Origin of the sequence: Halobacillus yeomjeoni (assembly GCF_020171525.1) — a bacterium.
Lineage (GTDB): Bacteria > Bacillota > Bacilli > Bacillales > Halobacillaceae > Halobacillus > Halobacillus yeomjeoni.
Genome location: NZ_JAIVAI010000002.1, coordinates 286,619 through 344,289, shown reverse-complemented (window position 1 = coordinate 344,289; position 57,671 = coordinate 286,619). Strand labels below are relative to the sequence as shown.

Genomic DNA, 57,671 nt, shown 5'->3' with positions numbered 1-57,671 from the left:
TCGTCATCAAAGTCGATCGTCTTGATCAACAGCGAACGCTGGGTTTCACGGCGAAAAGTCCGCGCTGGGCCACAGCGTACAAGTTTCCTGCCGAAGAAGCGGTCACACAGCTGCGTGACATCGAGCTGAGCGTCGGAAGGACCGGAGCGGTCACCCCGACTGCCATTCTCGATCCGGTGAAAGTCGCCGGAACGACTGTGCAGCGCGCGTCGCTTCACAATGAAGACTTGATCCGCGAGAAAGACATCCGCATCGGCGATACCGTCGTCATCAAAAAAGCCGGCGATATCATTCCAGAAGTCGTCCGTGTCCTGACCGAACACCGGACAGGTGATGAAGAACCGTATTATATGCCGGAGAAATGTCCGGAATGCGAAAGTCAGCTCATCCGCCTTGAAGAAGAAGTGGCACTGCGGTGTATCAATCCGAACTGTCCGGCGCAATTACGCGAAGGCTTGATCCACTTCGTATCAAGAAACGCGATGGACATCGAAGGGCTCGGGGAAAAAGTGATCGCCCAATTGTTCAGTGAAAACTTGATTCACAATATCGCAGACTTGTACAAGCTCGACCGTGAAGAACTGCTGAAGCTTGAGCGTATGGGTGAAAAATCCGTCGAGAACCTGCTGAACGCCATCGAAGCGTCCAAAGAGAAGTCTCTGGAGAAGCTGTTGTTCGGACTCGGCATCCGTTTTGTAGGCGCGAAAGCCGCACAGACGCTCGCCATTGAATTCGAAACGATGGAACGTCTTCAGAAAGCGGACACCGAAACACTGGAACAAGTGCCTGAGATCGGGGAGAAAATGGCCGACTCCATCGCCCGTTACTTCGCGAAACCCCAGGTCATCGAACTGCTGGATGAACTGCGGAAGCTCGGCCTCAACATGGAGTACAAAGGCAAGAAGAAAGACGACCAGCCGGTTGATTCTCCATTCGCCGATAAGACGATCGTTTTGACAGGGAAAATGGAACAATACAGCCGTTCAGAGGCGAAGAAAATCGTACAGGAACTCGGCGGCAACGTGACCGGAAGCGTCAGTAAAAAGACGGACCTTTTGATTGCCGGCGAAGACGCAGGTTCCAAGTACAAGAAAGCCGAAGAACTGGGCATTGAAATATGGGATGAAGAACAATTCATGAACGCTTTATCCAACTAGGGAGTGGAAGGAACCATGAGGAAGCTGCACGCACTGTTGCTAAGCTCTTTACTCATATTAGGAGCGTGTACGCCGGTTTTTGACAACAGAGAAGAAGTCATCCAGGAAACGAAAGACAAGAACAGCAACCAGACCGCCATCGTCCCGAACTACAGCATGTCTGAGGAAAACTACCGGATGATCCTCACCGAGGACAGCCCGAAAGTCTCCAAAGCCCGGTCCGTCACGACGAACCAGATGGGCAACCGGATGGATATCGCTGAATTTGAGAGCGGCCTGCGCAGGCATTCGAAAGAATACTTCGATCCGGAAAAATACTTCTTCCAGCCGGGACAATTTTTAACGGACGACACGCTGTTGAGCTGGTTGTCCCGTTATGATGAAGACCGCAACGAAGAAGGGTTGAACCCAGAATTGAATGAAGATGAAGCGAAAGAAGAGGACTTCCGGAAGCATCCGAAGTACATCTCCAACATCATCGAACAGAACTATCTTGTGAAAAAAGATGAAAACGTCGTCGAAGTCGAAGGGGTTACAATCGGAATCTCGCTTCGTACGGTCTATAACTTCCGTGCAGAAGGCCGTGACTATGAAGAGAACCATTCCACTGCAGAGCTTATGAAAAAAGGGCAGCAGTACGCAGGGGAGATTCTCAAACGCCTTCGTGAACGGAAGGAACTGAATGACGTACCGATCGTCTTTGCGATTTTCGAAGAGGAAGAGGCAAGCTCCAAAGTGCCGGGGAACTTCCTCGCCAAGGCTTACGTCAAAGGCTCGGATCTGAAAATCAAAGATTGGAAGAAGATCGATGAAAAGTACGTCTTGTTCCCATCGAAGGAAGGGAAAGAAAATTATTTCGATGACTACCAAATCTTCTCCGATTTCCGGAAAGAAGTAACGGAATATTTCCCGAACTTCGTAGGCATGATTGCGAATGGATTCTATATCAATGACGACCTGCAGAAAGTTTCGATCGACATTCCGATCGAATTCCGGTCGCAGTCGGAAGTGATTGGATTCACGCAGTACGTTTACAGCCTGGTGGTGGAAATGTTCCCTGAACACTACACCGTCGAAGTGAAAATCAACAGTATGGACAGACAGGAGAGTCTGATCGTCAAGAAAGCGGGCAAGAAAGAACCGTTCGTTCATATTTATGAATAAGATAGAAGGCCATGTGGGAAATTCCCGCATGGCTTTTTTATGCTTTTATGTGAAGGTGAAGACGGTGGAAATGGTCCGCTTTCCGCGGGCGGCGCTGAGCCTCCTCGTTTCACTGCGGGGTCTCACCCTTACCGCTGTACCCGCAGGAGTCTCCCCATTTCCACCGTTTCCTCTTCAAAATGTCAGCTGGCTGCAACCCTCTTATTAAATATGTACTCTAAAGGTTACAATCTTTCCCTCACCTACTTTGTTTACTATGATAAGATGGAAGAATGTTTCCAGTTTCAAAAGGAGGATTTTATATTCGAAGGAACATCTATTGGGGTATCGGCACTGTCATGATGGTGCTCAGCATTTTTACATATCTCTATTTTCAAGATGCCCGGGAAGAAGAACGTCAGTGGAAGTTATTTATCAATCGCTTTTACTATTCAGTGGATCAATCCATAATCAGACTGGATTCCTTGATTGATCATAAGCCGGAAGGTGAAGTGCTGAAGGAGCATATTCATAGACTGAATGAAGAATTTACAACAGCTCATGTCACTCTTGAGAACGGCAACCACTATGTAAGTGATCGCATCCCACACACTCGTTTTTTTAGAAAAGCTCCAGGTTATTTATATGGCATTTCAAGTGGTTCGGAAGGTGGAGGCGTGCCTCCATTAGCAGAAGATCAACGCTTGGACGAACAAGAAATAAACAGATTGAAAACATTGAGAAGTTATTTGTCAGAAGCGAAAAGCGACATGTATTCGGAAGAGACTGGTCAGGAAAATCCGGAAATGACGAAAGAAGCGTTCCAGAAAATGATAAACGATCACTTGGATCAGTATCCGAATGAAATCTACTTGGATGGTTATCAATAGGTGTTACGTAAATGAAGGAGTGTTTCATAGTTCAAAGTAGGAGGGGTTTTTTATCCGACAAAAGTTATTCAAGGGTTATTTTTTTGTTTCGGTGGTTATTATTATCACGCTCAGTATATTTACATACCATTTCTATCAAGATGTTCAAGCAGAAGAAAATGAGTGGAAAACATTCGTGAATCATTTTTACTTTTCACTTGAGAGATCAATCAGAAAAATAGATTATCTAATTGAAAAAAATCCAGAAGGCGCAGAGTTGGAGCAGGATATCCGCTTACTTAACGAAGAACTGTTAAAAGCGGATGGTATCATAGATAATGGAAGGTATTATGTGAGTTGGTCGTTAGGACCTACCGATTTCTTTGAATATGCGTCGATGTTTTTGCACGGTCTCAAACTAACCGGGGAGACTAAAGGGGAAGTCCCCCCGTTGGCTGAGGATGACCAATTAGATGAACAAGATGTAAAATTGCTCGTTACGATAAAAGAGTATTTAGCGAAAGCAAAAAATGATATGTCTTCAAAGGAAACAGGACAAGAGGACCCAGAGATAACTCCAGAAGAACTCAATGGAATCATAGTAGATCATTTAAGCCGTTTTCCAGAAGAGATCTATCAGGATGCTTATCAAGGAAAATAAATATACGGATCCAGGGTGATGGAATGTTTAAATGGATCGATTATATAGCGGAAATTATAGTTGATATCGTGAAATTCTTTCTGGAAAAAGTCAGTTATCTCCTTGCCGGCATGCTGACTCCCGATGTATTTGCTGGCGAAAGTGTTGGAGTGGATTTTTTAATTTTGTCGGTATCTCTTTTCAAAAGTCATAACTATTTGAACTGGAAAAAGAGTCTTCATTTATATGAAGACTCTTTATTATTGGGATAATCTGCTTGAAGTCATCTACGTTCATAAATGTTAGACTCCTCCATAACAGAAGAGATCCAAGTGAGGGGGAGGAAGAGTGGGAAATATCATACATAAACTTCGGGAAAGTGATAAACTGCTGATGATTGTGATTGGGAGTGTAGTTCTTTTCATGATTGCAGGAGCCATATCCACGGGAACTTCCATGTTATTAGGCAGATCAGTCATCATCGTATCCATCATGGCCCTGACCTATCTATTCATTTTCCTCGGAGTCGATCCAGTTTATAAGGGAATCGCGCTGCTGTTCATTCCTTTAGTTTTAACGTACGTTTTCATACAAGCATTAGAATGGGTACCTGAAACGTTTTACGAAAAGTGGCTGTCCGCAGACACCGTACGTGGGCAGGGTCCTGAGAGTATTTTCTTTTTACTCATGGTCCAAATCACAGTGAAAATGTTCAATGTAAAACCATATATCAGAGAACTGCTGAATCGATCTGATTAGTACTTTACTTGATGAAATAGGTAATTTCGAAAATCTGATATGGCTAGGTTCGACGGGGAAGGGTGAGACTCCCGCGGGAGAAGGAAGTAGGTAAGATCCCGAAGGCGCAGCCGAGGAAGCTTGCCGGTTCCCCCGCAGGAAAGCGAACCCTGCCCAGGCGAGCCTAATACTAACAAGCATATCGAAATCAATTTACTAAATACACCGAGCAAATTGGATTAAATCACGGATATGAAAACATTTTTTCAACAAAATTCCTGTTTTTACGCGATTTTGGTCGAAAATACGAATTTTTAGAAAAAAAGTAATTGAACTAGATTCATAGGTACGGTAAACTAATCATGGAAACGCTTTTAGTGGTAATTTTCAAAAAACAATCACACACAGCGTCTAACCCCATTTAATTTCAAGGAGGCGGTTTAGCATGGTAGTCCCATACAAACATGAGCCATTTACCGATTTTAGCGTTGAGGAGAATCGTAAAGCTCTCGAAGCTGCGATTAAGCAGGTTGAATCCGATTTAGGAAAAGATTATCCACTGATCATCGGTGGTGAACGGATCATGACAGACGACAAAATCGAAGTCGTGAACCCAGCGAATAAGAAAGAAGTAATTGGTTATGTTTCAAAAGCGAATCAGGACCTGGCTGAAAAAGCCCACAAGATCGCTGATGAAACATTTGAATCGTGGCGTAAGACAGATGCTAAGTTCCGTGCGGACATCCTTTTCCGCGCTGCAGCAATTGTACGTCGCCGCAAACATGAGTTTACAGCCCACCTTGTCAAAGAAGGCGGAAAGCCATGGAAAGAGGCGGATGCAGATACTGCGGAAGCGATCGATTTCATGGAGTACTATGGCCGCCAAATGCTTGAGATCGACAAAGGAGTGGAAATCAACTCCCGTCCGATCGAAAACAACCGTTTCCACTACATTCCACTCGGTGTAGGGGTCGTGATTTCTCCATGGAACTTCCTATTTGCCATCATGGCAGGTACGACAGTTGCAGCCATGGTTTCTGGAAACACCGTGTTACTGAAGCCGGCAAGTGCTACGCCGGTCGTCGCTTATAAGATGATGGAAGTCCTTGAAGAAGCGGGCATGCCAAAAGGCGTCGTGAACTATGTTCCGGGAAGCGGAAAAGAAGTCGGCGACTATCTTGTCGACCACCCGCGCACGCGTTTCATCAGCTTCACAGGATCCCGCGAAGTCGGTACGCGTATCTTTGAACGTGCAGCGAAAGTGCATGAAGGTCAGAAGTGGCTGAAGCGTACGATCATCGAAATGGGCGGAAAAGATACCATCGTTGTCGATGAAGACTCCGATCTTGAATTGGCAGCGGACGCGATCACGTATTCTGCTTTCGGTTTCTCAGGTCAAAAATGTTCCGCTTGTTCACGTGTCGTTGCGCACGAAAACGTGTATGACGAGCTGCTTGACCGCGTGGTGCAGAAAACGAAAGAACAAGTCAATGTCGGAGATCCTACAGACAACTCCAACTACATGGGGCCTGTCATCGATCAGGGTGCTTATGATAAGATCATGGATTACATCAGCATCGGTAAAGAAGAAGGTCGTTTGATGACTGGTGGTAAAGGTGACGACAGCAAAGGCTGGTTCGTAGAGCCTACCGTGTTTGCTGATCTTGATCCGAATGCACGCATCATGCAGGAAGAAATCTTCGGACCAGTGGTCGGATTCACGAAAGCGAAGTCCTTCGACGAAGCGATCGAAATCGCCAACAATACCGATTACGGTCTGACGGGCGCAGTCATTACGAACAACCGCTCTCACCAGGAGCAGGCGCGTCGTGACTTCCACGTCGGTAACCTGTACTTCAACCGCGGCTGTACAGCTGCCATCGTCGGTTATCACCCGTTCGGCGGTTTCAACATGTCCGGTACAGATTCCAAAGCAGGCGGACCGGATTATTTGATCCACCACATGCAAGGAAAAACGACATCAGAAATGCTATAATATAGAAGAAAACAAAATCCTCTTTCTGAAATTTACAGAAAGAGGATTTTTTTGAGCAGAAAGACCATACTAACTCCAAGAACACAGGAGAATATTTTTAAAAATTTAGAAAATGTCAAGAACAATTTCAAAAAAAATTTGTGAATGTTTATAGTATATTTGGTCTATATGTGTATATTAATACGTTATTCAAGTATTTTTATACAACAAAGTCGAAATACCACAATTTTTGAAATGTTCGCAAAAATATATTATGATATAGTTGTACCTGTGTTTGGTATTTTAAGCTTCTATGACTTAAGAACCAGAAGTCGGCAACAATGCATAGAAGTGCATAACAAAAAGTTGAATAGAGGAGGTGGAAGAGTGTTCGATCTTGCAACAGCGTCATCATTCACTATTACAGGGGCAACTTGGTTCTGGTTATTTGTTCCAATGCCAATTCTAATCATTCTAACAATAATTTCACTATTCACTGAGAGGAGCGAATAATAAGAAATGGGTACTGCAACGTTAATTACGTTTATAGTTTATTTAATTGGTATGCTGTTGATCGGTTTTGCTGCATACCGTATGACAAGTGATTTATCTGACTACGTTTTAGGTGGTCGTCGTTTGACGCCAGGAGTAGCCGCATTGAGTGCCGGAGCATCGGACATGAGTGGTTGGTTACTACTAGGTCTTCCAGGTGCAATTTATGCTGGTGGTTTGTCAGCTGCATGGATCGGTGTAGGTCTAGCTGTCGGTGCATACTTAAACTGGCAATTCGTAGCACGTCGTTTGCGTGTATTGACTGAGGTTGCAAATGACTCGATTACAATTCCAGACTACTTGGAAAACCGTTTCCGAGACAACTCTCATATCTTACGTGTTATCTCTGCATTTGTAATCCTTTTATTCTTCACATTCTACACATCTTCCGGAATGGTAGCCGGAGCGAAGCTGTTCGAAGCTTCATTTGAATTGAGCTACACACAAGCACTTTGGATTGGTGCAATCGTAACGATTTCTTATACTTTCCTAGGTGGTTTCCTAGCGGTAAGTTGGACAGACTTCGTTCAAGGTATTCTGATGTTCCTAGCATTGATCGCTGTACCGATCGTTGCTGTTACTGAGCTTGGCGGCTGGAACGCTGCTGTAGACGCTGTCGGTCAAATCGACCCGACTCACCTGAACATGGTTCAAGGTGTAGGCGCACTAGCAATCATTTCATCTCTAGCATGGGGTCTTGGTTACTTCGGTCAACCACACATCCTTGTGCGTTTCATGGCATTGCGTTCACCTAAAGACGTACCGAAAGCGAAATTCATCGGTATCGGCTGGATGGTTCTAGGACTTTACGGAGCGATCTTCACAGGTCTATTCGGTCTTGCGTTCATCAATACACAAGACATCAGCGGCCTTGACAGCTTCGGTGTAGAAATCGTATCTGAAGGCGGCGTACAAATGCTTGCCGATGCTGAGAAGATCTTCATCACCTTCTCACAAATCCTATTCCACCCGGTCATCGCGGGTATCCTGCTTGCAGCGATCTTGTCTGCAATCATGAGTACAATTGACTCTCAGCTGCTTGTATCTTCTTCTGCACTTGCAGAGGACTTCTACAAAGCCCTATTCCGTAAGAACGCTTCTGAGCGTGAACTTGTATGGGTAGGTCGTGTAGCTGTTGCGGGTATCGCATTGATCGCCGTACTGCTGGCTGGTAACCCAGACAGCACAGTACTTGGCCTTGTATCTTACGCTTGGGCAGGATTCGGTGCCGCATTCGGTCCGATCATCATCTTGTCCCTATTCTGGAAAGGCATTACTCGTAACGGTGCTGTTGCCGGTATCATCGTCGGTGCTGCGACAGTCGTTATCTGGGGTGACTTCCTGAGCGGCGGTATCTTCGATCTTTACGAGATCGTTCCTGGTTTCATCCTGAACTTGATCGTTACTACGGTTGTAAGTTCCATGGGTAACCCACCAGAAGATATCGTTGAAGAATTTGAAAAAGCGAGAACTCGCTAATCAATAAAATGATGAAGGATCTCCGGTTCTGCCGGGGGTCCTTTTTTATTGTCTATTTGTTGTAAAAGTAAGGAGGTTATGGAAATGGGCGTCCACCGGGGTCATCCTACTTTTACGACCTCCTTTTTTACATAATGAGATTGATATATGGTATTTCGAGTGATACCGTTTGTTTAGATTTTTAAAGGATGGGGAGGATATTTTGAAGGTAAAAGCAGTGATGATCGTGTTCGTTCTTCTTTTACTTGCCGGGTGTCAGGAGAAAACGGTAAAAGAGATTGTAGAAGATGAGGAGCCTCTATCGTATGAAGTGATTGAAATTATAGATGCAACAGAATGGGAAGAAAAGAAATTAGTAGCTTATCTTGCTGAAGAGGACTTCAAAATGATTAAATTCGGTTTTTATCAGATAGAAGGTCGGAAGTGGAATTTAACGCATTCTGATTTTCGCACCCCCACCGACCAGCCTTTAAATGCCGGACATAGTAGATATTTTACTTTTGATGGAGACGAGGTTCCTTTTCTCTATGGTACGGTTGGTGATGAAGATATTCATTCAGTAAAAGTGAAGAAAGAAAACGGGTTCGAAGAAATCCCCATCCACGAATCAAAATGGGGAAGGGTGTTTTATAGTCCATATAGCTGGGGTCCTGTAAAAGCACTTGATAGCGAAGGTAACGTTATTCATGAGGAAGATTTTCGATGATGATACAAATCATGCAATGATCCGGACGTCAGCCTCAAAAAGACACGCCCCCTATGGATATGTTAAGATAGGAGGGGTGAAAAACAACCGCACGTTGATTACGGATATAGAAATTTGGTATGATCATATATTATGTGAGATCGAAATGGAGGTCGCATTATGTCCAGAATTAGTAAAGATGAAGTGAAGCACGTCGCCCACTTGGCGCGCCTCGCTATCAATGAAGAAGAAGCAGAAACATTCACGAAACAATTGGATGATATCATCACGTACGCAGAGCAGTTGAACGAGTTGGATACCGAAGGCGTCGAGCCGACGACACACGTTCTTGATCTGAAAAACGTGATGCGTAAAGACGAGCCTAAGAAATGGGTCGAAAAAGAAGATGTAATGAAAAACGCACCGGATCAAAAAGATGGTCAATTCAAAGTACCATCTATATTGGAATAAGGAGGTACGACGATGTCTTTATTTGACTATACATTACGTGAGCTTCAAGAGAAGCTACATAAAAAGGAGATTTCCGTCACAGACTTGGTCGAAGAATCGTACAAGCGAATCGATGAAGTCGACGGTGAAGTGAAAGCATTTTTGACATTGAACAAAGAACAGGCTATGGAGCAGGCATCCCAGTATGACGAAGAGCGCGGCAGTGAAGACGCTACGCTGTTCGGTCTGCCAATCGGAGTGAAAGACAACATCGTGACAAAAGGGCTGCGCACGACTGCCGGAAGCCAGATCCTTGATAACTTCAACGATCCGCTTTACAACGCGACCGTGGTCAACAAGTTGAACGACGCGAAGTCCATCACGATCGGAAAACTGAATATGGACGAATTCGCGATGGGTTCTTCCAACGAAAACTCAAGCTATGAAGGCTCCCGCAACCCGTGGAACACCGACTATGTTCCAGGTGGATCCAGTGGTGGTTCCGCTGCTGCTGTAGCTGCAGGCGAAGTTCCTTATTCCCTGGGTTCTGATACAGGTGGTTCGATCCGTCAGCCGGCTGCTTATTGTGGTGTTGTTGGTTTGAAACCGACATACGGCCGTGTAAGCCGTTTCGGTCTGATTGCATTCGCATCTTCTCTGGATCAAATCGGTCCGATTACGCGCAACGTTGAAGACAATGCGTTTCTACTAGAAACAATCGCAGGCCATGATCACATGGATTCTACTTCTGCGAACCTTGAAGTACCGAGGTACACAGAGTCTCTGACAGGTGATGTCAAAGGCATGAAGATCGGTGTACCGAAAGAATACTTGGGCGAAGGGGTTGCACCTGAAGTCAAAGAAGCGGTACAAGCAGCGTTGAAGAAGTATGAGGAGCTCGGCGCAACGTGGGAAGAAGTTTCTCTTCCACACTCCAAGTACGCACTTTCTACGTACTACCTGATTTCTTCTTCTGAAGCTTCTGCGAACCTAGCACGTTTTGACGGTGTCCGTTACGGTAAGCGCGCAGAAGATGCAGAGACGATGCTCGACATGTTCAAGCGTTCCCGTGCAGAAGGCTTCGGTGACGAAGTGAAGCGCCGTATCATGCTTGGAACATTCGCATTGAGCTCCGGTTACTACGATGCTTACTATAAAAAAGCACAACAAGTCCGTACGTTGATTAAGAACGATTTTGAAAAAGTATTCGCTGACTACGATGTCATCATCGGACCTACAACGCCGACACCTGCCTTCAAAGTAGGAGACAAAGTCGACGACCCGATGACGATGTATGCGAACGATATCCTGACGATTCCAGTCAACCTGGCTGGTGTACCGGGAATCTCCGTACCATGCGGATTCTCTGAAGCAGGTCTTCCGATCGGTCTTCAAATCATCGGAAAGCACTTCGATGAAGCAACCGTCTACCGTGCGGCTCACGCCTTCGAACAGGCGACTGAATTCCACAAACAACGCCCGTCTCTTGGAGGTGCGCAATAAATGAACTTTGAAACGATTATCGGACTTGAAGTCCACGTCGAACTGAAAACGAACTCGAAAATCTTCAGCCCGTCTCCGAACATGTTCGGGGATGAGCCGAATACGAACGTCAACCCGATCGACCTCGGGTATCCGGGCGTTCTTCCGGTATTGAACGAAGAAGCGGTCAACTTCGCAATGAAAGCAGCGATGGCACTGAACTGTGATATCGCGACCGATACGAAGTTCGACCGTAAAAACTATTTCTACCCGGATAACCCGAAAGCTTACCAAATCTCCCAGTTTGATAAGCCGATCGGTGAAAACGGCTATATCGATATCGAAGTCGATGGCGTGAAAAAACGTATCGGCATCACGCGTCTCCACATGGAAGAAGACGCAGGGAAACTGACGCACAGTGATGACGGCTATTCCCTAGTCGACTACAACCGCCAGGGAACACCGCTTGTCGAAATTGTTTCCGAGCCGGATATCCGCACACCGAAAGAGGCATACGCGTATTTGGAAGCACTGAAAAACATCATCCAATACACAGGCGTATCCGATTGTAAGATGGAAGAAGGTTCCCTTCGTTGTGACGCAAACCTTTCCATCCGCCCGATCGGCCAGGAAGAATTCGGTACGAAAACGGAATTGAAGAACTTGAACTCGTTCTCCTTCGTTCAAAAAGGGCTTGAGTTCGAAGAAAAACGCCAACAGCAGGAATTGCTGAAAGGTGGAGAGATTCTTCAAGAGACACGCCGTTACGATGAGAAGGCGAAAGAAACGATCCTGATGCGTGTCAAAGAAGGTTCCGATGATTACCGCTACTTCCCAGAGCCGGATCTTGTGCCTCTTCACATCGATGAAGAGTGGAAGCAGCGCATCTACAACGAAATTCCAGAACTTCCGGACGCACGTAAGAAGCGTTACATCGAAGAGCTGGAACTACCTGAATACGATGCGATGGTCCTTACAAACAACAAAGAACTATCCGACTTCTTTGAAGCAGCAATCAATGAAGGAGCAGACATTAAGCAGGCGTCCAACTGGATGATGGGTGAAGTGTCAGCTTATATGAACAAAAACTACAAAGAGCTTCACGAACTTGAACTGACTCCAGCCGGACTTGCGAAAATGATCCAGTTGATCGAAGACGGTACGATCAGCTCCAAGATCGCGAAGAAAGTCTTCACAGAGCTTGTAGAGAACGGTGGCGACCCTGAGGAAATCGTCAAAGAGAAAGGCCTTGTCCAAATCTCTGACGAAGGTCAGCTGACGGAAATCATCGTGAAAATCATGGATGACAACCCGCAGTCCATCGAAGACTATAAGAATGGTAAAGACCGCGCCGTGAAATATCTTGTCGGCCAGGTCATGAAAGAAACGAAAGGCCAGGCGAACCCGCCGATGGTCAACAAAATTATTCTGGCAGAGCTGGATAAGCGCTGATCCTACGCATGCCAACCTTTGTACGAAGCACGCACATTTACCGAAGTGCGTGTTTTCGTATGGTTAGAGACAACCTATCATATACTTGTAAAAACTGTTGCAATTTCAGAAAAACAAGCTATGATATTATTTGAAGAATGCTTGGATGAGGGGGTTCAAACGATGCAAACGGCCCGTATTATTTATAATCCGACCTCCGGAAGAGAATTGATCCGTAAAGTTCTGCCCGATGTGTTACAACGGTTCGAGCAGGCGGGGTATGAAACGTCTACTCATGCGACGACCGGTGCCGGTGATGCCATCGAGGCCGCCCGCTATGCTGTAGAACGGAAGTTTGATGTCGTTGTCGCTGCCGGAGGGGACGGTACGATCAACGAAGTCATCAACGGAATCGCTGAACAAGACCATAGACCGAAGTTCGGCATCATTCCAGTCGGAACGACCAACGATTTCGCGCGCGCCTTGAGCGTCCCGCGCAATATTCATAAAGCTGTCGATGTCATTTTGGAAGGCTACACACATCCACTTGATATCGGCCGTGTGAACGATCATTACTTCATGAACATTGCCGGTGGTGGTAAAATTACAGAAATTTCCTATGAAGTGCCAAGCAAGCTGAAGACGATGCTCGGACAGCTCGCTTACTACTTGAAAGGAATGGAGATGCTGCCATCAATCCGCCCTACCCATGTCGAGATTGAATACGATGGGAAATGGTACGAAGGGGAAATCATGCTGTTCCTCGTATCCAACACCAACTCGGTCGGCGGCCTTGAGAAACTTGCCCCGTCCGCCCGTATGGACGACGGACTATTCGACTTGATGCTCATTGAAAAAATGAACATTGCCGAGTTCGTCCGCCTTGCGACACTGGCGATTCAGGGAAATCACCTCGATCATCCGAAATTCATCCACACGACCGCAAGCCGCGTGAAAGTGAAGACGGATGAGAAGATGCAGTTGAATATTGACGGGGAATTTGGCGGATTATTGCCCGGGGAATTTGTCAATTTGTATCGACATATCGATTTCTTTGTACCGAAGGATAAATTCCAGCCCGAAAACTGACAGAAGCGCTGCCGGCCTAGAGCTGGCGGCGTTTTTTGTTTGGATTGGGGTGGTGGATTGCGTATTTTGGAAGACTGATTGCGTATATTCAGGGCAGTATTGCGTATTTTCAGAGCAATATTGCTGTATTTCCCACCCATATTGCGTATATTCACCGCATGATTGCGTAATTTCTCCCCAAGCACCAATTGTGGTAAAATCGAACACAGAGTATAAAGCAAAGGACGGATGAATGATGGCGAAACCAAAACCGCCCGTACAGAAAAACGAAACGATCCAACTGACATTCGAAGACTTGACCCACGAAGGCAATGGGGTAGGGAAAGTCGATGGCTATCCACTTTTCGTACCGTATGGCCTTCCCGGTGAAACCGCTCAAGTCAAAGTCGTCAAAGTGAAAAAGAACTTCGGCTTCGGAAAGCTGCTGGAAGTGCACGAAGAGAGTGACGACCGTGTTGAACCGCCATGTGATGTCTACTATAAATGTGGAGGCTGTCAGCTTCAGCACATGAGCTATCAAATGCAGCTCGATATGAAGCAGAAACAAGTGAAAGACGTCATGAAGAAAATCGGCCACCTTGAGCACGTATCGGTACACGATACGATTGGTATGGACGACCCATGGCGCTACCGTAACAAGGTCCAGATCCCTGTTGGAGAAAAAGAAAACGGTGAACTGAAGACAGGTTTCTACCAGAAGCGCAGTCACAATATCATTGATATGGATACCTGCCTGATCCAGGATGAAATGAATGACCGTATGGTCGAAACCGTCCGTCGTATCGCCTCGAACCTTGGCATATCAGCGTATGACGAGCAGACGCATCGGGGGGCGCTACGCCATATCATGGTTCGTACCGGACAAAATACGAAAGACATCATGGTCGTACTTGTCACGAAAACGAAAAAGCTTCCACATCAGGACAAGTTGATCGACGAAATCAAAGACGCGTTTCCGAACGTGAAGTCGATCGTCCATAACGTGAACAGTGCGAAGACCAACGTCATTCTGGGTAAAGAAACGAACGTCATCTACGGAGACGAATACATCTACGATACGATCGGCGATATCAAATTCATGATCTCTCCGAAGTCGTTCTACCAGGTCAACCCGACACAGACGAAACACTTATACGACAAAGCACTCGAGTACGCCGACCTGCGAGGTGGCGAAACTGTTATTGATGCTTACTGTGGGATTGGAACAATTTCCCTTTTCCTAGCTCAAAAAGCGAAGAAAGTGTACGGTGTGGAAATCGTTCCTGAAGCTGTCACGGATGCAAAGAAAAACGCACGCCTGAATAAGATGGACAACGCAGACTTCTTCGTCGGAGAAGCTGAAAAGCTGATGCCATGGTGGAAGAACCAGGGCCTTGAGCCGGACGTCATCGTCGTCGATCCACCACGTAAAGGTTGTGACGAAGCATTGTTGAACTCTATGCTTGAAATGCAGCCGGAGCGTATCGTCTATGTATCGTGCAATCCGTCTACATTGGCGCGTGATTTACGTGTGCTTGAAGATGGTGGGTATGAGACGAAAGAGGTCCAACCTGTGGACATGTTCCCGCAGACGAGTCATGTGGAGTGTGTAACTTGGCTGGAGAAGAAAGAAAAGTAAGCCTCAATAAGTATTCTGAAAAGGAGGCATTGGGATGGAAGCGAATAGAAAGTGGTTATCCTTACCTGAAGATTTCAGAAAGAAACTGATCGCCAACGTTCGCTGTAGCAATTGTGATGATATCGTTAGGATCACTGACTTTATTGTCGTTAATCATCCTGTTGGTGTGATGTTGGATGGGAAATGTAGGAATTGTGGAAACAAAGTAGTAAGAGTAGTAGAGGATGTTTGAATGAAAAGCAGGGGGATTCTCCTGCTTTTTTTAATGCAAGTGCCAGCCCCCATCACATTTATCCATTAACGTGATGGGGGCTGGCATCGCTTAGAGATAAAGCTAAAAGGAGAGTCCGAAATGAAAAAGAAAATGAACTATTTGGTCTTACTTTTAATGACCATCTTTATAGTTGGATGTACCAACAATGTAGAAGATGCATCCACTACAGATGAAAAACCAAATCTACAAGAAGAGCCCACTACGAATGCTGAGAAGTCAGACGTAGAGGAAACATCAACCGAAATGAATGATGAACGGTTTTCAGGATACGAACGATTAAAGGTAGATGGTGGTGACTTAAGCGGGGATCGAGAATCAAGTGTTGTAGTAGATATAGGATTTGGTGACAGGGAGTACTGGGCATTCACGAATAAACATGGGCAATTAGTGAGAGTCGTTGCAGACAATATTATTCTACAAGATGATAAAGCCGAACCAGTCCTATCAACTGGTAGATACTTCTCTGATGAAGCCAAAGTTCCAGGTGTTAAAAGTGATAAATTAGACGAGGGGCATGTTATTGCCGACTCTTTGGGAGGCGTATCAAATGCTTATAATATTACCCCCCAGGAAAGTACGCTTAACAGACATGGTGACCAAGCGTACATGGAGGATGCGATACGTGACGCAGGTGGTGCAACTGATTTTGAAGCAGTCATTTCGTACTCAGATACTGACACACAAATACCTTCAAAGTATCAGTATTCATACACGGTCAACGGGAACGAGGTTGTAGATACTTTCGATAATGTAAATCCCGATGAAGTTAATGAGTCGTTAGGGTTAACAAGTGGTAACGAATCTTCTAGTTCAGATGACTCTAATTCTAATGATAAAGGTGATGTTTCCGGGGTTGATACGAATGGAAATGGCCAAGTAACAATCAAAGAAGCGAAAGATGCCGGTTTCACTATGCCGATAAGAGAAGATCATTGGTTATATGCTTATATGCGAGATAATGATGGAGATGGAATGGTTGGAGAATAAGCCTCTAAGACTTTGAGAAAAAATAAATGAAGTGTTTCGACATTTCATTGTATTGCAACATACACTCCGAACATGTATAGTGTGTGACTTGGTAAGAAAACTTTTAACTTTAATTTTTAATCATAGCCTGCCCTGGTCAAATTCCTCGGGCAGGTACTCTTTTGATAATAGTAATTATTCGCTTGATTCAAGTGCTAGGACATAAAAAAAGAGGAGTGTTAGCTGTGAAAAAGAAGTTATTTTGGTTTCCTTTGATAGTGGCTTCGTTTATCTATAGGATCTTTATATACAATTGGACACGTACTTGAGATTTTATTTTTAAGTTGGACTTTTTATAAAGAAAATCCATCCCAAGGGGTAATTTTTGAAGCAGGTGGTTCTCTTAACCCTATCTTTATTGGTTTTATCGTTGGGTTTATTTCGGAACGAATACTCAAAAACAAGCTGAAAAGCGAGCTGGAAGGAAACCAGCCCCAAGCTTATTAAAAAAGGGAAAAAATATTTCCTATCTATTGGTTACACGAACGAAAAAAAAGCTTGCAGAACTGTGAATTCTGCAAGCTTTTTTATTGTTGTTTAAGTTTTTTTTCGTAAGATAGGTTAAGATGTTCTGATAATTGCTCTCCATTTTCTGTCCATGAAATTTCAACCAAAACATCATTTAACGCTCCTTCATAAAAGGAGTCAGATTTATCTTTTGTGTATGTCCCTTTAAATGCATTAGTTTCATAGTCTTCTTTCGTCGTAAAATCTATTTCTCCGGCATCTCCATAGAACTCTGTCTGGAGTGGCTTGGCTTTTACTTCATACTGAAAATTCTGAACGACTTTTTCTTCTTTTGAAGTGAAGATAACTTCGGATGACGTATTTTCTTCCTTTGTGTTTTCAGTTAGATGAAAAGTTACAAACCAATTATCGCTTTCGCCCTTGGCTGTGTAGGTGGTCTTGTAGACTTCAGAATCAGAACAACCGATAAGTGCGACAGCCGCAGAAATGATGATTATAAAACTTATAAGTGTTCTTCGTTTCAAAAGGAACCCTCCTCTATATCGATTTTTCATCATAGCTAGTGTGCTCTTAATCTATTGATGCGACCTTGTTCTTTTACTTAGAAAAAGGTATAAGGACTTAAACGTCCTCATACCTCGTTCTTATGATTAAAGGCCAGCTTCGGTCAATTCAATTTTCGTTCTCACATCATCATAGTACCGTGTATTGCCATCATAGAAGTCAGCTTCGGTGTGACCGACCTGAGGCAGTTTTTGGCTTTCTTTATCTGTGTAACCACATTCAGCTATATCGGCATAATCATAAGTTGAGTAAGTGGTTTGCCAATCTGGCTCACCGATGTTGAAAGTGTCCTCGTAGCTACCACCTCTCCATGAGCATTCACCATGAAGTTCGGCGTAATCAACATCATATGACGTGGAGCCCCTCTCCCATTTCGTTTCAAGGTACTCTAGACTGACATCTCCATTCCATTCGTCGTATTCGACATAGATTTCTTGTTTTAAGTCTCCACTGAAACGATAGTCCGATTTTCCTTTACCTTTAATTTCGGCATAGATAGTTGAGCCGAATAAGATGTTACTAAGAGTCGTGTTGAATTTAGATGAAAGATTTTGTATGGAAGCAGTCCACCCGTTATCTTTATCTATGGCATATTCTCTACTTCCATTCGCAAATTTCAGTTCGTTTTCGCCAATGTTGAAGTCTACTTCAACTATGGATGCGTAGCGTTGACCTTCTGAATTTTCTCCATTTGCATAAGGAATCTCTACGATTGCGCCTTTAGGAAATTCAAGCTCGTGCTTTTCACCATCCGCGCTAACGGTTACGTCTACATGACTAGGAAGTTCTTCAAGGTTATTGTCGTTGATTTGTGCCCTCAATTGAGTTTTTGCTTCTTCCCTGATTTGCTCTTTACTAAGGGCTGTGATGTCGGAATTCGATTCCGCTGAAATAAGGACTGGGTTTAACGACATGCTCGCAAGTAAACCCAGTCCCAACATGGAATTAATTATTTTCTTCACGATATCTCCACCTTTTTTTGTATTGCATTTAACACAATAACAAATGAGTATCTGATTTCAAGGGTTAAATCCAAAGGATTCTAATAGAGAATATTTCCACCCAAGTACCCTTGAAGGTTCTTGGAATTGACCATCTTGTCTTGCTCATCATTATGGAGTTTTAAAACGAAGTTTTTTGTAACGAAGCATCTCGAAAAGAAACGTCAAGAAGGTTCACAAATTATTTCAAAAAAAAGCAGTGCTTTTTACTAGTTTACTTAGTACAAATCACTGTGGTTTGAAAAACAAAGTCCGTTGTCCCGTAGTGGTCCCTACTACCAGGTTCCGATTTTCTCCATCCGTGAAGTTTCAACCATAATTTGATATAGCGTTCAGTTTTTTATGCATTACTAAACAATTTTATAGTTGAAGTTTGGTTTGTCAGCACTACATAAGATTTTTCCTGATTCAAGGTGATGAAACCTAATGCATCCTACAACCGTAAAGTAAGAAAGAAATCGGAAGTGGGTGAAGGACATGAGTGGAGGACTGTTTCTGCTGATCATTCTGGGCTTGTTAGGTCTGCCTATCTTATGGGGGATGATCCGTGAAAAACTCGGTTGGAATACCAATCGGTTTTACGGAGATGAACTCAATAAGAATCGGAAAAAGAGCAGGGAAAAGGTATATGAGGAGAAGACGAGGCACGCAGGACCAGGGGATTACCCGCCGCCTAGTGGTGGAACAGGCACCTGATGAAGTAGTGATTTATGGAGTTATTTGACCTCCGCCACGGTAATACGTTAATGTAGCGTGGGTCAGAAACTCCGGCTAACTGTGGCATTCAATAATTTCCTTTTTTTAGCACAGAAAGCAAGAGCTGAAAAAGGTGAGTGAATCCCCTGGATTCAGGGTATAGATAAAGATAGCCGTGTGCTGAATTAGACACAAACAAAAACGAGACGACATTGACTAGGAGGGGAACTTCTAATGGCTGATGAAAAATTGAGTAAAGGTTTACTTGATGCTGCATTTAAGAAGAAGAACGCAGAAGAAGAGCAGAAGGTAAAGGAAGAAGACAAAGCAACTGTAGGCGATATCATTACTTTCGAAAAAGACGGCCAACAGGTAGAAGCTATCGTAACTTCTGCTAGATTACAAAACTCCGTTGTTTGCGATATGACCATTATGGAGGATTTCGACGACCGCAATCTAGACGTCGAAAAAACCGTGGTTGCCCATACAAACTACAGCATTAAAAAACGCAGCGACAATAATTAAGGAATAGCATCACACTTGCTAAGTGTGATGCTATTTTTTTAGTGTAGGGCAGCACTAGAACCGCCCCTATTTAATCCTTATTTTTCATTGTCATCTTCTTTTTCGTTGTCGTCCTCATCCTCATCATCATCTTCATCTTCATCCTCTACCTCAAGCACCTTACCAGAATTCCCATCAACCTCTACTTCTTTAACACCGGAATCTGTCTTGATTTCAAATTCGAAAACAATCGTGCCGTCTTCTTTTTCCACTTCACTTTCGACGACTTCACCAGAAACTCTTTCAAGAGCGATTTCTTCAGCTTCTTTTTCCGTGAGTTTGGCCTGCTCCGCTAATTTAGAATCTTCCTGGGCGAACACTTCGTCGACAACGGATGTTCCTTGGAATAGGAAACCTGCTCCTCCGACTATCGCTAAAGACAATCCTCCAATAATCATTGTTTTCTTCGTTAGTTTCATTTATGAACCCTCCATGTTTTAGGTTTAATTCTACTATACCCGCCTTTTATAAAAATCGGATGAATAAAAGATTAGAATTGGATGAGAATTTACATTTCTCATGGGATTCTAATCTCCTATCAGATGATAATAAGGCTGGTAAAAGTTACAATGAAAGGTAACCAATGAAGAGGGGTGTAAGACGATGGAGGAAGAGAAGATTCTGCTTGTAGAGGATGAGAGGAACGTTGCCCGTTTCATCCAACTGGAGCTCGAACACGAAGGCTATGCTGTAACGGCAGTAGAGGACGGGGAACAGGCGTTAAGCTCCTTCGAAGAGGAGGACTGGAGCGTTATTTTACTGGACTGGATGCTGCCGAAGCTTGACGGCCTTGAGGTTTGCAGGAGAGTCAGGAAGAAGAGCGCTGTCCCGATCATCCTCCTCACGGCACGGGATTATATCGGTGACAAAATCGCAGGGCTGGACACGGGTGCTGACGATTACATCACCAAGCCTTTCGAAATCGAAGAACTCCTGGCAAGAATCCGGTCGGTTGCCAGACGCTATAAAGGAGCGGCTATTGAAGAAGGAAAAGAAACCTATCGTTACGAGGATCTCGTGGTCGATCTCAAAAGCCGGCAGGTCACCAGAGATGGTGATCGGATTGAATTGACGCAGCGGGAGTTTGATCTGCTTGTATTCCTGCTCAAACACAAGGAAGAAGTCGTGAGCCGGGATTGGATGCTGTCCGCGGTATGGGGATACGATTTTCTCGGGGAAACCAACATTGTCGATGTTTATATCCGCTATCTCCGGAATAAGGTCGATAAGGCTTATGAACCGAAGTTGATCCATACGGTCCGCGGGGTCGGTTACGTGCTTCGCCGATCATCTTGAGGAAAAACAATGGAGTGGAATTTATGAAATCTCTATCAGCCAAAAACCCTCTCAATAGAATACTCAATCCAAGAAGGCAGTCCTTACTTTTCCAGTTCACTTCCTTGTATATCCTCAACCTTCTCGTCATCATCTTCTTTATCTCAGTCGTCGTCATGGCGGGGATGTGTTATTTCCTGATTCAGAATACGGACCAGGAGCTGCAGGCGATGGAGAAAAAGCTCGCCACCCTCACCGAGGAAGAGTACCCAGGTGAAGTTCAGGAGTCTTTGGATGAAGTCCTCTATCCGGATCATGCGAACTACTATGTTGAGATAAGGGCGAGTGAAGAAAGCACCATCGCCCGTTCCAGAGGATATGACGAGATGACTGAAGAAGAGGATGAGGAAGAAGATGATGAATTTCATCTCAATCTTCCGGGATCTTATGTGTGGAACGATGACCAAGGGCTTTATATCCAAAAAATGATTCCATGGCAGTCCACATCCGAAAGCGGAATAATTGAAGTCAACGTCCAATTGAATCAAGTGGCGGAATTTTTGACAGCGATGGCTCAGATCATCCTGACAGCGGCATTGCTTTGTCTCATCATCGGTTCGATCTTTATTTATAAACTTACGAAACGGAACTTGAGACCACTGTTCGTCATCACCGATGCGGTCGGTGAGATGGAAAGCTCTCCTGATTTGACGAAGCGGGTTCCTGTACCGGAAACCCCACGGGAATTGAATGAGCTTGGAACCCGTTTCAACGACCTATTATTTCAACTGGAGAAGCAGTTCGAACGGGAAAAGAGCTTCGTTTCCAATGCTTCTCATGAATTGAGGACCCCGCTGACCGCTTTCAAAGGGCATTTGAACCTGATCAAACGATGGGGAAAAAAGGACCCTGAGATTCTGGACCAAGCCATTGAGGCACTCAAGGAAGAAAGCGACCGCATGGAAAAGATGATGGTTCAGCTGTTGACCATCGCAAGGAACGAACAAATGGAAACCCAAATGGAGAAAGTCGATCTCACCAAGGTCATCAACCAAACCATCCAACAATTCCAATCAAGCACCACGATTCAGATCAAGGGGGACTTGGAAGAAGACCTCTCTGTAAAAGGGGATGAGGAACAGCTGAGACAAATCTTTGTCATCCTGCTCGACAACGCCATCCATTACTCCGATGACAAAGGGGAAATCAACGTGACCTTGCAGAAGCAGGGGGGCTCGGTTGAACTTTCCGTCTCCGATCAAGGTATTGGCATTCCGTTTGAGGAACAAAAGAAGATTTTCGATCGTTTCTACCGTGTCGATAAAAACCGCTCCCGTAAGACAGGTGGTACCGGATTGGGGCTTTCCATCGCCAAGGAACTGGTCGATAACCACAGCGGTTCGCTCCGAGTGGAAAGCGTTCCCGGCGAGGGGAGTACGTTTATTGTCAGGATTCCTTGCTTGAAATAATAAAAGAAGCTTGTAGAGAAACCTTCCGTTTTTCTGCAAGCTTCTTTTTTGAGGAGATAGAAGGCAACCTTCTTCATGGTTGGGGATAACAATCATTAATAATATTGTTGATCAGAAGGGGATATTTTCACCATAGTTCATTATTCCTCCTATCATGACTCATTTCACCTTTTTATTAATCTTCCACGCAAAATAATGCATGATTCGGTACAAAACACCTAATTCCCACTCTGTCCATTAGTTCTATTTTTCTGAATATTAATGAATTTAACTCCCTTATATGTTACATTTTGGTAACTGATTACATAAGGAGGAAGATTCATGAATAAAAAGGTCATTATGACAACAGCTCTTGCTGGGTGTCTGGTATTTTCTACGTTACCAACGACGTTCGCTCACGATATGCTCGACAATTCCCTTGCTGAAAAAGGGGACAATGAAGGGGACAACTTGAATCAGATCCCAGTCCTCGAAGGAAATAAGAATCTTGGAAATTGGCAGGAAGTCGCTAGTGCCCAGCTGAAGCAATATGACGGAGTAAAAAAATCAACCGCTGACGTGTATGCTCACAAAGGCTATGCCTATTTAGGTACTCACGTAAGGGGAGGCGGAAATGGCGGAGTCAGGGTTTTTGATATGAAAGACCCTTCCAATCCTGTTGAGGTTACCAAATTCGCAGACGATATCCCGGGAACGTGGCAGGAAAAAGTCATCGTCAAGACGGTTAACACGGAACACTTCAAAGGTGATCTAGCTGTCGTAAGTGTCCAGCAATTGAAACGGGACAATCCGGATTCTCAAGGGGGCTTCCTTCTATATGATGTGACCAACCCTGAAGCACCTGAAAAGCTTGGATTCTGGGAAGTGGACAAGCGAGTGCCGGGTACTCATGAACTGTACCTGACTGAACAAGAAGGTAAGCCATATGTATTGGCAGCCAATCCATATGCCGATTATTTCACCCATGGAGAATCGATGGATTTCCAACTTGTTGACGTATCCAATCCGGCAGAACCTGAAACGATCTATGAATTCGATCCTCGTTCGCTACCTGAGGTGTCGGATGATTTTAATGGCTATCACTGGAATGCTCCCGATGGAAAAACGCGTCCGGCTTTCAACCATAGTACAATGACTGATAATAATGGAGACACTGCCTTGCTATCCTACTGGGATCTCGGTACAATCATTCTTGATATCTCGGATCCTCACAACGTAAAGTTTGAAGGAAGAACGGATTTCGCTTCTGATGTGCAAGGGGCTGCACACTCCTCCGCTCTTGCGAAAGGCGGAAATGTGTTGATCGAGACAAGGGAAGTTTATAACCCTACACGTGAAGGTTATGAAGAATCTTATGGGTACACAAGGATTTTTGACATCAAAGATAAAAGTAATCCAAAGCTTCTAAGCACCTTCAAAACGGATCGTGTCGATAACAAGGAAGATGGTGTGACCTTTGCGAATACTGTTCACGACCCTAAAGTACATGGGAATACACTTTATCTCTCTCATTATGCTGGAGGGATCAGAGCCGTCGATATCACTGACCCTGCTAACCCTGTTCAAATAGGGAAATACGTACCGGAAGATGCATATATCTGGGGTGTATTCGTCGATCAGAACTACATTCTCGGTTCTGATATGGGGAACGGATTAAAAGTTCTACAAAACAATAACAGCGAATAATAAAACAAAAAACCTGTCCCAGAGGGGGGCAGGTTTTTTAGCTTGTAGAGAAAACTGACTATGAGTTAGAAACTGCTTTCTGATTTTCTTTACGGTCGACAACTGCAGCTCCGACAATGTCACCGAGAACATTAGAGGCGGTTCCTGCCATGCCGATGAGGACATCTACGCCTGCAATCAAGGCGACGATTTCAAGAGGCAGATCGAACATGGTCAATACAGCGGCGAGAGTCACGAGACCGGCAGCCGGGATCCCAGCCGTACCAATGGAAAGGAGCGTTCCGATAACGACGATGGTGATGAAATCCATCACAGATAAATCAAGTCCGGTTACATTGGCAGCAAAAACGATCGACACACCCATCCTCAGTGCTCCTCCATCTGAGTTGAAGACCGCTCCAATAGGGAGGGAGAATTGAGTGGTTCTTTCAGATATTCCAGCTTTTTTAGCGGATTCCATAGCAACTGGCAGAGAAGCGATACTGCTCGATGTAAAGAACGCTGTAAAGTAGGCATCTTTTGTTTCTGCAAAGAATTCCTTGATGCTTCGACCGGAAGCTTTAAGAAACGATGTGTAAATGAACGCCCACAATAAAAGGACACCAAGATAGAAAACACCGGTAAATGCCAGTAGAGATTGAAACGTCTGCCATCCTTGATTTCCGAAAGAGGAAGCTGCAATCGCAAAGATTCCGATAGGTGCATAAAGCAATATTCCTTGCAGTAATAGGAAAAACAGATCGTTGGCGGCAGAGAAAAGGCGGTGGAGTGTTGCACCTGATTCCTGAAGTTCTTTTTTCTCTGAATAACACATTTTCGCCATGGTCAAACCGATGATTACCGCAAGGAACAAGATGCCCATCAGCTTTCCTGAAGTGAAAGCTTCGAAAAGGTTATCCGGTACGATATTCAATAAGACATCAGAGAATCCGGGTGTTTCCGGTTGTTCCACCTGTGCATCAGGCAGGCTCAGCCCGTCACCAGGATTTATCCATAAGGCCAGAGTCACTCCGATAAGAACAGCAGCAGCTGTTGTTAGTCCGTAGTAAATCAGCAGTTTTCCACCGAGCCGCCCCAGATGCTTCGGGTCCATTTGGTTGATGGCCAGTACGACTGTAAGAAAAATCACAGGAATCGCAATTAAGTTCAGCAGATTGATCAATATGGTCCCGAGTGGTTTAACGAATTCTATTTGAGTACCGAAAGCCACACCTGCAGCTATTCCTAGTAAAAAGCCGATACTCATTTTTAGCAGGAAAGAAGAATGTTTGTATGTATGCCAGATTTTTTTCATAGATTCACCTCTTTTTAGACGTATCTTCTATCCTAACAGAGAAAAGGACCATATGAACGCATAATTCCCTTCATAAATAGATAACAGATTGTGGCTCAGGCATTTTTCCAAAACTAACGATGTCTGAGAGGAAAAATAAGTAGAGTGCCAATTGAATAATTACAATAATGACTGTACCTATAAAGAAACTCCACCAAACATTTTTTTCTTTATACTTTAACCACTGATATAAAAGAATAATTACGTTAGGTAAAGAACCAACGATAAGATGATAAGGGATGATCCAATATAAGTTTTGGACTAGTTCTTGGTGTGTACTCACTTGATGTAGAGACATTCCTAAGACCAATAATGTTATAGGGTGATACCAAAACATTAGAATCAAATTAGTTATTAGATATGGCTTCCACATAAATTGACCCCTATTCCTTTAAAAAGATCAGGCACTTTTCTTCGAAACCAACCCTGGGTAAGTAAACTCAGAGTTATTTCAAGTTTTTCTGACTGATATATTCAGATACAACAAAAGCAAGGTCGTCATTTCCATAGAGAGACAGAGCTTCAAGCAAAGTCTCTGAATCAATAGGGTCTGACTCCTCTTTCGTGACAGTCAGCTCCAAGGCATCGATCAGCTCTTTATTTTCACCTTGATACGGGTAAGCCTCTTTATATATAGCTACCGGATCCAGTTCATAATTGATGCACCACTGGGCAAAAAGCAGAATCATCATTTTCTCGCCTTTTTGATAATTATCGATCACTTTTTCTTCATGGCTTCGATCCATCCTGCACACCTCCTTTGTTAGTACGGGATTCTATTATGTCATTTAATCTCTGCAGTAGATGGTGTTCTTCATCCTACCATAATAGCAGATATATGTTATAGAGTGGGGAAGAATTGCGGTGAATGAATCCAACAGATTTCTCCTTTTTTGATTCACTGAGCGTATTGTATTAGACTTCCATATGGAAGGTGAAAAACCGGTCGAATCTATATCCAATAAAAAGGAGAATTAGAATGACAGATAAAAACCTGGTCTGGTATGCGAGCTTTGGCTCCAACATCAACGCAGATCGCTTCTTATGTTACATCCAGGGCGGGAAGCCTGAGTTATCGAACGATACAGAAAGAGGCTGCCGCGATGCGACGCTTCCTAGAAATGAAAAACCATTCATCATGAACCATCCTGTCTTTTTCGCAAAAGAAGCGGCCCGCTGGAACGGAGGAGGCGTAGCCTTCATCGATCCCGACCGCTATTCTGAACAAAAGACGTACAGCAATATGTATCTCGTGACCCGGGAACAGTTCCAGGACATCGTCGCCCAGGAGAACAAGCTGGATACTTTTGATATGGATTTTGAAGAAGTTATGGAAAAAGGATCGAAGAAAGTCCAGGACTCGTGGTATGGCAATATCCTTTACTTAGGGGATGAAGATGGCCATCCGGTCTTCACGTTCACAACTCCTGTGCATATTTCTCCCGAAGAGGTCAAAAAGCCGTCCGTGGAGTATTTGAGCACAATCATTGGTGGTCTTAAAAAAGGAGTCGGTCTGAATGAAGACCAGATTGTAGAATACTTCATGGAAGTTCCCGGAGTGAAGGGTGAATTTACGGAAAAAGAACTGAGGGCAGTTATTGAAAGGGTTTAAACTGTGCCAGTCATACAACATAAGTACAGAAAATTTCTAATGTTACAAACTCACTTTGTGTAATAAAAACCCTGACTCATAGAGACAGGGTTTCTTTATAAACTCAGAAAAAATGCCTGATTACCCTGCACAATCACTGTGTGGGGGGGGGCAGGCATTTTTTCTATGTAAAGTGTTTTCACGAATAATCACGCTCTTCATAGCGCATAGACTCTGATCTTTTCGGGGGAGCTCCAAAAAATGAACGGATCACACCTATAATAAGAAAGATAATTGCGATTCCTAATGCGGCACCCATCCAATTCCTCCTTTATGATAATTATAGGAAGTATATGGATTGGAAGCAAAGCATGAGTCCTGGAGATAGTGATGTGATTGATAGAGTAGAACTAGTCTTATGGAGGTTCAAGTGTTTTAGAGGCAGGATTTATTCTGTTTTGAAAATATCATTCATGCGCATTTCGTCTTCCGCCCATGTTTCGTGGGAAGGAAGGTTTAAATGGTTGATAAGATTAATAAATACATCCACTAATTCACCATCAAATTGAGACCATGAACACCTTTCTAATTCCTGTATCGCATCATGATAGGTCAGTGTTCTGCGGTTATAGTTTCTTCTATCGATCGTCATCGTATCAAAGGCGTCGCAAATCCCTATAATCCTCCCTTGTATAGAGGTTTCTTCATTTTTCAGTCCGCGCGGATATCCTTCCCCATCCCACCGTTCATGATGGTCCCGTACAAAAATTGCAGCTCGAGGCATATCCAGCGTTTTTCTTAAGATATTGTTACCGATCACGCTGTGGGCTTGAATGATCTGGTACTCCAATTCATCTAATTTAGTCGGTTTTAACAAGATGTCTTTCGATAACCCGATTTTTCCTATATCGTGTAGAAGTGCTGCATATCTCAGGTCGTCATCATAGCATCCTACTTCCTTGGCAAGGAGGACAGAAAAGTGCATCACTCGTAAAGAGTGGTACTTGAAAGTTCTTAATACTTCATTATCTTGAGAGATTTTGTTGAATAGTTCTTCAGCTGTTGAAAAATAAACCGATGACTTCATAGTGAAAAAAACCCCTTTATGGTGGAAGAAGATGAAAGTTGGTTTTTATTATAAGGTATACATGTAAAAAAGAGTAGTTATATGAATTTTATAGAAAACGTGGAATTACAAATAAACAATAGGGTGATGAAAAGTGGAGTGGGTAAGATTAGCTCTTGGTGCAACAAGCATCATGATAATTTTGTTTTTAATATTATCAACATCCAGGTGGATGAAAGAGATCAAAAGGGAAAAAATCATATCTAGAAGTGTTCAGAAGAAATGGGAAAAAAGGTCATCGCTGCAGCTTGTCTTAATTGTTATAGCTATTATCCTTTCAATACTATTAGCACGGGTTTGAGAACATCAGGAAAAGGATTTCGTATATAGTGTGGAATAAACGGTACAAAAGAAGTGGTTTTTCTTTCATTTCAACGTTAAGTTAATCAGTCATAGTTCATTCGGACCCTTTCTTTCGGAAAATGTTTCATGTTGTACATAGGTTTGATAGTATAACACCTAACATCTATGAAAGCGGTTTCCTTAATGAGATGATCCATGCCACAGAGGGAAAGGAGAGACGTGAGCTCGACGAAAAGCTGAGAATTTTTTAAGGAGGAAGTACATGTTTAAGTTGAAAAATATAGTGACGATCACCTTGAGTCTTATGCTTATTTTGTCAGCGGGGACACCAACCTTTGCAGCTTCTACACCAACGACAGCGTCTGACAATGCTTATGATTGGTTGAAGGGTCAACAATGTTCAACGGGATTACTGGACAGTTTTTCTGATAGTCAGCAAATCTCCTATACGTACGATCAAGCCGTAGGGGCCATTGCATTTCTATTAAAAGGGGATACAGCCAGTGCCAAGACCGTTCTTGACAGCTTGAAGAATCTTCAAAACCCGTCCGGGTCCTGGTACACCGCTTATTACTGCAATAACACGTCCGTTCAAGAGCATAACCAGCATGTCGGTCCTGTGTTATGGGTGGCGATGGCGGTTGCTAAGTACGAACAGGATACAGGGGATACCACTACATACCGTGATATGGCGATCCAAGCTATCGACTGGTCCCTGCAGTTCCAACAGGCAGATGGAGGTATCAATGGCGGATTGGATGATGCCAACAATGTCCTGACGTGGGCCTCTACGGAACATAACCAAGATGCTTATTCTATGTTGAGTCATTATGGATACACGCAGGAAGCTTCTGAAGTGAAGTCATTCTTAGATAATGAAGCGTGGCAGGAAGCGGAAGGATTCTTCTGGGCCGGACGCAATGATCCGAACGATCCGATGGATACGAATGCGTGGGGCGTGCAGGCTCTCGGAACTTCAGGTACGTATGAGTACAGCCGCGGCTTGGACTATGTCATGAACACGCACCGCAACACACAAACGAAACGAGTGAAAAATAATACGATTACGATTGATGGCTTCGATTTTAATAGTGATCAAGATGATATTTGGTTTGAAGGACAGGGGCAGATGGTCGTTTCCTTCAAGATGGATGGCAGAACAGCCGATGCTGATTACTTCTTGAATGAAATCATTAAGATTCAAGATTTCTATGGCACAGGCGGTGTTCCATATTCTCTGCTTGGTACTAATAATGGGTACTGGACCATGAAGGATAAGGAATCTGTTTCCGCTACTGGCTGGATGATTTATGCAATTGATGGGTATAATCCATTCCAGCCATAAGTTGGGTGAAAATTGATAAGAACAATAAAACTGATTGAGGAATGTTTCCTCAATCAGTTTTTTGTTTACCAAAGATTATTTAAATATATGGAAAGAACAGAGACCGTCAACTATGGGGAAGGCATTGATTTTTAGGGGAGGAGTCGGACCGCTTCCGCCAGCACTTTTACAGGCAGACTCTCCATCTGCTCTCCAGTTGTCCGTACTTTGATGCGGTCACCTCCATCCAAGGATTCCAAGAAGGGTTGTAGTCCGATAGGTTCACCCGATTCATCCAGGAGCTCAGTCTCTTCGCTCAACGATACATAGGCATCATCCTGCTGCGACAACGGTTCGTTTACCCGGATGAACAAGGTCGTGCGTCCATCCCTTACCGTGAAAGAATCCACCGTTCCTCTCATGTCATAGCCCTTTGTTTTTTCGACGCTCGAAGAGACATTTTGGGTTTCTTCCTCAGCAGGGGCATCTTCAGGAGAACACCCTGTCACTAGAAAGGCAGACAACGCCAACCCGATATGAAGCCGATACTTCCAATTCATATAATAACTTCCTTCTTTGAGTGATATTAGTTATGCTTTTTTAGTTTTGCTAAAACCTTGAGTAAAAAGGCGTCAAAGAAAAACGCAGCTCATCCTAAGCAAAAGAGCTGCGTTTTTCATATGTTCATTCACACTTGCAAAGTCATTTAAATGAAAAGTTAATTATTAGTTTGAATCAAACCCATATAAGTACTCCACCAACTTGTCAAATTCATCATCAGAGGAACATTCAATTTGCAAATCGATAAAGGTCATCACAACTTCTTCATCCTCGAACGGAAAATGGCTGTTATCTACATTGCTCAAAATATCCCGTTTGGATAGCCCTTTTTTAACTAACACGTCAACGGCCTGCTTCATTGAAGATACTTCTGCCATGTGTATGCCCCCTTTATTCTTCTGGTTCCTCACTTTTGAATCTCTCTGCCAAGCTTCTTAGAATATCAGAAATAGCGAGGGAAATTTATAAATACAAGGATCGAGAATAATAGATCCTTGTATTTATAAATTACTACATGTATCAACGAATTTCCTGCTTTACAGGCAACAGATAATGCAGGGGCGAGGGAAAAAAGCGCAGGTATTTTTTATTGGAAGATTAAGAGACGATAAAAGAAAATTTTGACACCGCTTACATTAACTTGTTACTATGCAGAAGAACCTGATAGTTTTCAAATGAACGGCGTTCCTCAGTATTACCCACAAGATGGGTGTTGGATCTGGGGGCTTTTTTTATTTTGTAGAGGGTGGGGTATGAAAAGACCCCAACTTGAAAGTGCTTATCTAATAAAAAACAGGAGGCTTCTATAATATGAAACGATTATTTGTTATGGCTTTGACTTCTTTTCTAGTGCTCTTTTTCATCCCGATGGATAAATCCGGAGCCGAGAGTTCGGGCGACTTTATGTTGAAGGAAGGAGTTCCCCCGGTGGGAGCCAATAATCCATCTTGTCAGCCTGATGAATCCCACCCTACGCCCGTGGTACTTGTTCCCGGAACGTTCGAATCGATGAGTGAAAACTGGTCAAGTCTTTCACCAGCTTTGAAAGCAGAAGGGTATTGTGTGTATGCCTTAAATTATGGGGTCACAACTGCCGGTTATTCCACTGGTCCAATTGAGGACTCTGCGATGGAGCTCAAAGTTTTTATTGATAATGTCCTTGAACACACAGGGGCCGAGAAGGTCTCTCTTGTTGGTCATAGCCAGGGAGGAATGATGCCGCGTTATTACCTCAAGTTTTTAGATGGTAAAAAGAAAGTCGATGACCTCATAGGACTGGTTCCTTCCAATCATGGAACCGATGGTGTGGGAGGATTCTCTTCTCTCACCGGTACAGGTGCCGGACTATTAACCGAATGTACGGCGTGCCGTCAGCAGCTGACAGGCTCAGAGTTCCTTACTAACTTAAATCAAGGAGACGAAACACCAGGGGATGTGTCTTATACAAACGTGACCACCATCTATGACGAGGTGGTCGTCCCTTACACGTCAGCTTTCCTGGAAGAATCAAAGCAGGTATCAAATATTACTCTGCAGGATTACTTTCCTAATGATCCAGTAGAGCACCAGTTTATCGCCTTTGACCCGAATGCTTATGAATTTGTGTTTGATGCACTTGCCTACGAAGGGCCGGCCGATCCTGTTAGAGCAGTTTCTTCTATTAGATGAGTAGCTCTTTTATGGATAAGTGATGTTATTAAAAATGCAGGTCTGTAAGGAAAAGGATTGATTACAATGAAGAAACTGAGGAATCTTGCACATTCCGAGTGGCGTTTCAGCCTGATGGCCCTGGTCCTATTCATCGGGGGTAGTATTGGAAGTCAAATCGTGTATTTTCCTGACGTGCCCAATCTTCCATCTATATATGGGTGGTTGACCGGGGCTTTCCTATTGGTGGCTGGCAATGTGATTTACGTACTCTACAAAAGAAAGAAAAACTGATTGAGGCATACACTCAATCAGTCTTTTTAGTTTAAGAGAAAAGCACCTGCCTGATACCAATCAGGCGAGGTGCTTATTCATTACGCCTTACTTCGAAAACTCAGCGTACTCTTCAGATTTCACATCAAAACGATCCGCATCCATAACCTTCACCCAGGCCTTCACAAAGTCACGCACAAACTTCTCTTTGTTATCTTCCTGCGCATACACTTCGGCATAAGCACGAAGGATGGAGTTGGAACCGAACACAAGGTCTACGCGGGTTGCGGTACGTACGACTTCGCCGGAGCTGCGGTCGCGGCCTTCGTAGCGGTTGTAGTCGACGGGTTCCCATTTTACGCCCATGTCCAGCAGGTTGACGAAGAAGTCGTTCGTCAGTGTGCCGACCTGGTCGGTGAAAACACCAAGTTCCGTATTGCCGTAGTTGGCGCCAAGGACACGCATACCGCCGACCAGGACAGTCATTTCAGGAGCTGTCAGGCCGAGAAGCTGTGATTTGTCGACGAGGATCTCTTCTGGACTCATCGTATATTTCTTCTTCTCATAGTTACGGAAGCCGTCAGCCATCGGCTCGAGCACTTCAAAGCTCTCTTCGTCTGTCTGTTCCTGCGTAGCATCGCCGCGGCCAGGTGTGAATGGAACGGTGACGTCGACACCGGCGTCTTTCGCCGCTTTTTCGACGGCAGCTGTACCACCAAGGACGATCATGTCCGCCATGCTGACGTTTTTGTCGAGTTGGTTTTGAATGTTTTCATAGACGCCCAATACTTTTTCAAGCATGTGGGGTTCGTTCACTTCCCAATCCTTTTGAGGGGAGAGGCGAAGACGTCCGCCATTGGCACCGCCGCGCTTGTCCGAATCACGGTAAGAGCTTGCTGCGGCCCATGCGGTTTTGACCATTTCACTGATGGATAGTTCAGAGTTAAGGATTTTCGATTTCAGATCCTCGATTTCAGAATCCGTCAGTTCGTAATCCACTTCCGGAATCGGGTCCTGCCAGATTAAGTCTTCTTTAGGAACTTCCGGTCCGAGGTATCTTGATTTCGGTCCCATGTCGCGGTGAAGCAGTTTGAACCAGGCACGCGAGAAGGCATCAGCGAATTCATCCGGGTTCTCATGGAAGCGGCAGGAGATCTTTTCGTAATCCGGATCCATCTTCATCGCCATGTCGGCTGTCGTCATGATCGTGTGCTCTTTCATCGATGCATCTTCGGCATCCGGTGCCAGGTGATCGTCCGTCGGATTCACAGGCTTCCACTGATAAGCACCGGCAGGCGTTTTCATCAGTTCCCACTCATAACCGAACAGCATATCGAAATAGCCGTTGTCCCACTGGGTTGGATTCGGTGTCCATGCGCCGTTGATTCCACTTGTGATCGCGTCACGGCCTTTACCGCTTCCGTGAGTACTGTTCCAGCCGAATCCCTGATCTTCAATGTTGGCTGCTTCTGGTGCCGGGCCGATGTGTTTTTCAGCGTCACCTGCGCCGTGGGCTTTACCGAAGGTGTGGCCACCGGCTGTAAGAGCGACAGTTTCTTCATCGTTCATCCCCATACGGCTGAACGTTTCACGGATATCGCGCGCACTGCCGAGTGGATCCGGTTCGCCGTTCGGACCTTCCGGGTTGACGTAGATGAGACCCATCTGCACAGCGGCAAGCGGGCTTTCCAGTTCACGGTCGCCGGAGTAGCGGTTGTCCCCGAGCCACTCGGTTTCGCTTCCCCAGTAAATATCTTCTTCCGGATGCCATACGTCTTCACGTCCGGCACCAAAGCCAAAGGTCTTCAAGCCCATCGATTCGAGGGCGACATTTCCGGTAAGTACAAGCAAGTCCGCCCAGGAGATTTTATTGCCGTATTTCTGTTTGATCGGCCAAAGCAGGCGGCGGGCTTTATCCAGGTTTCCGTTATCCGGCCAGCTGTTCAGCGGAGCGAAACGCTGCTGTCCCGTAGAGCTTCCTCCGCGGCCATCCCCGGTACGATACGTTCCGGCAGCATGCCACGACATACGGATGAATAGGGGACCGTAATGCCCGTAGTCGGCCGGCCACCAATCCTGGCTGTCGGTCATCAAGTCATGCAGATCTTTCTTCAGTGCGGCGTAGTCGAGTTTTTCAAATTCCTCCGCGTAATCGAAGTCCTCACCGAACGGGTCGGTCTTCTTGTCATGCTGATGTAAAATATCCAAATTCAGCTGGTTTGGCCACCAATCTTTATTCGTCGTACCGACTTTGACTGGTGTGATCGCACTCTCTTCCTGTGACTTTTCCCCGTGAGAGAATGGGCACTCACCAGCAGATGCTTTACTGTTTTGCATTTCATTCTTGTCCATGTTCAATCTCCTCTCATATGTGCAGAAAGTTTTATAAAGTTTATTAGATTGTAATTATAATAAAGAAAGAATTGTTTTGGAAACAATCTGCTTAATTTTGTGAAAAAAATGTGTGGACACAAAACTACACTCTTATTTTAACAAATTTCTGAAAATAAAGTTAATGATAACACTGTAAACATTTGTGAAGAAAAGACGGCGATGTCAAGAATGCGGATGGGGCATACGCTAAGAGTGACTCCGACATCAAGGCGAAATGTAACACGTACGAAGCGAAAACATAAGAAGCAGGTGGAACAATGACAGAAGGAAACCTTACTGCGCTTTTACAAAAGCTGTTTGAACGATGGCAGGAAACGGTGCAGGCGTATCATGATGACTTGCTCCAGATCACCTCTCCCGTGAAAAATGTTGAGACAGACCCCCGGGTCATCCGCGTCCCGAAAGATTTCCCCACCATTACAAAAGCGGTGGAGGCGGCAGACGCAGGGGACACGATCCTCGTCGCAAACGGCAGCTACAATGAAAGCATTACCGTGCCGGCATCGAAAAACTCACTAAGGATCATCGCGGATGGCCGTGACGTGAAGCTCATCGGAAAAGGTACTTTGGATAAGGGTTTTACATTGATGGCCGATAATGTCGAAGTGAACGGATTTATCATTCATGATTTTCTCCATGCGGGCATCGAAGTGACCGGCGTCTATGGTGTGAAAATGATCAGGAACACCATCGATAAAGTGAGGGATGGGCACGGAATCAAGCTCGATTCGAAGACGTTTTCCAACCTTATCTGGAAAAATAAAATCAGCCGCGCGGGCATGGATGGCATCCACCTGCAGTCGAAGAATGTGTGGGTGGCGGATAATGACATCAGTGAGAACGGCCATCATGGCGTCCATATCCGCACGGTCGGAAACCATGTGGTCGGAAATACCATCACAGGCAATAAGAAGAGTGGGGTGCGGGAAGACGAAGGGTTCAACCTCCTCTTCGGTAACGACATCAAAAGGAATGGCAAAGAAGGCATCGACCTTCCATCCGGCATCGGAGGTTCGATGTCCGTCGGAAACCTGATCACCCGGAACCGCCACAACGGCATCCATATGGAGACGGAAGGCAATACGGCGCTCGACAATGAAGTCAAGAACAACCAGAAGGAAGGCGTGAAAATCAGTTCGAGCTTCAACGTGATCGAACTGAACCGCATCCTCCAAAATTGGAAAGGCGGAATCGTTCTTCAGGAGGATGCCTCCAACAACCTCATTTTCAGGAATACGTTCCTTCTGAATCGAGGTGCCTCTATACACATGCGAAATGAAGACAATACGATTCTGGAGAACTATAAGGGTCCGTTCGATCACAAACTGTCAACGCTCGGTTACGCGGTCATCCACGTGCCGAAAGATTTCCCGACGATTTCAGAAGCAGTGGAAGCTGCATCCCCCGGGGACACGATTCTCGTCGGGGATGGCGTTTACCGGGAGAGCGTCAAGATCCCTTCAGAAAAATCGGGGATTCGGATCATCGCCGGCGGTAAGGAGGCGATCCTGGATGGGGAGGAGGAGCTGGATACCGCCTTTGACTTAAGCTGTAATCTCGTCCAAATATTCGGGTTCCGAATCCAGAATTACCGCACCTCAGGCATAAGCGTGAAAGGCATCGCCATCTCGCTCTTGGAAAACAAGATCGAAAACATCACCGAGGGGAGCGGCATCCAGTTGTCACTCGCGTTCTCGACGTTAATGTGGAAAAACACCATCCGCCGTGCCGAGGAGCATGGAGTGACGATCAAAGCGATGAACACATGGATGATCGAAAATGAGATTTACGAAAACGGTGGCGACGGCATTCACTTCGAAGGCAGCACGACGGTCGGAAGTACCATCGCCTACAACCGCATCCATCATAACGCTCAAAACGGCATCGCCGATCAGGCAGGCTTCAACTTCATCTACTATAACCAAATCAACAACAATGGCAAAAACGGTGTCCACGAACAATCCGGCCTCGGATCCGGCGCCGTCATCGAAAACCACTTCCGTTTGAACCAGAATGGCGTGCAGATCGATAATGACGCCGCCCAGGTCGCCGGAAACAAAATCGAGTGTAATAAGAGTGCAGGCGTTCTCGTTCAGAGTGAGTTTAATAACTTGGAAGAAAACGAGATTACGGTCAACCACGAGACGGGGGTTACGTTGACGGAAGCGGCTGAGGGGAATCTGTTGATCAGGAATGTGTTGAAGGACAATGTGCAACTGGATATTTTATCGGAGAATTTGTCCAACGTTTTTGTGGAGAATCGGTGCGGGAAGAGTGAGCCGCCTAGGATTTGTGAGGAGAATTAAGAGAAAAGACCGAATCCAAGATTCGGTCTTTTCTTTATGCGTTGAGATTTTGTTGTAGAAAAAAGTGACGTTTTGGTGATTTTACATTTGAATTTATTATAAAAATCAACAGGGGATTACACCCTTTTTGTCTAATTCTGTTCGTAAGCCAAAAATTGAGAACGGACTTTAACTTTTAGGTTTCAAGAGTAAACAGTGACTCCCAGGAGGGAGGCATTGTTTTGTGAACTGAATGGGAGGGGAAAGGGAATGAAAAAATTTCTAGGATATTTTGTTTTTACTGCGGCAATGATTGCGCTTTTCGTTGGACTCATGAACATACGGGATTCCCTTGTGACATTGAAAGATCTTGAATTCAAAGGGACGCCCCTGCTTTTGTTCACACTGCTTTATCCAATTGGATACGGTGCGTTGTTTGCCACACATGCATTATGGTTCCGTTGGAAGAGAGGGCAGCGGGGCTTTCAATGGGCGAGATTTCTAGGTATCGGACTTCCTTCGTTGTACATGATACTAGCGCCTTTAATGCGTTATATCCCGCCAAGTATGACATGGCCCTTGGGTGAATTTCTGATGAACAGCCTTGGCGGTGGGGTTTTGTTATTCGGTTTTCTGTTCGGATATATTTGCATAGATTCAATCGGACGCTCAGAGGTTTGAAGGCTTGAGATATAGCGCCCCCTCGATTTGAAGAGGGGATTGCTATTTATTTTGAGTTTGTAGAGACGATCATAGAGTAGACTGGATGTGTTATACAGCATTCGGTCTTTTCTCTATGCACTCAGGTTTTGTTTGAGCGGGTGGACCCAAGAACGCGACCTCCATCGCCTTACAATGACCACCCCGCGGATCCATTCATCCAAAATGAACGCCATCCAAATCCCGACCAACCCCAGTGAAAAATGAACCCCCAGGGCATAGGAAAGTGGGACCCCAATGCCCCACATAAAGATGGCAGCGACGTAAAACGTATACCTCGCGTCACCGACCGCACGGAGCGCATTGATACCGATTAGATAAAACATGCGGGCAGGTTCGAATACGACAGCCATGAGAAGGAGAAGGGAGAAGCCGCTTTGGACAGTCGTGCTTTCTGTAAATAACCCGATGATCGGTTTGGACAACATCCAAAGGAAGAGTGTAGCCGTAATTGTAAACACCGCTCCCCATTTGAAGCTCTGGATGCACTGCTTGTAGGCATCACCGTATCGTTTTGCACCGATATGATGGCCGATGATGATTTTCGTTCCATTCGCGAGAGAGGTGCTGATGATGAAGACAAGTTCCATTATAGTCTGGACGTAGATTTGGGTGGTGATGGACTGGGTGCCCATCGTTGTGATGAAGAAAAACACGACGAATTGAGCGGATAAATACGTGAAATATTCACCGGCAGACGGAATACCGATGCTGAGAATTTTCTTCAAGTGGGCGGATGGCATTGAAAGTAACCGGGCAAAGGGCAGGGCATGACCGATCGTCTTGATCAAGATGAAGTACAGGGCGACACTTGTGATCAGACGGGCGACGACCGTGGATAAAGCGGCCCCGTCCGTGCCCATAGGTTCCAAACCGAACTGGCCGAAGATGAGGATGTAGTTTCCGAAGACGTTGATGAGGTTCATCATGATGGAGGCGTAAAGAATTTGTTTCGTGTGTCCATGGCTTTTCAGGATGGCGTTGATGGTAAGGATCACCGCCTGCAGGAATAAGAAACCACCGACGACTTTCAGGTAACCCTCGGCCATGGAATGGACATTGGGGGTAAGATCCATGAAGTTCAGGAATGTACCCGCACCCTGCCAAAGCAACAGGCTGAACAAAACCCCAATGATGGAGTTTGCGACCAGCGAAACGACAGCCGCTTCTTCTGCATCATCAGACTGACCGGCCCCCATCATCCGGGATAAAACGATCGTCGTTCCACTTCCGATGAAGCCGAACATAACGATCACCATAAGCAGGATCCGATTGGCAGCTCCGATTGCCGCGACTGCATCTTCGTGGTACTTACTCAGCATGAACAGGTCGACGTTCTGAATGAGTATGCCTAGCAGCAGCTCGAGGAAAATGGGGATGGTGAGAGCTCCTAATGTGAGCTTCATATTTTTGGATTGGTCCATGACATCTCTCCTCGCTTATGTAATTAATATGCTAATAAGTAAAAAATTACCATTAATGAATGGAGAGTGCTCTTTGTCGAAGTTTGGGACGACTTAGGTAATTTTAGTGAATCATACAGTTAACTTAAACAACGCTTTGCATAGGTAAGAATATGTAAAAACTGATATAAACATACGAGTGAATTAGGAGGTAGGCTGGGGACAATATTAATTAGGTGTCTTCTTGAATTACATATTTAACCACAAGTCATGTATGATAAAAATATGACGAATGTGCTAGAAAAAGGGGATGGAATTTATGAATCTATCAGAAATTGAACACCTACTATTAAAAGATAAGTACTTGGATATAGCTTTCCAAAAATATTTATCGTTCAAAAATCACGAACTTTACGACGAAAGCTATAAAGCTGAGATTCTTTCTCGCTTGAACCATTTTTTTGCAGAGAATGAAGTCACTCCAACCACCATCGTAGACATCACAAAAAAACTCCAAAAAGAAAACCCTCAACAAGGAAGCTTTGTCCACTGGAGTAATCCACAAGATTTGGTCCGCTTTGCGGAAAGTCACCCGGAAGAAGTATCGGAGCTAATGAACCAGTTGCTGGATGACTCGATTCCTTTAGAAAAAAGCATAGAAGAGTTCCGTGAAAAGGGAAAAGCTTTCGATCCTAAACTTTCTCTAGGCGCGCCTCTTTTTGGATATATCCTGGCATCTTTTGATCTTGGGCAATATCCACTGTACAAGCAGGAAATCTTCAAAGATATCAAACAAACCTATGGGATAAACTTGAAATTTGGTTCAGTAGGGTTGAACTATGAAGCATATGTACATATTTGCAACACAACACTCAATTATCTGAAGCCCACCTATCAAAATCTCACCATTTTAGACATCCAAGACTTCTTTTATTGCAGTTCACAGTATGATCAAATAAGGGTGGAAAGCGCTGTTGAATACTTGTATGAAATAGCGACCGAACTACACCGATATAAGCAAAACGTGGATAGCTTTTTACAAGGCATCAGTGAAATGAATACGAAGCACTTAGAAGACATGCGGGAAATGTATCGTGACCACCAAAAGGTCAACCAAATAAAGTTTAAGGTCTTGGATACTATTCTTGAAGAAGGAACAGTGACTCTAAACGAATTTGAGCAGTTCAAACAAGAAGTTAATGCCCAGCATGAGACAAACATCTTGCAGGCTTGGACAAATTTCACCATTCTGTTTCAAGTCTATTACTTTGATAAAAAAGATAAAGTCCTGGAAGAACAGCGTAAAATTCATGAAGCCATTCGAAATATTGAGGAATACCAAGAAATTGAATTGGTTGAAGACCGAGTATTGAAAGGATTCAATTGGAACAATAACTTCGGAGGCAGCAGGTGCTGGCTTGCGGTTTATGAATCGAACCATGCCAGCCACCGGACAGCTCCTCAATTGTTTTTAGCGGTAGATGAGCATGGGGTTCAATACGGGTTGTACTATGGAGATCAGCATGTGAATAATGCGTCAAAAAATGAAGCCGTGGTGAAAGATGTACCTTCCTTTACCTATGAAGATCTTCACCACAAAATGGTCGAGGTGAAGTCGGAATTCCTGAATAATCAACCATCTTCCAGTGCAGAAGAACAATCTTTTAAAAAATCTCAGGATTTGCCTGTAGAGCAATGGAGTGAGCTGATTCAGAACGATGCAATTTTCAAAGAGAGTGACTTCAATTATCTTGGGAAAATGTATGAGTGGGAAGGCGAAGCTTCTGCCACCCGCCTGGCACATAATCTAGACAAACACCCTTCGGCTTTTAACACATCCGTCGCCTATCTTGCCAAAAGAATACTGGAGGCTATTGATATGAATCCTCCACTATCAGAGGAAGGTGAAGCAGAATACTGGCCCGTCCTATTTACTGGATATCGACAAGACGGCCAATTCATATGGAGTTTGAAACCGAATTTGAAAAGAGCGATGGAATTGACTGAAGAAAATTGGCTAGAAGAAGAAATTGATCCATATACAAAAGAAGACTTTTTAAAAGAAGTGTTTATGGAAAGAGAAAAATACACAAAAATTAAGAATCTATTAGCCTATAAAAAGAACTTGATTTTTCAAGGTCCTCCCGGAGTAGGGAAGACTTTTGTATCCAAACGACTGGCTTTTTCACTTATGGGAGAAAAAGATGAATCAAGAGTAGAAATGGTCCAGTTTCACCAAAGCTACGCTTATGACGATTTTGTCATGGGGTATCGACCGAAAGAAAATGGGTTTGATTTGGAATACGGGGTCTTCTATGACTTTTGCCAAAAGGCGTTAGAGGATCCAGGGAAAGATTATTATTTCATCATCGATGAAATCAACCGTGGAAACCTCTCCAAAATTTTTGGGGAATTATTTATGTTGATTGAGAGTGATAAACGTGATGAATATGTGACGATGGGATACTCGAAAGAGAAATTCACCGTCCCTGGCAACGTGCATTTAATCGGAACAATGAATACAGCTGACCGTTCCTTGGCCCAAATAGAAGTTGCTTTACGACGCCGTTTCGCTTTCGTAACCTTAAAGCCTGTTTTCAATGATAAGTGGGAAGCCACTTTAAAGCGCTCAGGAGTATCGGACGAGATGGTTTCACGGATAGAATCGGCTATTAAGAGAATTAATGATGAGATTATATCGGACTTTCAATTGGGAGAGGGGTATGCCATCGGGCACTCTTTCTTCACATCCAAACCGAATCATTTAGATGAAGAAACATGGTATGAAGGCGTCATCCAGTTTGAGATCATTCCTCTTTTAGAAGAGTATTATTTCGACCGGCCAGAAGTCGTCCAATTGTTGATTGAGGGGATTTAAATGGAACAGACGTTCAAAGTTCCAATTCGAAATCTATTTTGTCTTCTGAGCTATATTCATGAAATGCCGGAACTCACCAAAAGCATGAATGAAATAGATGAGGACCTGATCACCTACGACTTTATTGTTAAACAATTCCTGAAAGAAGTGGCTTTGCTTCACCGGCGAGGTCTGGTAAAAGATTATATAGAAGTGAAAGAAAGCACCAACAGGTTGAACGGAAGGCTCGTATTAAGTGAGTCCATGCCTTCGATTATGATGAGAAAACCATCAGTCGTTTGTGAGAAGGATGAGTATTCCGCAAATGTGCTGTTGAATCAAATAATGAAATCAACCCTTGGGTCGATTACGCAAAATAGATTTTTAAAAGAAGAAACGAGAAAGAAAAGTTTCTTGTTAATGGAATCTATACCTGAGGTTGATTCTCCTCCTTTAACAAAACGGTTATTTAAAGAAATTACGTACAGTCGCCAAACGTTTCATTACAAACGTATGATTCATATTGCGAAGATTCTCCACGACTTCACCTTGTTATCCCATAAGCAGGGTGGATGGAGTTTGTTCAATGCTGAGTTGGAAGACACTGATTTAAATCGTATTTTTGAGAAGTTTCTTTTTCAGTTTTATAAACAAGAACAGAAGACATATAAGGTATCTTCGGAGACGTTGAATTGGAACCTTCGAGGAAATCAAACATATCTACCATCCATGAGGACGGATGTATCTCTTACTCATAAGAAAGGAAATGAAAAGATCGTCATGGATGCGAAGTTCTATAAACATGTTTTTCAGAATTATCATGGCAATGATTCGTTCCATAGTCACAACATGTATCAATTATTCACTTATTTGATGCACCAGGATCAAGAAGTCAGCGTGAGGGGGATATTGGTTTATCCTTATAACGGGAAGCATGTAGATGAAGTATTTGAGTGGAGTGAACGGGTTTCGATGGAAGTGAACACGTTAGATTTAAGTGCTTCTTGGCACGATATTTATACACGCTTGATAGGTTGTTTGGAAGGTAAGTCCAATACTTATTCTAAGCATGGAAGTGAAGGTTTTTCTTGATGTTGATTAAAGAGGCACTTCAAGAGAGATACTAGCATATGAACCCGATTGCCGGGATCATATGCTTTTTTTTATGTCTTAATCTAGAAGGGGATATATTGATGAAAAGCGTCTTCTTGTATTATAAAAAAACGATAGAAATTAACAACCTATCATCACCCATTGACCGACTCGTATATCAGGACAAAGTACTTAATCAATACTGTGCTGAAAATCAGTGGAATGTTCTTAAAAGATTCACTGATCTCGGCTATCTAGGAACACCTTTTAAGAGACCGGAGCTTATACAAATGAAGAAAGTATTAGGGAACCCTAGGTACAAGCCAAGCACCTTGCTCTTTTACAACTCTTCTGCCGTTCAAAATGAATTGAATGTGAATAGTGATCTACTTCTGGATATCGTGGAACAGATTGGTGAAGTCCATTTTTATGAAGATAACAAGACGGTAAATTATGATAGATTACGCTTGGATATTTTAGGACCACGACACCTTAGTCTTTATTCATTTAAGAAAACTTTTAGCAATGCTTTTGATAAGAAGAGTATAAAGGCGAAAGAAAAATAGTTAATTACTAAGGTATGTTTTAAAAGCTGATGGATGAGTTCCGTCAGCTTTTATTAATAGAAATACAAATAAAGGAAATCCAACTTTAGTAGCGAAGTATTAATTTATAAAAAACAAAAATTTACAAAAGGTATGAAAAAGCGAGGAGAAATTATGGGAACTAAAAAGGATGAACTATTAAGTAAAGGAATATATGCCATAATTAATAAAACGCATAATCTAATATATGTGGGTGAAACTCAAAGGAACTTCTTATGTAGGTGGGTAGATCATTTATTTTCCATTCCCAACTATGCTGAAGACAAAGAAAGAATGCGTTTATATTTACATAAAGACACAAAATTTATTGTTCTAAAAACATTAGATGATTCAAATTATAAAACTGAAGATTTTTATAGTAATGAATACCAAGCCTATGAATTTTATAAGAAAAAGAATTGGGGCATTGTGTCAAAAAATTTCTATAGGCAGAACACTAATTACAAGGATAGGACTCTTGGTATTGACAAACAATTGGACCATTATAAAAAACGTATAAAAGGAATGGTGCACTTTCTTTCAACAGTTAATACAAAACACACAAATGGATCAATCATCTTAAGTAACTTATATACTCATTTAAATCGTGAATTTAATACGGATGTTAGAGAAAGAGGAGAAGGGAGTGTATTGCAACATTTAACTCAAGAAGAATTGGAATTTATACTCTTAGATTTGTATCCGCGCTTTCACGCGAAAAAGATTGCATGCTTAAGACAAGAATTAACAAACAACCAACCGAAACAAATGGAATTGTTTTAAGTGTTGTAGAATAATACATAAGACAAAAAAGATATACTAGATATAATAAAAAGCTGATGGATAACCTCCATCAGCTTTTCTCAATCTATATTATTTCTTATTCACAGAAGCATCATAAATACTGTCCACCGCACTCTTCAGCGCAGTATTGAACTCTTCATCCGACTGATTCGCATTCAAATCAGCAGCAAGCGCACGAGAGAAGCTTGCGATCAGACCATCGTTCTCTTTCAGTTTTTCGTTCGCTTCCTCACGGGAGTAACCGCCGGATAGAGCAACGACACGGACCACGCGAGGGTGATCGATCAATTCCTTGTAAAGGTTCGCTTTTGAAGGAATCGTCAGCTTCAGCATGACGTTTTGGTCATCAGACAGCTGGTCGAGATGCTTGTGGATTTCGTTTTTCAGCATTTCTTCGCATTGTTCTTTGTCTTCACTGTGAATGTTCACTTCTGGTTCAATGATCGGTACCAGACCTGCTTCGATGATCTTCTTACCGATTTCGAATTGTTGTTCGACGACAGCTTTGATGCCTTCTTCATTCGGCTCGTGGATGACAGAGCGCATTTTCGTGCCGAAGATGTTGCGTTCGTTGGCACGGCGAAGCGTTTCATCCAGGTCGTGGATCGGCTTCATCAGCTGGACGCCGTTTTCTTGTTCAGCGAGACCTTTGTCGACTTTAAGGAAAGGCACGACGCCTTTGCTTGCGAGGTAGTCCGCTGTGTACTGGCCTTCAATTTCGCGGTCCATCGTCTGTTCGAACAGGATGGCGCCTACAATTTGGTCGGCATTGAAGGATGGGGACGTGATGATTCGTGTCCGCATCTGGTGGACAAGGTCGAACATTTCGTCCTCTCCAGAATAGGAGTCTTCAGGAACGCCGTAAGCAGCTAAGGCTTTTGGTGTACTGCCTCCGCTTTGGTCGAGAGCAGCAATGAAACCATTTCCGGTCTTGATCTTTTCGAATTGTTGTTGATTCAAGTGGATCACTCCTTAATATTCATTCTCTAAACTCTTCCCATTCAATTCCCATTATTAACATGAAGAGGTGGGATTGTCCACTTAGACACTAATGGTCGCCGTACAAAATATCGTCCGCTTTGTTCTCGGCATCTTTTTCAGGATAACGCTCAAGCACCTCAAGCATCTTGTTCGTGAGGTTTTCAATTTCCTCCTGCCGGTAACCGAGCTCCTGCATCGCAATCGTCGTGTAAGCCAAAGAATCGTTTTTATCCATCTAAGATTCCTCCTTGTCTTGGAAAAATATAATCTTAGTGTGTGCGATTTTCTTCCGGTTACTACTTCTTTAAAAATTTTGTCTATCTTCGAAAGCTGACTGGAGCATGGGTGCGCAATCCGTGTTATACCTTCTTCTTTATAATTCGAAATCTTGATAAAATGGGATAGAATCGATGCAAAAGGAGCGTATCATAATGAAAAAACCACTCATCTACAGCTTAATCTTACTAGCAGCGGCTTCGCTCCCCCTTTATCAATGGTTTATGGATTCCAAACAACCACAATCGATCCAATCATCAACCTCAGCAAAAGATTGGCATGTAGATTACACACTGAATAAATATCCAGGAGAGGATTGGACACTCAATGAGCACGTGACCTACCACGGTGATAAGCAGGTACGATTTTTTGATGTCTCCGTCCATTTCAAGGAGCCCGTCGACATCACAGCGAGAACCACTCACGACCAACCCATCGAAGATAATCAAATGATCATACGTCTTGAAGGGCACCGCGTTTTTCATTCGGAAGGGATGGGAGCTGATGATTTGATGAAACTGTTGGATGAATCCTATACATTAGTGAAATGGACCGATGGGAAAGGGGAAAAGCACAGTGTGAAGGTACCTTTTCAAAAGCCATCCACGTGACTAATTAATTCTATATCTAACTATAGTAAAACACGCGCAAGCCATGCTTTGCGCGTGTTTTTTTATTCTCCGAACGCTTCCGGCAGCATCTTGAAGCCATCGATCTCCGCATCTTCTTCCACTTCAATCATGATGGCGCGCTTCCCTTTATAATTGACCTGCCGCACATGTTGGAGATCCTGCGGGCTGATCGATATGTTGGCGATTTTCGTATTGATCTTGATTGATTTCGATTTGTACTTCGGCACGATACTGCTCGCTTTCAGCTCATAGGAGTCCTCCAGGGTCACACGCTGGAACGCGGTTTTTATTTTTTCCCCTTCGACTTGCTCACCACTGTCGGTCAGCACGCGTTCGACGTCTTTGTAATCGAGCTTCGGTGGTTCATCGTCTTCGCTCTCCTCGACGACCCGGTTAATTTCTCCATACACGTTCGCAAGGGTGGAGGGGCTGAGCTGATCGCCGCACACATCCCGGATGACTTCCTCGAACACCGCTTTGTCCTCTTTCGCGGTCATGAATTCCTCTCCGTTCAACACTTCATCGATGAAGCGGTAATCCGGCTCGTTCGCTTTGCCGGCGGAATAGAGGATGTGGTTCACATCCGACGCACCGTCCGTGATGGTTGGGAACAGGAACCCGGTCATCGGATTTTTCAAATCGATGACGGGATCGACTTCAATCTTGTATTTGAATTCCTTCTCCACATAGTCGAACTGGATCTCCTTTTTCGGCTCCTGCGTCTGGTTGATGCTGCATAGGATGAACGGGTTCGCATACACGGCATCCCGGTCACTGATTTCCGATTCTTCACTCTGGCGCTTCATCGTCTTGTTGTATTCCGCGCGGATGAATGTGATGACGACATCCTTCTCATACGGATTTTCATGAATCATTTTTTCGGTCATTTCGAGCATCTGTTGTTTCCAGTCCTCGACGTCCGTACTGAGCAACCCTTTATGTAAAATCAGCTGCGAGTGATTCTCCGCATCCCGCTTGAACTTGAGCTCGAACAATTTTTCATCGAGCTGGCCGGTGAGCACTTTCTTGAAATTGTTCATGAACAATTCCTGCTGTTCGCGGTCGAGCATTTCGAACGGCTGGCTCTGGTGGTGATAAATGTCCGTTGATTCTTTCATGATATATACGTTGAAAATGTCGGTGATTTTCAAAAGGTCGTTGTCTACTTTCAGTTGCCGGCGGATCCCGGCGATGTCTTTTTTGTCCATGAATCTTCCACTCCCACATGGCTTATAGTGCTTCCATTTTAACACAGAGAGCGGGGGTGTAGGTTTGGAAAAGGACGTCTCAATATGGAGACGTCCTTTCTTACATTATTGTTGTGGACGGTTTGCTTTGCGAGCGCGTTTTGCTTCTTTCTGGTGAGCTTCGTTCGCAGCTGCAGCTCCGAACTCCTCAGCAAATTCAGCGTCTTGCTTCGGCTGGAATCCTTTTTGGTTCTTTTGATCAGCATCGTTCTTTTTGTTTCTCTTCGCCATGGGTCTTCCCTCCCTTCCGAGTTGTTATTATGAGTCAGTTTTGAAAAAATATACGACTTTGGAGAGGGAAAAATCATAAAAGAGGAATGCGATTTTTGCAGGAGGGTGAAGGTGTGGAAAATCCTTGTTCACAGAGTATAAAATCAAGAGCAACGGCTGTTTAAATCGTTACACCTGTTTGGGTTATGATGATTCCATTTTGACAAGGGGAGGTAGATTCTGGAGGAGTGAAATCAGAGGTAGAAACCGAGCGGGTGAAGAGATATAATAGGGAACGGTAAAAAAACGTCAGCCATAGGTGGAAGAAGAAGTCTCATCCGTGATTTCTCCTTTCATCTATTTTTATTTTTTATAGACATGAAAAAGGAGAGGAGACCGGCATGGATTTCTTCAATCTGATGGAAGAACAAACGGGCGTCCGCCTGAACGAAGTGCAGAAGCAGGCAGTCCAGCATACGGAAGGCCCGCTGCTTTTGCTGGCATCCCCGGGTTCAGGAAAGACGACGACGTTGAATTTGAAGATCGGTTACTTGTTATTAGAGAAAAAGGTGAGACCGGAGCGGATCATGGCGGTCACATTCAGTAAAGCCGCCGCACGGGATATGGCAGACCGTTTCGATCACTTCTTTTCCTCACTGACCGATGAAAAAGTGAACTTCTCGACGATTCACAGCTTCGCTTTCAAAGTCGTCCGGGAGTCGCTCAGAAAGAACGGTGAGGCTTTCCAATTGATCGAAGGGGATATCAATGAAGAAGAATTGAAAAAAGGGTTCGATGGACCGGATGTCCCCCTCCATAAAAAATTCATCCTGCGCAGGATCTATGAAGACACGAATGGCGTTCAGGCCTCTGATGACGACATGGACGAGCTGATGACCTATATCAGTTATGTGAAAAACCGGATGATAGGGGATAAGCAATTGGATAAGGTCAAATGCAGCGTCAAAAACGCGGCGGACATATACCGCTCCTACGAACGATTCAAGAAAACGCACAGTGATCAGGTGTTGCTCGATTTCGATGATATGCTTACGTACTGCCATCAAATTCTGTTGGAAGATGCCGAGCTTTTATCCAAATACCAGCGCCAGTTCGAATACATTCTGACCGATGAAAGCCAGGACAATTCCGTCGTCCAGCACGAAATAGTCGAGCTCTTGGCCAAACCGCAGAATAACATCTGCGTTGTCGCCGATGACGACCAGTCGATTTTCATGTGGAGAGGTTCTGACGTCACGAAGCTGCTTCAGTTCGAACAGATCTACCCGGAAGCGACGGTTCTAACAATGTCACAAAACTACCGGTCATCACAGCAAATCGTAAACACAGCGAACCGGTTTATTAAGCGCAACAAAAACCGGTATCCGAAAGAAATGTTCACTGAAAACGAGTCGCACCAGCCGATTGAAATTAAGACGTTGAAAAAGTATGACGATCAGCTGGACTATGTGACCGAAGCTATCCGAAACAGCAACGGGGAAGACATTGCTGTACTTTACCGGAATAATTCATCAGCCATTCCGCTCGCCGACCGGTTGGACAAAGAAGGCATCGATTTTTATATGAGAGACATCGACGCTAAGTTCTTCAAGCACTGGATCGTTGAAGATATCCTGAACTTCATGCGCTTTTCCTACAACGACCGGCGCATCGATGTCCTGGAACGGATCCATACGAAAATGAACGCCTACATCTCCAAACAGCAAATCGCTTATTTGAAAAGGAGAAACACGAACGACTCGGTCTTCGATACACTTCTGGAAAGCGAACTGCCTTCCTACCAGCAAAAAGCGATTCCGAAAGCGAAGAAACTTTTTCATGATTTGAACCAGATGAACCCTTACAAAGCGATTCGGACGATCAGGGAAAAGCTCGGCTACGACCATGCGATCGGGAAGATGGCGGATAAATTCGGTTTCAATTCCGAGCAGTTGTTTAGCGTATTAGATAACCTGGAGCAGATTGCAGGGGGGTTAGGCTCTCTAAAGGATTTCGCTTACCGCTTGAAAGAGTTAGAGCAATTGGTCCATACGTCGAAATTCAATAAAAACAAAAGCTCACTTACTTTGACTACATTCCACAGTGCTAAAGGTTTGGAGTATGACAAGGTGTATATGATCGATCTCATTAATGGCGTGGTTCCGTCTAAAGACGATATGGACCGTTACAGGAAGAGTGAGACGGACTTGATGGAGGAAGCTGTGCGGTTGTTTTATGTAGGGATGACACGTGCGAGGACGGATCTCGAGCTTCTATCGTACCAATATAAAGGAAATGAACGTGTGACGGAATCGATGTTTGTTGGGAATGTGAAGAAAATCGTGCAACCAGTGGCTAAGAAACCTTCTTCTAGAAAAGGTAACGGACCAGTTCCTGACTTGAATGATGAAAGTCTTCTTAAGTATGAAGATATTGAGTTGGGGAGAGAGGTTGTTCATCGGAAGTTTGGGAAGGGTGTTATTTCGGAGTATGGTGGAGATCAGATAGGGATTCAGTTTGAGGAGGTTGGATATAAGGAGTTGTTGTTGGAGGTTTGTTTGAATAATGGTTTGTTAACAAGTAAGTCGTAAGTAATAACTTACGACTTATTTTTTGTTTTAAGAAAAGCTTGTATGTATACAACTTTTAAAAGTAAGCGACATAAGTGGAGAGTGTCGCCTCTTAATGATACTTAAGAGCTAGAATTTATTTAGAGGTGAGTAATTGTATTGGATCATTAATAGGAATATAATGTAAATAGAAGAGTTTATTATATATTTGGTCTATTTTCATATCATCTAGAACAATATAAGAATCTTTTTTACTATTGAATTAACAAAGATGGGGGTTCTTTGATAGAATGGTCAACAATGACTATTAGTTAAGTAACCGGTAACTTTATAGAACTTTAGCTTTTTTATACATATACTTCCGGAAAAGGGGTGCATATGATGCATAAGAATGATTTTGTATATTATTTGGATCAGTACAATGTCCTGTCTCCAAATCATTCAAAAATATATGATGAATACACGAATGACGAAAAAACAGTAAATTATAATTTTACAATCGAAACTCAAGTAGAGAAATACTTATTGAAAGTATTAGAAGAGAAGCCTAGAAGTATCATATTGACCGGTAATGCTGGAGACGGTAAAACTAGATTATGTAGGACAGTTTATAACTTTTTTGAAGAAACACCACTTGCGTCATGGCCTGAAAATGGCTTGATAACAATAAAATTTTCTGAGGGAACCTTAACATTTGTAAAAGATTTATCTGAATTAAGAGATAGCGTCATAGAAGAAATACTTAACAACCTTCAACAGCAAATACATACTAATTACGCAGATAAAAACTACTATTTAATAGCTGCTAACGAAGGGAAACTAAATAAGTTTCTTGCTCAGAGAAGTACTTTGGCAGATTTATATAACGAAGTGAAAAGTAGGTTTGATGATTATAAAAATAACGATGAACGTCTAGATGTAATTAACCTTCTTGATGTAACTTCTTCTGAATATGTACGTAAAGTTTTGGATGATTGGAATAAACAAGAGAATTGGCGTAGCTGTGATACATGCCCGATGAAAGAGAAGTGTATCATTTATCATAACCATAAAAAGACGGCTGATTCGAATATTAAAGATCAAATTGGAATGCAGTACCGAACGTTAGACTTTCTTGATGAACATATCACAATGAGAGAAATGTTAATTCATGTAGCGTATACGATAACAGGCGGGTATGTATGTGAAGATATATTTACAGAAGATATTCAAAAAATTGATAAACAAAGGTTAAGTGCTTATTATGATAATTTTTATGGAGCGCATGCACCAAAAGACGCTTTTGACGAAATGAGAGCACTTAAAGTATTAAGGATATTGGATCCTGGTAAATACTCACATTCAGTTATAGATGATTTCATAGTTAATGGAGACATAAGCGGAAGTGAATCTTTAGAAGAAAATCATAGGAATTTGTTTAATAATCAATTAGATATGAAGTTCAATTATTTTGTTAACCAACTTCACACTTATAGATATCATGATGACATTGATAATAAAAAATTTATGGAGGAATGGATAGCAAAACTAAGAAGAAAAACTTTCTTTGAATTGAAAACTAATGAGCATTTTGATGTGAATGAATTGCTAGCTTTTGAATATTTGCCTCAATATGTTGAAGCTTTTGAAAATCAGGAAGTATCTAGCAGTTTAAAAGGTCATTTAATTTCAGGACTGAATAGAACTTTTTCTAAGAAATTAATTAAGACTTCCGGCCAGAAAGATTTGCTTGCCACAAGTGAGAACGCCTTGGTTAGCGGGGAATTTAAAAAGAGAAATATAGATATAAGAATTGAACAAACTAGAGGAGACATAGACCATCTTTCTTCCAAGTTAGTATTAACAGTAGAGCCAGGAGATTTAGACATCAAGTTAGATATCAATTTGCTTGTATTTGAGTACCTTATGAGAATAGCAGGTGGAGGGACTCATAATATACTAAGACAAGAAGTAGAAATCTTGCTTGATACATTTAAGAATGAATTGATCAATGCCAGTGAACCCGAAGAAGATGAATTAGAAATTCTTAGATTAGATAGGGAAGCAGGACTTTATATTGTAGACACAATCGGATTTGAATAGGGGTGATTTTTAAATGAGTGAAAATAAAGATCAGATCAAGGATGTAAAAGAATTCTCCAGTCGATTGTCTGCACAGATATGGGGACATAGATTTACAGACGGACAACGAGGGCCCGAATATGTATTAGAATTTTTAAATGTGCTTCGCGGAACAACCTATAACTTTGAGAGTCCGACCTATAAGAGGTATAAAGGAGCAGGTTTTAGAGAGTTTATATTTGAAGGAGTTAAAGAAGGAAGTAAAAGAAATATTGCAACTGTCCCAGTTGAAAAGAAAGAACGTTTGAAGAAAGAAATGGATGACCCTGAAAAAGTAGGCTACATACAAGAATTTTTCAGAAACCTAGAAGTTCCTTTGTATAATAACAATGGAAAGAAAGCTGATCGGTCCTGGTACGCTCGTTCACTATACCCACTCCATGAATCTTTATTGTTTTTTGAACTGAGAAAGAAAGCGGGAGCTAATGCTCCGGATTTTGAAAGGAATTTCTTTGCACGTGGAGGAGAATTATACTTCTTAATGCTGAAATATGGAACAAAAGATAATTATGAGCGACGGAGGTTTATTTGTGACCGTTTTAACAACTTGTTAAATCAAAACAAGTCCATTTATCACATTGTTGATAACGTTCAATACATCTTAGAAGACTCGAATGATGGTGATGGAACACCGCCTTATCTAGTTCCTAATGAATCTAATAAAGAGATACCTTTACTCCCTACTAATGATCATTATCTTTACAAAAACTTCGCAATAGAATTAGAGAACCTTTTGTCTATTAAAGTGGATATGTATGAGATGTTCCAATTATTGACGAGTTTAATCAGCTTTCAACTTGTTCGTTATATGTATGATCGGTCAAAAGTGGGAGAACAGTCTAAAACCCAATTCTTCTTTGATTGTATGGATGGACAATTACCTCAAATATTAAAATTATCATCTGATACTTTTTCTCAAAATGAATTAATGATCAAACAAATATTTGATGAAAAGTTCAATGAATCATTTCATGAAATAATTTCTACTAACTATAGTGACGAAAAGCTAACTGAATGGAAAGCAAATATCGAGCCTAAAGGGCACGAACTTCTTAAGTTACTTGGAGTAAATAAGCTGAGTGTAGCTAAGAGAAAGCAAATCTTAAGTGCATTAAAAAAATGTGAAGATAAAGGTGATTTATTTACAAAGTTATATCCTGTTGTAAAGGATATGGTATCCGATGGTCTTAAAAAAGATCAGCTGAGTATTATTAAAATCTTGTTAAGAGATGGAGGGCTTGGAGGTTTCAGGGCAGGATCCAAATACCGTTATTTCATGTCAGATACCTTCCTTCAAACTTTGGTTTACATGAAAGTATTACCTAATCATGACAAAGAATACAGTGAATTTTTACAAGATTTATATGAGGACTATGGCTTCATAATAGGGGTCCAGCAAGCTAAGGACTCTGGGATATATGAAAAATCAAAGCTTAATATTAGTTACTTCAAAAAGAATGAAGAAGCCTTGCGTCAAAAGCTAAGGCAAAATGGACTATTAGTAGAGTATTCTGACGCAACCGCTCTTATTCATAATCCTTACAAGTCAATACACACACATAGAAGTAGTGAGGAGGCCTATTAGGATGATTACGTCTCATCGGCTAACAGGACAATGGGTTCACACCATCTTACAGCGTTACTTTAAAGAACAAGCAGAATCACATAGTGAAAAGCTTTTTCTGAAAGTTAATGGTTTATCTGATAAGAATATAGAAGCTGTCTTAGATCAACTAAATACTAACTTTCATTCACTTGAAAAATATTACAAACCAATTATAAGAACTATAACTCCAGTAGAAGGGTTTTCTCAATATTCCTATAAAGAACATGAAACAAGTATATGGCTAAGAAATAACACAAAGGGTAAAGAAGCCCTTTTACTTATAATTAATGATATTACAAGTGAAGCTCAAAGTTTAGAGAATCTATTCTCTTTAGATGAATCAGTATTGCTAAACAGCGAAGGTATGGAAAGCCTTTATTATTTAATTCAAATGGAATACAAAGTTGCAAGTGAAGAAATTGATATTCTCCGAGAATTTCTTAATTTGTATAGAAAGGTTTCTGAACCGCAGTTAAAAAGTCTGACGAATTTCATTTCTGGAATACTTAATGATGACCAAGTATCAATGGTAAATAAAATACAGTCTAATCTTCCAGAACTTAACTGTTTTGTAGATAGTAATTTTCAAGTAAACAAAAAGTATTTAAAGAGACTAAACAATAATTATCTTTTGGCTCACCTTCAAAAAAGTAGTGGCGCATCTGTAGATACAGAGAAGTTACAGGACAAATTTTATGACTTTCTAACGTATGAAGAGGAAAGAGGATGGCAAAACGAAATTTGGGAAGAAACGACTGTAGAAGATTTCAGAAAAGAAGTTTTTCAATTTATAAATGCCGAAAATGAGAAATTACTTCGCTATGAATTTGAAATCATTAATCAAATATTTGAATTTAAACAGCCTAAAAAAACTCTAGGAGATAAACTTCGAGAGCATTTTAAACAGGATGGAGAGTTATCTAAAGAAGAAGAGAGTCAGATAGATAATGTAGTGCAAGCAATAGACTATGATAATGATCCTGATTACGTAGAAGATTTTATTGACGAACATTATGAGTCTTTAGAGTCGGATGGTAAGTTACTTAAATCATTAAAGCGTTATGTAGAAAAGAAACGGCACTCCTCTGTATATAGCGATTTGTTAGATGGATTGTTTTATGAAACCTTCACCTTGATAGAAGACAATTTAGATAGTGACTCGAGTAGCGGAGTAAATGATTACTCTTTGAGATTAGATGTAAGCACTAAAGAAATCGATAAAAATACTAGCAGTTTACTCAAGTTTTATTTGAAAGACATTCACAACAAAATCCCTAAGCTATATTTTAATGAATACAGTATAAACGAGAAAGATACTAAAGAAATAGATAGTGTCACTTTTCGCTTAGTTTTATTGAAAAATGAGAAGGAATCTAAAAAACAATTAGATAATGCTCTTTTTACGATTGATGGAATACACCAAAATACAGCTGTCCAGTTTTTTGATTTAATTGATGGGAAAAACATCCCTTACATTAAGAAGTATTTAGAAGAGGACCTTGTTATAGAAGATTTAATCAGTTATATAACTAACGAAATAGGCCCTACATTAAACCAAAATGAAAAGGAATCAGCAGAAGCTTATGAAAGGTTTATAAGCTTTTTGAATGCATATTCATCTTATCTAGCTACTTTAGTAACAGAAGGTGTTAGTTCAGTCAGCGAGTCAGACCTTGAAGAACTTTTAGAAGAACTTCTTTCAAACGTTTACAAATCGGTAGCCAATGTACAAAATCTTTACAGTTACCTAAATGTTATTGGTGTAAAAGATTATTTTGATGAAAAGCCATCAAAATATATACACCCAGTAGAAAGAATAGTGACTTTATTTAATCCACTAAGACTGTTGAGTTATTTGAATAAAATGGTTGCTATGAGTGATGAGATAAATAATTGGTTTAAACAAGCTCTCCAAGATGAACTTAACGTGAATCAAAGAGAGGAATTCTTAGAGTTCTCTATGGATAAGTATCATAAGTTAGCACCTAGATATTTCAGCAGAGGCGATAACACCCATTATTTTATAGAAGTATATGAAGAGATGGGTAATGGTTTATTCACCTTAGATAATACTAGGTCTTCTTATAGCGTAAACGACACTAAAGAAATCTCTAAAGAAGTGGTTAATGTAACAAAAAACTATTTAGAAGTATTTCCTTATGCTAAAGATGGGCTCGACGTATTATTCTTACATGTGGATGACGTAGGCATTATAACTGAATCCATAAAGAATTTGTTCAAGAGCAAATTAGGTATACAAAAATTAAAAATAACTGCGCATAGTACTAGTGCAGCTACCTTACACCAAGATATTAACTCTTGGATTGAACATAATGAAGAGTTCGTATTACCATCTTACGAAAATAAGTTCCCAAAAGTAGAAGTAAATGTAATAAACGGGGACTCAGTTAACAAGATTGAAAAAGAACTAAAAACTCATATGGTTGACGCTGATCTTGTTATATTAGCAGATTACTTCTCAAAATCTGGACAGATTGATTTTGAGTTTAATAGGAAAAAGTTCAAAAAGGAAAGTGATTGGTTTATAAAACCGATACTTGAGCCTTTACAAGATAGGGAAGCTAAAAAGCGTATGCCATTAGAGACTGAATGTCTTCCGAAAGTTATTGCAGATTTCTATCAGATGCAGTATATAGGACACACCAATTCTATACCAGATCAAGGCGACTTATATTTACTAAGCCAAGCAATTACTGCTAGCAAGTTTAATGAAGGTTCCCTGATAGATTTTATGCATGAAAATTATAACTGGAATATGATAATGGATCGCTTTTTAGATAGATCTCTACTTAAAAAAGCTTCTAATAAAGCTCAAATTATACATTATAAATCTAAAGCTGGAACGAGTAAGCAATTCAAGTTACTTGTATCTTCTTCTAGAAATATCAAAAGGTTGAATACGGCGAAAAGTGAAACAGAGTATTATGGTCGATTGGAAAGAAAGCTCAAGCAATTATTAAGAGTGAAGCAAATCTCAGCAAACAATGAAGTCCAGAAGACAGTGGATGTTGTGAAAGAAATATCCGGGTCGCTAGTTCTTAAAGCTCTTGGACCAGGTAAATTTGCTCATGAATTAATGGCAACTAGTATGTATATCCGTGATAATATTGTTAATGAAGATTGTTTACAAGTTATTTCATTATGTGATGAATTGCCATGGTTCTCAAGGAAAAGAGCGACAAAGAGGCGTCCTGACTTGGTCGTCACTACTATTTCTAAAAAAGGTGACTCCATACATGTGAATTTCAGGTTAGTAGAGTTAAAGTTCATACGTGAGACCTTGATTGATAAAGAAAAAATAGATGCTATACAGCAAGTAAAAGCAGGTGTGAATTTGTATGAAGATCTATTTTCATTTGATCAAAATACAGCAGATGGA

General features: G+C 42.7%; 50 protein-coding genes (2 of these 50 running past the window's edge). 36 read left to right on the top strand and 14 right to left on the bottom strand.

The window, feature by feature from the left end:
• The 16 genes from ligA to LCL89_RS09765 all read left to right on the top strand — a co-directional run.
• Nucleotides 1-1,157, top strand: the 3' portion of a protein-coding gene (gene ligA / locus LCL89_RS09840; protein WP_224809953.1) for an NAD-dependent DNA ligase LigA. It extends 847 nt beyond the left edge of the window; 1,157 of the gene's 2,004 nt are visible here — the last part of the coding sequence; the start codon falls outside the window, past its left edge; its stop codon occupies nucleotides 1,155-1,157.
• Nucleotides 1,158-1,172: 15 nt separating this feature from the next.
• Complete coding sequence (locus tag LCL89_RS09835; RefSeq protein ID WP_224809952.1) at nucleotides 1,173-2,321, top strand: CamS family sex pheromone protein; 1,149 nt, start codon at nucleotides 1,173-1,175, stop codon at nucleotides 2,319-2,321.
• Nucleotides 2,322-2,593: 272 nt separating this feature from the next.
• Entirely contained in the window at nucleotides 2,594-3,190 is a 597-nt protein-coding gene (locus tag LCL89_RS09830) for a hypothetical protein (RefSeq protein WP_224809951.1), read from the top strand.
• A 91-nt stretch (nucleotides 3,191-3,281) separates the two neighbouring features.
• Nucleotides 3,282-3,830 carry a hypothetical protein gene (locus tag LCL89_RS09825; protein WP_224809950.1) on the top strand — a complete coding sequence of 183 codons (549 nt, stop codon included), beginning with the start codon at nucleotides 3,282-3,284 and terminating at the stop codon, nucleotides 3,828-3,830.
• A gap of 23 nt (nucleotides 3,831-3,853) precedes the next feature.
• Nucleotides 3,854-4,081 carry a hypothetical protein gene (locus LCL89_RS09820; protein ID WP_224809949.1) on the top strand — a complete coding sequence of 76 codons (228 nt, stop codon included), beginning with the start codon at nucleotides 3,854-3,856 and terminating at the stop codon, nucleotides 4,079-4,081.
• A gap of 76 nt (nucleotides 4,082-4,157) precedes the next feature.
• A complete protein-coding gene (locus tag LCL89_RS09815) occupies nucleotides 4,158-4,568 on the top strand; it encodes a hypothetical protein (RefSeq protein ID WP_224809948.1) in 411 nt (136 codons plus the stop codon).
• A 424-nt stretch (nucleotides 4,569-4,992) separates the two neighbouring features.
• Nucleotides 4,993-6,543 carry an L-glutamate gamma-semialdehyde dehydrogenase gene (gene pruA, locus LCL89_RS09810; protein ID WP_224809947.1) on the top strand — a complete coding sequence of 517 codons (1,551 nt, stop codon included), beginning with the start codon at nucleotides 4,993-4,995 and terminating at the stop codon, nucleotides 6,541-6,543.
• Between the two features lie 498 nt (nucleotides 6,544-7,041).
• On the top strand, nucleotides 7,042-8,553 hold the full coding sequence (gene putP / locus LCL89_RS09805; RefSeq protein ID WP_197318046.1) for a sodium/proline symporter PutP: 1,512 nt from the start codon (nucleotides 7,042-7,044) through the stop codon (nucleotides 8,551-8,553).
• A 202-nt stretch (nucleotides 8,554-8,755) separates the two neighbouring features.
• Entirely contained in the window at nucleotides 8,756-9,259 is a 504-nt protein-coding gene (locus LCL89_RS09800) for a hypothetical protein (protein ID WP_224809946.1), read from the top strand.
• Nucleotides 9,260-9,418: 159 nt separating this feature from the next.
• Nucleotides 9,419-9,709 carry an Asp-tRNA(Asn)/Glu-tRNA(Gln) amidotransferase subunit GatC gene (gene gatC / locus LCL89_RS09795; RefSeq protein WP_197318044.1) on the top strand — a complete coding sequence of 97 codons (291 nt, stop codon included), beginning with the start codon at nucleotides 9,419-9,421 and terminating at the stop codon, nucleotides 9,707-9,709.
• A gap of 12 nt (nucleotides 9,710-9,721) precedes the next feature.
• Nucleotides 9,722-11,191 carry an Asp-tRNA(Asn)/Glu-tRNA(Gln) amidotransferase subunit GatA gene (gene gatA, locus LCL89_RS09790; protein WP_224809945.1) on the top strand — a complete coding sequence of 490 codons (1,470 nt, stop codon included), beginning with the start codon at nucleotides 9,722-9,724 and terminating at the stop codon, nucleotides 11,189-11,191.
• The gene (gatB, locus tag LCL89_RS09785) at nucleotides 11,192-12,622 is read left to right on the top strand and encodes an Asp-tRNA(Asn)/Glu-tRNA(Gln) amidotransferase subunit GatB (RefSeq protein WP_224809944.1); all 1,431 of its coding nucleotides are present in this window, start codon (nucleotides 11,192-11,194) and stop codon (nucleotides 12,620-12,622) included.
• Between the two features lie 162 nt (nucleotides 12,623-12,784).
• Nucleotides 12,785-13,690, top strand: a complete 906-nt coding sequence (locus LCL89_RS09780) for a diacylglycerol kinase (RefSeq protein WP_197318041.1) — start codon at nucleotides 12,785-12,787, stop codon at nucleotides 13,688-13,690.
• Nucleotides 13,691-13,925: 235 nt separating this feature from the next.
• Nucleotides 13,926-15,308, top strand: coding sequence for a 23S rRNA (uracil(1939)-C(5))-methyltransferase RlmD (gene rlmD / locus LCL89_RS09775; RefSeq protein ID WP_224809943.1), 1,383 nt, complete (start codon nucleotides 13,926-13,928; stop codon nucleotides 15,306-15,308).
• Nucleotides 15,309-15,342: 34 nt separating this feature from the next.
• The gene (locus tag LCL89_RS09770) at nucleotides 15,343-15,540 is read left to right on the top strand and encodes a hypothetical protein (RefSeq protein WP_224809942.1); all 198 of its coding nucleotides are present in this window, start codon (nucleotides 15,343-15,345) and stop codon (nucleotides 15,538-15,540) included.
• A gap of 120 nt (nucleotides 15,541-15,660) precedes the next feature.
• Nucleotides 15,661-16,569, top strand: coding sequence for a DNA/RNA non-specific endonuclease (locus tag LCL89_RS09765; protein WP_224809941.1), 909 nt, complete (start codon nucleotides 15,661-15,663; stop codon nucleotides 16,567-16,569).
• Nucleotides 16,570-17,135: 566 nt separating this feature from the next.
• Here the strand turns inward: LCL89_RS09765 and LCL89_RS09760 are convergent.
• Together LCL89_RS09760 and LCL89_RS09755 are read right to left on the bottom strand one after the other, a co-directional pair.
• Entirely contained in the window at nucleotides 17,136-17,600 is a 465-nt protein-coding gene (locus LCL89_RS09760; protein ID WP_224809940.1) for a hypothetical protein, read from the bottom strand.
• Between the two features lie 126 nt (nucleotides 17,601-17,726).
• On the bottom strand, nucleotides 17,727-18,581 hold the full coding sequence (locus tag LCL89_RS09755; RefSeq protein ID WP_224809939.1) for a hypothetical protein: 855 nt from the start codon (nucleotides 18,579-18,581) through the stop codon (nucleotides 17,727-17,729).
• Between the two features lie 537 nt (nucleotides 18,582-19,118).
• Between LCL89_RS09755 and LCL89_RS09750 the strand changes: the two genes are divergently transcribed.
• Both LCL89_RS09750 and LCL89_RS09745 read left to right on the top strand, forming a co-directional pair.
• Nucleotides 19,119-19,337 carry a hypothetical protein gene (locus LCL89_RS09750; protein WP_224809938.1) on the top strand — a complete coding sequence of 73 codons (219 nt, stop codon included), beginning with the start codon at nucleotides 19,119-19,121 and terminating at the stop codon, nucleotides 19,335-19,337.
• Between the two features lie 234 nt (nucleotides 19,338-19,571).
• Nucleotides 19,572-19,862, top strand: coding sequence for a YkvS family protein (locus LCL89_RS09745; RefSeq protein WP_224809937.1), 291 nt, complete (start codon nucleotides 19,572-19,574; stop codon nucleotides 19,860-19,862).
• A gap of 77 nt (nucleotides 19,863-19,939) precedes the next feature.
• On the opposite strand, the gene LCL89_RS09740 is transcribed toward LCL89_RS09745, so the two are convergent.
• Complete coding sequence (locus tag LCL89_RS09740; RefSeq protein WP_224809936.1) at nucleotides 19,940-20,320, bottom strand: PepSY domain-containing protein; 381 nt, start codon at nucleotides 20,318-20,320, stop codon at nucleotides 19,940-19,942.
• 184 nt (nucleotides 20,321-20,504) lie between these two features.
• Between LCL89_RS09740 and LCL89_RS09735 the strand changes: the two genes are divergently transcribed.
• The 3 genes from LCL89_RS09735 (at nucleotide 20,505) to LCL89_RS09725 (ending at nucleotide 24,331) form a co-directional block, all read left to right on the top strand.
• Nucleotides 20,505-21,197 carry a response regulator transcription factor gene (locus LCL89_RS09735; RefSeq protein ID WP_224809935.1) on the top strand — a complete coding sequence of 231 codons (693 nt, stop codon included), beginning with the start codon at nucleotides 20,505-20,507 and terminating at the stop codon, nucleotides 21,195-21,197.
• Between the two features lie 23 nt (nucleotides 21,198-21,220).
• Nucleotides 21,221-22,645 carry a HAMP domain-containing sensor histidine kinase gene (locus LCL89_RS09730; protein ID WP_224809934.1) on the top strand — a complete coding sequence of 475 codons (1,425 nt, stop codon included), beginning with the start codon at nucleotides 21,221-21,223 and terminating at the stop codon, nucleotides 22,643-22,645.
• Between the two features lie 321 nt (nucleotides 22,646-22,966).
• Nucleotides 22,967-24,331 (top strand): LVIVD repeat-containing protein, encoded by a 1,365-nt coding sequence (locus tag LCL89_RS09725; protein WP_224809933.1) that lies wholly within the window; start codon nucleotides 22,967-22,969, stop codon nucleotides 24,329-24,331.
• 58 nt (nucleotides 24,332-24,389) lie between these two features.
• On the opposite strand, the gene LCL89_RS09720 is transcribed toward LCL89_RS09725, so the two are convergent.
• Entirely contained in the window at nucleotides 24,390-25,625 is a 1,236-nt protein-coding gene (locus LCL89_RS09720) for a dicarboxylate/amino acid:cation symporter (RefSeq protein ID WP_224809932.1), read from the bottom strand.
• Nucleotides 25,626-26,110: 485 nt separating this feature from the next.
• Nucleotides 26,111-26,410 carry a hypothetical protein gene (locus LCL89_RS09715; RefSeq protein ID WP_224809931.1) on the bottom strand — a complete coding sequence of 100 codons (300 nt, stop codon included), beginning with the start codon at nucleotides 26,408-26,410 and terminating at the stop codon, nucleotides 26,111-26,113.
• Between the two features lie 233 nt (nucleotides 26,411-26,643).
• On the opposite strand from LCL89_RS09715, the gene LCL89_RS09710 reads away from it, so the two are divergent.
• Nucleotides 26,644-27,276 (top strand): hypothetical protein, encoded by a 633-nt coding sequence (locus LCL89_RS09710; protein ID WP_224809930.1) that lies wholly within the window; start codon nucleotides 26,644-26,646, stop codon nucleotides 27,274-27,276.
• Nucleotides 27,277-27,703: 427 nt separating this feature from the next.
• Here the strand turns inward: LCL89_RS09710 and LCL89_RS09705 are convergent, their stop codons facing one another.
• Nucleotides 27,704-28,342, bottom strand: coding sequence for an HD-GYP domain-containing protein (locus tag LCL89_RS09705; RefSeq protein WP_224809929.1), 639 nt, complete (start codon nucleotides 28,340-28,342; stop codon nucleotides 27,704-27,706).
• Nucleotides 28,343-28,946: 604 nt separating this feature from the next.
• Here LCL89_RS09705 and LCL89_RS09700 point away from each other — a divergent pair.
• On the top strand, nucleotides 28,947-30,029 hold the full coding sequence (locus LCL89_RS09700) for a prenyltransferase/squalene oxidase repeat-containing protein (protein WP_224809928.1): 1,083 nt from the start codon (nucleotides 28,947-28,949) through the stop codon (nucleotides 30,027-30,029).
• Nucleotides 30,030-30,160: 131 nt separating this feature from the next.
• Here LCL89_RS09700 and LCL89_RS09695 read toward each other — a convergent pair whose 3' ends face one another.
• Together LCL89_RS09695 and LCL89_RS09690 are read right to left on the bottom strand one after the other, a co-directional pair.
• Nucleotides 30,161-30,568 carry a hypothetical protein gene (locus tag LCL89_RS09695; RefSeq protein WP_224809927.1) on the bottom strand — a complete coding sequence of 136 codons (408 nt, stop codon included), beginning with the start codon at nucleotides 30,566-30,568 and terminating at the stop codon, nucleotides 30,161-30,163.
• A 165-nt stretch (nucleotides 30,569-30,733) separates the two neighbouring features.
• Nucleotides 30,734-30,946 carry a hypothetical protein gene (locus LCL89_RS09690; RefSeq protein ID WP_197318027.1) on the bottom strand — a complete coding sequence of 71 codons (213 nt, stop codon included), beginning with the start codon at nucleotides 30,944-30,946 and terminating at the stop codon, nucleotides 30,734-30,736.
• 433 nt (nucleotides 30,947-31,379) lie between these two features.
• Between LCL89_RS09690 and LCL89_RS09685 the strand changes: the two genes are divergently transcribed.
• A complete protein-coding gene (locus LCL89_RS09685; RefSeq protein WP_224809926.1) occupies nucleotides 31,380-32,237 on the top strand; it encodes an esterase/lipase family protein in 858 nt (285 codons plus the stop codon).
• Nucleotides 32,238-32,303: 66 nt separating this feature from the next.
• Nucleotides 32,304-32,510, top strand: coding sequence for a hypothetical protein (locus tag LCL89_RS09680; protein WP_224809925.1), 207 nt, complete (start codon nucleotides 32,304-32,306; stop codon nucleotides 32,508-32,510).
• 87 nt (nucleotides 32,511-32,597) lie between these two features.
• Here LCL89_RS09680 and katG read toward each other — a convergent pair whose 3' ends face one another.
• A complete protein-coding gene (gene katG, locus LCL89_RS09675; RefSeq protein ID WP_224809924.1) occupies nucleotides 32,598-34,841 on the bottom strand; it encodes a catalase/peroxidase HPI in 2,244 nt (747 codons plus the stop codon).
• A gap of 536 nt (nucleotides 34,842-35,377) precedes the next feature.
• Between katG and LCL89_RS09670 the strand changes: the two genes are divergently transcribed.
• Both LCL89_RS09670 and LCL89_RS09665 read left to right on the top strand, forming a co-directional pair.
• Complete coding sequence (locus LCL89_RS09670) at nucleotides 35,378-37,189, top strand: right-handed parallel beta-helix repeat-containing protein (RefSeq protein WP_404813423.1); 1,812 nt, start codon at nucleotides 35,378-35,380, stop codon at nucleotides 37,187-37,189.
• A gap of 249 nt (nucleotides 37,190-37,438) precedes the next feature.
• Nucleotides 37,439-37,849, top strand: a complete 411-nt coding sequence (locus LCL89_RS09665; RefSeq protein ID WP_224809922.1) for a hypothetical protein — start codon at nucleotides 37,439-37,441, stop codon at nucleotides 37,847-37,849.
• Nucleotides 37,850-37,962: 113 nt separating this feature from the next.
• Here the strand turns inward: LCL89_RS09665 and LCL89_RS09660 are convergent, their stop codons facing one another.
• Complete coding sequence (locus tag LCL89_RS09660; RefSeq protein WP_224809921.1) at nucleotides 37,963-39,312, bottom strand: MATE family efflux transporter; 1,350 nt, start codon at nucleotides 39,310-39,312, stop codon at nucleotides 37,963-37,965.
• A 298-nt stretch (nucleotides 39,313-39,610) separates the two neighbouring features.
• On the opposite strand from LCL89_RS09660, the gene LCL89_RS09655 reads away from it, so the two are divergent.
• The 4 genes from LCL89_RS09655 to LCL89_RS09640 all read left to right on the top strand — a co-directional run bounded on the left by LCL89_RS09655 (nucleotide 39,611) and on the right by LCL89_RS09640 (nucleotide 44,607).
• Nucleotides 39,611-42,169: an AAA family ATPase gene (locus LCL89_RS09655; RefSeq protein ID WP_224809920.1), complete on the top strand. Its 2,559-nt coding sequence runs from the start codon at nucleotides 39,611-39,613 to the stop codon at nucleotides 42,167-42,169.
• Nucleotides 42,170-43,240: an McrC family protein gene (locus LCL89_RS09650; RefSeq protein ID WP_224809919.1), complete on the top strand. Its 1,071-nt coding sequence runs from the start codon at nucleotides 42,170-42,172 to the stop codon at nucleotides 43,238-43,240.
• Nucleotides 43,241-43,341: 101 nt separating this feature from the next.
• Nucleotides 43,342-43,806 carry a recombinase family protein gene (locus LCL89_RS09645; protein ID WP_224809918.1) on the top strand — a complete coding sequence of 155 codons (465 nt, stop codon included), beginning with the start codon at nucleotides 43,342-43,344 and terminating at the stop codon, nucleotides 43,804-43,806.
• A 132-nt stretch (nucleotides 43,807-43,938) separates the two neighbouring features.
• Nucleotides 43,939-44,607, top strand: coding sequence for a GIY-YIG nuclease family protein (locus tag LCL89_RS09640; protein WP_224809917.1), 669 nt, complete (start codon nucleotides 43,939-43,941; stop codon nucleotides 44,605-44,607).
• A gap of 90 nt (nucleotides 44,608-44,697) precedes the next feature.
• Here the strand turns inward: LCL89_RS09640 and LCL89_RS09635 are convergent, their stop codons facing one another.
• On the bottom strand, nucleotides 44,698-45,588 hold the full coding sequence (locus LCL89_RS09635; protein WP_224809916.1) for a fructose bisphosphate aldolase: 891 nt from the start codon (nucleotides 45,586-45,588) through the stop codon (nucleotides 44,698-44,700).
• An 88-nt stretch (nucleotides 45,589-45,676) separates the two neighbouring features.
• Nucleotides 45,677-45,844, bottom strand: a complete 168-nt coding sequence (locus LCL89_RS09630; protein WP_224809915.1) for a hypothetical protein — start codon at nucleotides 45,842-45,844, stop codon at nucleotides 45,677-45,679.
• A 196-nt stretch (nucleotides 45,845-46,040) separates the two neighbouring features.
• Between LCL89_RS09630 and LCL89_RS09625 the strand changes: the two genes are divergently transcribed.
• Nucleotides 46,041-46,496 carry a hypothetical protein gene (locus tag LCL89_RS09625; protein ID WP_224809914.1) on the top strand — a complete coding sequence of 152 codons (456 nt, stop codon included), beginning with the start codon at nucleotides 46,041-46,043 and terminating at the stop codon, nucleotides 46,494-46,496.
• A gap of 62 nt (nucleotides 46,497-46,558) precedes the next feature.
• On the opposite strand, the gene LCL89_RS09620 is transcribed toward LCL89_RS09625, so the two are convergent.
• Nucleotides 46,559-47,725, bottom strand: coding sequence for a DUF4317 domain-containing protein (locus tag LCL89_RS09620; RefSeq protein WP_224809913.1), 1,167 nt, complete (start codon nucleotides 47,723-47,725; stop codon nucleotides 46,559-46,561).
• A 105-nt stretch (nucleotides 47,726-47,830) separates the two neighbouring features.
• Complete coding sequence (locus LCL89_RS09615) at nucleotides 47,831-47,995, bottom strand: hypothetical protein (RefSeq protein WP_197318015.1); 165 nt, start codon at nucleotides 47,993-47,995, stop codon at nucleotides 47,831-47,833.
• A gap of 380 nt (nucleotides 47,996-48,375) precedes the next feature.
• Between LCL89_RS09615 and LCL89_RS09610 the strand changes: the two genes are divergently transcribed.
• From LCL89_RS09610 to LCL89_RS09595, 4 genes are all read left to right on the top strand, one after another.
• Nucleotides 48,376-50,565, top strand: coding sequence for an ATP-dependent helicase (locus LCL89_RS09610; RefSeq protein WP_224809912.1), 2,190 nt, complete (start codon nucleotides 48,376-48,378; stop codon nucleotides 50,563-50,565).
• Nucleotides 50,566-50,925: 360 nt separating this feature from the next.
• Nucleotides 50,926-52,626 carry a hypothetical protein gene (locus LCL89_RS09605; protein WP_224809911.1) on the top strand — a complete coding sequence of 567 codons (1,701 nt, stop codon included), beginning with the start codon at nucleotides 50,926-50,928 and terminating at the stop codon, nucleotides 52,624-52,626.
• A gap of 13 nt (nucleotides 52,627-52,639) precedes the next feature.
• A complete protein-coding gene (locus tag LCL89_RS09600; RefSeq protein WP_224809910.1) occupies nucleotides 52,640-54,250 on the top strand; it encodes a hypothetical protein in 1,611 nt (536 codons plus the stop codon).
• 1 nt (nucleotide 54,251) lies between these two features.
• A protein-coding gene (locus LCL89_RS09595; protein ID WP_224809909.1) for an FtsK/SpoIIIE domain-containing protein crosses the window boundary here: on the top strand, nucleotides 54,252-57,671 show its 5' portion. The gene runs 1,674 nt beyond the window's last position; 3,420 of the gene's 5,094 nt are visible here — the first part of the coding sequence; its start codon is at nucleotides 54,252-54,254; the stop codon falls past the right edge of the window.

What these genes read in the sequence shown, in the direction of transcription:
- LCL89_RS09835 (WP_224809952.1), top strand. Translation starts at nt 1,173, where the DNA reads ATGAGGAAGCTGCACGCACTGTTGCTAAGCTCTTTACTCATATTAGGA.
- LCL89_RS09830 (WP_224809951.1), top strand. Translation starts at nt 2,594, where the DNA reads ATGTTTCCAGTTTCAAAAGGAGGATTTTATATTCGAAGGAACATCTAT.
- LCL89_RS09820 (WP_224809949.1), top strand. Translation starts at nt 3,854, where the DNA reads ATGTTTAAATGGATCGATTATATAGCGGAAATTATAGTTGATATCGTG.
- pruA (WP_224809947.1), top strand. Translation starts at nt 4,993, where the DNA reads ATGGTAGTCCCATACAAACATGAGCCATTTACCGATTTTAGCGTTGAG.
- putP (WP_197318046.1), top strand. Translation starts at nt 7,042, where the DNA reads ATGGGTACTGCAACGTTAATTACGTTTATAGTTTATTTAATTGGTATG.
- gatC (WP_197318044.1), top strand. Translation starts at nt 9,419, where the DNA reads ATGTCCAGAATTAGTAAAGATGAAGTGAAGCACGTCGCCCACTTGGCG.
- gatA (WP_224809945.1), top strand. Translation starts at nt 9,722, where the DNA reads ATGTCTTTATTTGACTATACATTACGTGAGCTTCAAGAGAAGCTACAT.
- gatB (WP_224809944.1), top strand. Translation starts at nt 11,192, where the DNA reads ATGAACTTTGAAACGATTATCGGACTTGAAGTCCACGTCGAACTGAAA.
- LCL89_RS09780 (WP_197318041.1), top strand. Translation starts at nt 12,785, where the DNA reads ATGCAAACGGCCCGTATTATTTATAATCCGACCTCCGGAAGAGAATTG.
- rlmD (WP_224809943.1), top strand. Translation starts at nt 13,926, where the DNA reads ATGGCGAAACCAAAACCGCCCGTACAGAAAAACGAAACGATCCAACTG.
- LCL89_RS09770 (WP_224809942.1), top strand. Translation starts at nt 15,343, where the DNA reads ATGGAAGCGAATAGAAAGTGGTTATCCTTACCTGAAGATTTCAGAAAG.
- LCL89_RS09765 (WP_224809941.1), top strand. Translation starts at nt 15,661, where the DNA reads ATGAAAAAGAAAATGAACTATTTGGTCTTACTTTTAATGACCATCTTT.
- LCL89_RS09755 (WP_224809939.1), bottom strand. Translation starts at nt 18,581, where the DNA reads ATGTTGGGACTGGGTTTACTTGCGAGCATGTCGTTAAACCCAGTCCTT.
- LCL89_RS09750 (WP_224809938.1), top strand. Translation starts at nt 19,119, where the DNA reads ATGAGTGGAGGACTGTTTCTGCTGATCATTCTGGGCTTGTTAGGTCTG.
- LCL89_RS09745 (WP_224809937.1), top strand. Translation starts at nt 19,572, where the DNA reads ATGGCTGATGAAAAATTGAGTAAAGGTTTACTTGATGCTGCATTTAAG.
- LCL89_RS09740 (WP_224809936.1), bottom strand. Translation starts at nt 20,320, where the DNA reads ATGAAACTAACGAAGAAAACAATGATTATTGGAGGATTGTCTTTAGCG.
- LCL89_RS09735 (WP_224809935.1), top strand. Translation starts at nt 20,505, where the DNA reads ATGGAGGAAGAGAAGATTCTGCTTGTAGAGGATGAGAGGAACGTTGCC.
- LCL89_RS09730 (WP_224809934.1), top strand. Translation starts at nt 21,221, where the DNA reads ATGAAATCTCTATCAGCCAAAAACCCTCTCAATAGAATACTCAATCCA.
- LCL89_RS09725 (WP_224809933.1), top strand. Translation starts at nt 22,967, where the DNA reads ATGAATAAAAAGGTCATTATGACAACAGCTCTTGCTGGGTGTCTGGTA.
- LCL89_RS09720 (WP_224809932.1), bottom strand. Translation starts at nt 25,625, where the DNA reads ATGAAAAAAATCTGGCATACATACAAACATTCTTCTTTCCTGCTAAAA.
- LCL89_RS09715 (WP_224809931.1), bottom strand. Translation starts at nt 26,410, where the DNA reads ATGGATCGAAGCCATGAAGAAAAAGTGATCGATAATTATCAAAAAGGC.
- LCL89_RS09710 (WP_224809930.1), top strand. Translation starts at nt 26,644, where the DNA reads ATGACAGATAAAAACCTGGTCTGGTATGCGAGCTTTGGCTCCAACATC.
- LCL89_RS09705 (WP_224809929.1), bottom strand. Translation starts at nt 28,342, where the DNA reads ATGAAGTCATCGGTTTATTTTTCAACAGCTGAAGAACTATTCAACAAA.
- LCL89_RS09700 (WP_224809928.1), top strand. Translation starts at nt 28,947, where the DNA reads ATGTTTAAGTTGAAAAATATAGTGACGATCACCTTGAGTCTTATGCTT.
- LCL89_RS09695 (WP_224809927.1), bottom strand. Translation starts at nt 30,568, where the DNA reads ATGAATTGGAAGTATCGGCTTCATATCGGGTTGGCGTTGTCTGCCTTT.
- LCL89_RS09690 (WP_197318027.1), bottom strand. Translation starts at nt 30,946, where the DNA reads ATGGCAGAAGTATCTTCAATGAAGCAGGCCGTTGACGTGTTAGTTAAA.
- LCL89_RS09685 (WP_224809926.1), top strand. Translation starts at nt 31,380, where the DNA reads ATGAAACGATTATTTGTTATGGCTTTGACTTCTTTTCTAGTGCTCTTT.
- LCL89_RS09680 (WP_224809925.1), top strand. Translation starts at nt 32,304, where the DNA reads ATGAAGAAACTGAGGAATCTTGCACATTCCGAGTGGCGTTTCAGCCTG.
- katG (WP_224809924.1), bottom strand. Translation starts at nt 34,841, where the DNA reads ATGGACAAGAATGAAATGCAAAACAGTAAAGCATCTGCTGGTGAGTGC.
- LCL89_RS09665 (WP_224809922.1), top strand. Translation starts at nt 37,439, where the DNA reads ATGAAAAAATTTCTAGGATATTTTGTTTTTACTGCGGCAATGATTGCG.
- LCL89_RS09660 (WP_224809921.1), bottom strand. Translation starts at nt 39,312, where the DNA reads ATGGACCAATCCAAAAATATGAAGCTCACATTAGGAGCTCTCACCATC.
- LCL89_RS09655 (WP_224809920.1), top strand. Translation starts at nt 39,611, where the DNA reads ATGAATCTATCAGAAATTGAACACCTACTATTAAAAGATAAGTACTTG.
- LCL89_RS09650 (WP_224809919.1), top strand. Translation starts at nt 42,170, where the DNA reads ATGGAACAGACGTTCAAAGTTCCAATTCGAAATCTATTTTGTCTTCTG.
- LCL89_RS09645 (WP_224809918.1), top strand. Translation starts at nt 43,342, where the DNA reads ATGAAAAGCGTCTTCTTGTATTATAAAAAAACGATAGAAATTAACAAC.
- LCL89_RS09640 (WP_224809917.1), top strand. Translation starts at nt 43,939, where the DNA reads ATGAAAAAGCGAGGAGAAATTATGGGAACTAAAAAGGATGAACTATTA.
- LCL89_RS09630 (WP_224809915.1), bottom strand. Translation starts at nt 45,844, where the DNA reads ATGGATAAAAACGATTCTTTGGCTTACACGACGATTGCGATGCAGGAG.
- LCL89_RS09625 (WP_224809914.1), top strand. Translation starts at nt 46,041, where the DNA reads ATGAAAAAACCACTCATCTACAGCTTAATCTTACTAGCAGCGGCTTCG.
- LCL89_RS09620 (WP_224809913.1), bottom strand. Translation starts at nt 47,725, where the DNA reads ATGGACAAAAAAGACATCGCCGGGATCCGCCGGCAACTGAAAGTAGAC.
- LCL89_RS09615 (WP_197318015.1), bottom strand. Translation starts at nt 47,995, where the DNA reads ATGGCGAAGAGAAACAAAAAGAACGATGCTGATCAAAAGAACCAAAAA.
- LCL89_RS09610 (WP_224809912.1), top strand. Translation starts at nt 48,376, where the DNA reads ATGGATTTCTTCAATCTGATGGAAGAACAAACGGGCGTCCGCCTGAAC.
- LCL89_RS09605 (WP_224809911.1), top strand. Translation starts at nt 50,926, where the DNA reads ATGCATAAGAATGATTTTGTATATTATTTGGATCAGTACAATGTCCTG.
- LCL89_RS09600 (WP_224809910.1), top strand. Translation starts at nt 52,640, where the DNA reads ATGAGTGAAAATAAAGATCAGATCAAGGATGTAAAAGAATTCTCCAGT.